63 protein-coding genes and 4 pseudogenes (1 of these 67 cut by a window edge) are annotated in these 55570 nt (G+C 70.2%); 20 read left to right on the forward strand and 47 right to left on the reverse strand.

Annotated features, from left to right (window positions below):
• Positions 1 to 182 precede the first annotated feature (182 nt).
• On the forward strand, positions 183 to 611 hold the full coding sequence (locus AB0E85_RS20755) for an OsmC family peroxiredoxin (protein ID WP_361929108.1): 429 nt from the start codon (positions 183 to 185) through the stop codon (positions 609 to 611).
• Between the two features lie 1442 nt (positions 612 to 2053).
• Entirely contained in the window at positions 2054 to 2950 is an 897-nt protein-coding gene (locus AB0E85_RS20760) for a DUF5655 domain-containing protein (RefSeq protein ID WP_361929111.1), read from the forward strand.
• A gap of 154 nt (positions 2951 to 3104) precedes the next feature.
• On the opposite strand, the pseudogene AB0E85_RS20765 reads toward AB0E85_RS20760, so the two are convergent.
• The 3 genes and pseudogenes from AB0E85_RS20765 to AB0E85_RS20775 all read right to left on the reverse strand — a co-directional run.
• Positions 3105 to 3344, reverse strand: a pseudogene (locus AB0E85_RS20765) (DUF317 domain-containing protein); the annotation flags it as partial.
• Positions 3345 to 3571: 227 nt separating this feature from the next.
• Positions 3572 to 3628, reverse strand: a pseudogene (locus AB0E85_RS20770) (hypothetical protein); the annotation flags it as partial.
• A gap of 244 nt (positions 3629 to 3872) precedes the next feature.
• Positions 3873 to 4718: an NmrA family NAD(P)-binding protein gene (locus AB0E85_RS20775; protein ID WP_361929114.1), complete on the reverse strand. Its 846-nt coding sequence runs from the start codon at positions 4716 to 4718 to the stop codon at positions 3873 to 3875.
• A 64-nt stretch (positions 4719 to 4782) separates the two neighbouring features.
• Between AB0E85_RS20775 and AB0E85_RS20780 the strand changes: the two genes are divergently transcribed.
• Positions 4783 to 5118, forward strand: a complete 336-nt coding sequence (locus AB0E85_RS20780; RefSeq protein ID WP_361929117.1) for a helix-turn-helix domain-containing protein — start codon at positions 4783 to 4785, stop codon at positions 5116 to 5118.
• Positions 5119 to 5148: 30 nt separating this feature from the next.
• Here the strand turns inward: AB0E85_RS20780 and AB0E85_RS20785 are convergent, their stop codons facing one another.
• Complete coding sequence (locus AB0E85_RS20785) at positions 5149 to 6030, reverse strand: radical SAM protein (RefSeq protein WP_361929120.1); 882 nt, start codon at positions 6028 to 6030, stop codon at positions 5149 to 5151.
• Positions 6031 to 6314: 284 nt separating this feature from the next.
• Here AB0E85_RS20785 and AB0E85_RS20790 point away from each other — a divergent pair, with 284 nt between their 5' ends.
• From AB0E85_RS20790 to AB0E85_RS20805, 4 genes are all read left to right on the forward strand, one after another.
• The gene (locus tag AB0E85_RS20790) at positions 6315 to 6695 is read left to right on the forward strand and encodes a VOC family protein (protein ID WP_361929122.1); all 381 of its coding nucleotides are present in this window, start codon (positions 6315 to 6317) and stop codon (positions 6693 to 6695) included.
• Positions 6696 to 6846: 151 nt separating this feature from the next.
• On the forward strand, positions 6847 to 7629 hold the full coding sequence (locus AB0E85_RS20795; protein WP_361929125.1) for an MBL fold metallo-hydrolase: 783 nt from the start codon (positions 6847 to 6849) through the stop codon (positions 7627 to 7629).
• 26 nt (positions 7630 to 7655) lie between these two features.
• The gene (locus AB0E85_RS20800; protein ID WP_361929128.1) at positions 7656 to 8051 is read left to right on the forward strand and encodes a nuclear transport factor 2 family protein; all 396 of its coding nucleotides are present in this window, start codon (positions 7656 to 7658) and stop codon (positions 8049 to 8051) included.
• 73 nt (positions 8052 to 8124) lie between these two features.
• Positions 8125 to 8550 carry a PPOX class F420-dependent oxidoreductase gene (locus AB0E85_RS20805; RefSeq protein ID WP_361929131.1) on the forward strand — a complete coding sequence of 142 codons (426 nt, stop codon included), beginning with the start codon at positions 8125 to 8127 and terminating at the stop codon, positions 8548 to 8550.
• A gap of 85 nt (positions 8551 to 8635) precedes the next feature.
• Here the strand turns inward: AB0E85_RS20805 and AB0E85_RS20810 are convergent, their stop codons facing one another.
• Positions 8636 to 9151 (reverse strand): MarR family transcriptional regulator, encoded by a 516-nt coding sequence (locus AB0E85_RS20810; RefSeq protein WP_361929134.1) that lies wholly within the window; start codon positions 9149 to 9151, stop codon positions 8636 to 8638.
• Between the two features lie 155 nt (positions 9152 to 9306).
• Between AB0E85_RS20810 and AB0E85_RS20815 the strand changes: the two genes are divergently transcribed.
• Positions 9307 to 9831, forward strand: a complete 525-nt coding sequence (locus AB0E85_RS20815) for a CGNR zinc finger domain-containing protein (protein ID WP_361929137.1) — start codon at positions 9307 to 9309, stop codon at positions 9829 to 9831.
• Positions 9832 to 9860: 29 nt separating this feature from the next.
• Here AB0E85_RS20815 and AB0E85_RS20820 read toward each other — a convergent pair whose 3' ends face one another.
• From AB0E85_RS20820 to AB0E85_RS21025, 42 genes and pseudogenes are all read right to left on the reverse strand, one after another.
• A complete protein-coding gene (locus tag AB0E85_RS20820; RefSeq protein ID WP_361929140.1) occupies positions 9861 to 10778 on the reverse strand; it encodes an AEC family transporter in 918 nt (305 codons plus the stop codon).
• Positions 10775 to 11929, reverse strand: a complete 1155-nt coding sequence (locus AB0E85_RS20825) for a pyridoxal phosphate-dependent aminotransferase (protein ID WP_361929143.1) — start codon at positions 11927 to 11929, stop codon at positions 10775 to 10777. The genes AB0E85_RS20820 and AB0E85_RS20825 overlap by 4 nt, the downstream gene beginning before the upstream one ends.
• Positions 11930 to 12179: 250 nt before the next feature.
• On the reverse strand, positions 12180 to 12605 hold the full coding sequence (locus tag AB0E85_RS20830; RefSeq protein ID WP_361929146.1) for a hypothetical protein: 426 nt from the start codon (positions 12603 to 12605) through the stop codon (positions 12180 to 12182).
• Positions 12602 to 14707: an integrase gene (locus tag AB0E85_RS20835; protein ID WP_361929149.1), complete on the reverse strand. Its 2106-nt coding sequence runs from the start codon at positions 14705 to 14707 to the stop codon at positions 12602 to 12604. Before AB0E85_RS20835 ends, AB0E85_RS20830 begins: the two co-directional genes overlap by 4 nt.
• On the reverse strand, positions 14704 to 16185 hold the full coding sequence (locus AB0E85_RS20840; protein WP_361929152.1) for a hypothetical protein: 1482 nt from the start codon (positions 16183 to 16185) through the stop codon (positions 14704 to 14706). The genes AB0E85_RS20835 and AB0E85_RS20840 overlap by 4 nt, the downstream gene beginning before the upstream one ends.
• Before the next feature lie 265 nt (positions 16186 to 16450).
• The gene (locus tag AB0E85_RS20845) at positions 16451 to 18028 is read right to left on the reverse strand and encodes a site-specific integrase (RefSeq protein ID WP_361929155.1); all 1578 of its coding nucleotides are present in this window, start codon (positions 18026 to 18028) and stop codon (positions 16451 to 16453) included.
• 271 nt (positions 18029 to 18299) lie between these two features.
• A complete protein-coding gene (locus AB0E85_RS20850; RefSeq protein ID WP_361929157.1) occupies positions 18300 to 19430 on the reverse strand; it encodes a DnaB-like helicase N-terminal domain-containing protein in 1131 nt (376 codons plus the stop codon).
• Positions 19431 to 20684 carry a DNA cytosine methyltransferase gene (locus tag AB0E85_RS20855; RefSeq protein ID WP_361929160.1) on the reverse strand — a complete coding sequence of 418 codons (1254 nt, stop codon included), beginning with the start codon at positions 20682 to 20684 and terminating at the stop codon, positions 19431 to 19433. It lies immediately after the preceding gene.
• On the reverse strand, positions 20681 to 20911 hold the full coding sequence (locus AB0E85_RS20860; protein WP_361929162.1) for a hypothetical protein: 231 nt from the start codon (positions 20909 to 20911) through the stop codon (positions 20681 to 20683). Before AB0E85_RS20860 ends, AB0E85_RS20855 begins: the two co-directional genes overlap by 4 nt.
• Positions 20912 to 20977: 66 nt before the next feature.
• Positions 20978 to 22774, reverse strand: coding sequence for a TraM recognition domain-containing protein (locus AB0E85_RS20865; RefSeq protein WP_361929165.1), 1797 nt, complete (start codon positions 22772 to 22774; stop codon positions 20978 to 20980).
• Positions 22775 to 22806: 32 nt separating this feature from the next.
• A complete protein-coding gene (locus AB0E85_RS20870) occupies positions 22807 to 22959 on the reverse strand; it encodes a hypothetical protein (RefSeq protein WP_361929168.1) in 153 nt (50 codons plus the stop codon).
• A complete protein-coding gene (locus tag AB0E85_RS20875) occupies positions 22956 to 23633 on the reverse strand; it encodes a hypothetical protein (protein ID WP_361929170.1) in 678 nt (225 codons plus the stop codon). The genes AB0E85_RS20870 and AB0E85_RS20875 overlap by 4 nt, the downstream gene beginning before the upstream one ends.
• Positions 23542 to 24363 carry a DUF317 domain-containing protein gene (locus AB0E85_RS20880; protein WP_361929172.1) on the reverse strand — a complete coding sequence of 274 codons (822 nt, stop codon included), beginning with the start codon at positions 24361 to 24363 and terminating at the stop codon, positions 23542 to 23544. The genes AB0E85_RS20875 and AB0E85_RS20880 overlap by 92 nt, the downstream gene beginning before the upstream one ends.
• Positions 24354 to 24710 carry a hypothetical protein gene (locus AB0E85_RS20885; protein ID WP_361929175.1) on the reverse strand — a complete coding sequence of 119 codons (357 nt, stop codon included), beginning with the start codon at positions 24708 to 24710 and terminating at the stop codon, positions 24354 to 24356. Before AB0E85_RS20885 ends, AB0E85_RS20880 begins: the two co-directional genes overlap by 10 nt.
• A 27-nt stretch (positions 24711 to 24737) precedes the next feature.
• Positions 24738 to 25541: a DUF317 domain-containing protein gene (locus AB0E85_RS20890; protein ID WP_361929178.1), complete on the reverse strand. Its 804-nt coding sequence runs from the start codon at positions 25539 to 25541 to the stop codon at positions 24738 to 24740.
• Entirely contained in the window at positions 25538 to 25921 is a 384-nt protein-coding gene (locus AB0E85_RS20895) for a hypothetical protein (RefSeq protein WP_361929181.1), read from the reverse strand. The genes AB0E85_RS20890 and AB0E85_RS20895 overlap by 4 nt, the downstream gene beginning before the upstream one ends.
• 276 nt (positions 25922 to 26197) lie before the next feature.
• Positions 26198 to 26605 carry a hypothetical protein gene (locus AB0E85_RS20900; RefSeq protein WP_361929184.1) on the reverse strand — a complete coding sequence of 136 codons (408 nt, stop codon included), beginning with the start codon at positions 26603 to 26605 and terminating at the stop codon, positions 26198 to 26200.
• A gap of 15 nt (positions 26606 to 26620) precedes the next feature.
• Positions 26621 to 26983, reverse strand: a complete 363-nt coding sequence (locus AB0E85_RS20905; RefSeq protein WP_361929186.1) for a hypothetical protein — start codon at positions 26981 to 26983, stop codon at positions 26621 to 26623.
• Positions 26984 to 27259: 276 nt separating this feature from the next.
• Complete coding sequence (locus AB0E85_RS20910; protein WP_361929189.1) at positions 27260 to 28018, reverse strand: hypothetical protein; 759 nt, start codon at positions 28016 to 28018, stop codon at positions 27260 to 27262.
• Between the two features lie 23 nt (positions 28019 to 28041).
• Complete coding sequence (locus AB0E85_RS20915) at positions 28042 to 28626, reverse strand: hypothetical protein (protein ID WP_361929191.1); 585 nt, start codon at positions 28624 to 28626, stop codon at positions 28042 to 28044.
• A 39-nt stretch (positions 28627 to 28665) separates the two neighbouring features.
• A complete protein-coding gene (locus tag AB0E85_RS20920; protein WP_361929194.1) occupies positions 28666 to 29895 on the reverse strand; it encodes an IS110 family transposase in 1230 nt (409 codons plus the stop codon).
• Between the two features lie 684 nt (positions 29896 to 30579).
• On the reverse strand, positions 30580 to 31425 hold the full coding sequence (locus tag AB0E85_RS20925; RefSeq protein ID WP_361929197.1) for a relaxase/mobilization nuclease: 846 nt from the start codon (positions 31423 to 31425) through the stop codon (positions 30580 to 30582).
• On the reverse strand, positions 31422 to 31847 hold the full coding sequence (locus AB0E85_RS20930) for a hypothetical protein (RefSeq protein ID WP_361929199.1): 426 nt from the start codon (positions 31845 to 31847) through the stop codon (positions 31422 to 31424). Before AB0E85_RS20930 ends, AB0E85_RS20925 begins: the two co-directional genes overlap by 4 nt.
• Positions 31848 to 31946: 99 nt before the next feature.
• On the reverse strand, positions 31947 to 32444 hold the full coding sequence (locus AB0E85_RS20935) for a hypothetical protein (RefSeq protein ID WP_361929202.1): 498 nt from the start codon (positions 32442 to 32444) through the stop codon (positions 31947 to 31949).
• Between the two features lie 45 nt (positions 32445 to 32489).
• Positions 32490 to 33758: an MFS transporter gene (locus AB0E85_RS20940; RefSeq protein WP_361929204.1), complete on the reverse strand. Its 1269-nt coding sequence runs from the start codon at positions 33756 to 33758 to the stop codon at positions 32490 to 32492.
• Positions 33759 to 33776: 18 nt separating this feature from the next.
• Positions 33777 to 34965, reverse strand: a pseudogene (locus AB0E85_RS20945) (hypothetical protein).
• Complete coding sequence (locus tag AB0E85_RS20950; protein ID WP_361929207.1) at positions 34962 to 35420, reverse strand: hypothetical protein; 459 nt, start codon at positions 35418 to 35420, stop codon at positions 34962 to 34964. Before AB0E85_RS20950 ends, AB0E85_RS20945 begins: the two are co-directional and overlap by 4 nt.
• Positions 35421 to 35725: 305 nt before the next feature.
• A pseudogene (locus tag AB0E85_RS20955) lies at positions 35726 to 36408 on the reverse strand (glycosyltransferase).
• 56 nt (positions 36409 to 36464) lie between these two features.
• A complete protein-coding gene (locus tag AB0E85_RS20960) occupies positions 36465 to 36956 on the reverse strand; it encodes a hypothetical protein (protein ID WP_361929209.1) in 492 nt (163 codons plus the stop codon).
• Between the two features lie 208 nt (positions 36957 to 37164).
• A complete protein-coding gene (locus AB0E85_RS20965) occupies positions 37165 to 37866 on the reverse strand; it encodes a hypothetical protein (RefSeq protein ID WP_361929211.1) in 702 nt (233 codons plus the stop codon).
• Positions 37867 to 37898: 32 nt separating this feature from the next.
• Positions 37899 to 38192, reverse strand: a complete 294-nt coding sequence (locus AB0E85_RS20970) for a hypothetical protein (protein WP_361929214.1) — start codon at positions 38190 to 38192, stop codon at positions 37899 to 37901.
• Positions 38193 to 38446: 254 nt separating this feature from the next.
• Positions 38447 to 39370, reverse strand: a complete 924-nt coding sequence (locus tag AB0E85_RS20975) for a hypothetical protein (RefSeq protein ID WP_361929218.1) — start codon at positions 39368 to 39370, stop codon at positions 38447 to 38449.
• A complete protein-coding gene (locus tag AB0E85_RS20980; RefSeq protein ID WP_361929221.1) occupies positions 39360 to 39623 on the reverse strand; it encodes a hypothetical protein in 264 nt (87 codons plus the stop codon). The genes AB0E85_RS20975 and AB0E85_RS20980 overlap by 11 nt, the downstream gene beginning before the upstream one ends.
• A 14-nt stretch (positions 39624 to 39637) precedes the next feature.
• A complete protein-coding gene (locus AB0E85_RS20985) occupies positions 39638 to 40072 on the reverse strand; it encodes a hypothetical protein (protein ID WP_361929223.1) in 435 nt (144 codons plus the stop codon).
• A 145-nt stretch (positions 40073 to 40217) separates the two neighbouring features.
• Complete coding sequence (locus AB0E85_RS20990) at positions 40218 to 41732, reverse strand: ATP-binding protein (RefSeq protein ID WP_361929225.1); 1515 nt, start codon at positions 41730 to 41732, stop codon at positions 40218 to 40220.
• Between the two features lie 28 nt (positions 41733 to 41760).
• The gene (locus AB0E85_RS20995) at positions 41761 to 42222 is read right to left on the reverse strand and encodes a DUF6238 family protein (RefSeq protein ID WP_361929228.1); all 462 of its coding nucleotides are present in this window, start codon (positions 42220 to 42222) and stop codon (positions 41761 to 41763) included.
• A 100-nt stretch (positions 42223 to 42322) separates the two neighbouring features.
• On the reverse strand, positions 42323 to 43795 hold the full coding sequence (locus tag AB0E85_RS21000) for an SCO6880 family protein (RefSeq protein ID WP_361929230.1): 1473 nt from the start codon (positions 43793 to 43795) through the stop codon (positions 42323 to 42325).
• A gap of 83 nt (positions 43796 to 43878) precedes the next feature.
• Positions 43879 to 45255 carry an ATP-binding protein gene (locus AB0E85_RS21005; protein WP_361929233.1) on the reverse strand — a complete coding sequence of 459 codons (1377 nt, stop codon included), beginning with the start codon at positions 45253 to 45255 and terminating at the stop codon, positions 43879 to 43881.
• 36 nt (positions 45256 to 45291) lie between these two features.
• A complete protein-coding gene (locus tag AB0E85_RS21010) occupies positions 45292 to 45984 on the reverse strand; it encodes a hypothetical protein (protein WP_361929235.1) in 693 nt (230 codons plus the stop codon).
• Positions 45984 to 46298 (reverse strand): DUF6112 family protein, encoded by a 315-nt coding sequence (locus AB0E85_RS21015; protein WP_361929237.1) that lies wholly within the window; start codon positions 46296 to 46298, stop codon positions 45984 to 45986. The genes AB0E85_RS21010 and AB0E85_RS21015 overlap by 1 nt, the downstream gene beginning before the upstream one ends.
• Before the next feature lie 214 nt (positions 46299 to 46512).
• Positions 46513 to 46878 (reverse strand): hypothetical protein, encoded by a 366-nt coding sequence (locus AB0E85_RS21020; protein WP_361929240.1) that lies wholly within the window; start codon positions 46876 to 46878, stop codon positions 46513 to 46515.
• Between the two features lie 174 nt (positions 46879 to 47052).
• A complete protein-coding gene (locus AB0E85_RS21025; RefSeq protein WP_361929242.1) occupies positions 47053 to 48180 on the reverse strand; it encodes a C40 family peptidase in 1128 nt (375 codons plus the stop codon).
• A gap of 514 nt (positions 48181 to 48694) precedes the next feature.
• Between AB0E85_RS21025 and AB0E85_RS21030 the strand changes: the two genes are divergently transcribed.
• From AB0E85_RS21030 to AB0E85_RS21085, 12 genes are all read left to right on the forward strand, one after another.
• A complete protein-coding gene (locus tag AB0E85_RS21030) occupies positions 48695 to 49450 on the forward strand; it encodes a site-specific DNA-methyltransferase (RefSeq protein WP_361929245.1) in 756 nt (251 codons plus the stop codon).
• A gap of 251 nt (positions 49451 to 49701) precedes the next feature.
• Positions 49702 to 50244 (forward strand): DUF4913 domain-containing protein, encoded by a 543-nt coding sequence (locus AB0E85_RS21035; protein ID WP_361929362.1) that lies wholly within the window; start codon positions 49702 to 49704, stop codon positions 50242 to 50244.
• Entirely contained in the window at positions 50241 to 50726 is a 486-nt protein-coding gene (locus tag AB0E85_RS21040) for a hypothetical protein (protein WP_361929247.1), read from the forward strand. Before AB0E85_RS21035 ends, AB0E85_RS21040 begins: the two co-directional genes overlap by 4 nt.
• An 18-nt stretch (positions 50727 to 50744) precedes the next feature.
• A complete protein-coding gene (locus tag AB0E85_RS21045; protein WP_361929250.1) occupies positions 50745 to 51443 on the forward strand; it encodes a hypothetical protein in 699 nt (232 codons plus the stop codon).
• A gap of 25 nt (positions 51444 to 51468) precedes the next feature.
• Positions 51469 to 52209, forward strand: a complete 741-nt coding sequence (locus tag AB0E85_RS21050; protein WP_361929252.1) for a hypothetical protein — start codon at positions 51469 to 51471, stop codon at positions 52207 to 52209.
• A gap of 147 nt (positions 52210 to 52356) precedes the next feature.
• Positions 52357 to 52704 (forward strand): SH3 domain-containing protein, encoded by a 348-nt coding sequence (locus tag AB0E85_RS21055; RefSeq protein ID WP_361929255.1) that lies wholly within the window; start codon positions 52357 to 52359, stop codon positions 52702 to 52704.
• A gap of 96 nt (positions 52705 to 52800) precedes the next feature.
• A complete protein-coding gene (locus AB0E85_RS21060) occupies positions 52801 to 53283 on the forward strand; it encodes a hypothetical protein (protein ID WP_361929257.1) in 483 nt (160 codons plus the stop codon).
• Positions 53280 to 53723 (forward strand): hypothetical protein, encoded by a 444-nt coding sequence (locus AB0E85_RS21065; protein WP_361929260.1) that lies wholly within the window; start codon positions 53280 to 53282, stop codon positions 53721 to 53723. The genes AB0E85_RS21060 and AB0E85_RS21065 overlap by 4 nt, the downstream gene beginning before the upstream one ends.
• Positions 53724 to 53733: 10 nt before the next feature.
• The gene (locus AB0E85_RS21070; RefSeq protein WP_361929263.1) at positions 53734 to 54147 is read left to right on the forward strand and encodes a hypothetical protein; all 414 of its coding nucleotides are present in this window, start codon (positions 53734 to 53736) and stop codon (positions 54145 to 54147) included.
• 43 nt (positions 54148 to 54190) lie between these two features.
• The gene (locus AB0E85_RS21075; RefSeq protein ID WP_361929265.1) at positions 54191 to 55033 is read left to right on the forward strand and encodes a helix-turn-helix domain-containing protein; all 843 of its coding nucleotides are present in this window, start codon (positions 54191 to 54193) and stop codon (positions 55031 to 55033) included.
• Entirely contained in the window at positions 55030 to 55545 is a 516-nt protein-coding gene (locus AB0E85_RS21080; protein ID WP_361929268.1) for a regulator, read from the forward strand. Before AB0E85_RS21075 ends, AB0E85_RS21080 begins: the two co-directional genes overlap by 4 nt.
• Positions 55542 to 55570, forward strand: partial view of an MFS transporter gene (locus AB0E85_RS21085; RefSeq protein ID WP_361929271.1) — the 5' end (the start) only. The gene runs 1207 nt beyond the window's last position; the window shows 29 of its 1236 coding nt (coding positions 1–29); it begins with the start codon at positions 55542 to 55544; its stop codon lies beyond the right edge, outside the window. The genes AB0E85_RS21080 and AB0E85_RS21085 overlap by 4 nt, the downstream gene beginning before the upstream one ends.

The following is a 55570-nucleotide window of genomic DNA, read 5'->3' on the forward strand; positions in this document are numbered from 1 at the left end:
CACCTCAAGGGACTGGCCGAGAAGTCGATGAAGACCGGGCACGAGGATGCCGCCGAGCACGGGCTGCGCATCGCCAAGCTGATCAGGGCCTGACCGCCCTGAAGTCTGTCTCGTAGATCACCGCGGGCTGCCCGTTCGCGTCGTCGCGGACTGTGGCTCGGGACCACAGGAAAGGACTGATCGTGGCTACCACGCGCTCCGCACACACCGCCTGGGAAGGCAACCTCCTCGAGGGGAGCGGAGTCGTCAACTTCGACTCCTCCGGTGCCATCGAGGCACAGCCGGTCACGTGGGCCTCGCGCTCCCAGGACGCCAACGGCAAGACCAGCCCCGAGGAGCTGATCGCCGCCGCGCACTCCAGCTGCTTCTCGATGGCGCTGTCGCACGCCCTGAACGGCGCGGGCACCCCGCCCACCAAGCTCGTCACCTCGGCCGACGTCAACTTCCAGCCGGGCGAGGGCATCACCGGCATCCACCTCACCGTCGAGGGCACCGTCCCGGGCCTCGATGAGGAGGGCTTCGCCGCCGCCGCGGCCGACGCCAAGGACAACTGCCCGGTCAGCCAGGCCCTGAAGGCCGTACCGATCACCCTGGATGCGAAGCTGGCCTGAAACCACTCGCGCAGGCCGCTCGTCCGGGGCGGTCTGCGCGAAGTCCGGTCCGGGACCGGACCGGTGGTGGGAAGGAAGCACCATGATTCCGGGAACGGCCGGCGCCACGGCGGCACTCGACTCCGGCGCCCGTGAACTGACCCGGGTTGTGGCGCTGTTCAGCCTGACCGGGAGATTGGACCCCCGACTCCCCGCGCTGGGCAGCCTCATCGACACCTTCGACTTCGGCCGCTTCGCCCTGCACCTGGCGTCCAGCGAGGCCGTCCTGCCCGTGCCGGTGCTCGTCGAGGACGTGGCACCCGCGGAACTCGGCCTGCGGCACGGCGACCACGGCCTCGACCTTGCCTCCCTCCAGATCGCCGTCGTCGCCACCCCGCGCGGGGACGTCACCCTGGCCCTGGACTGCGGATTCGCCGGGGCAGACAGCGCCCGCGGCCCTCGCCGCCTGGCTCGCCGACACCTGTTTCCACCGGGACCGGATCACCCTCGGCGCCGGCGGCCTGCTCGACTCGCTCAGCGGACGGCTCACCCCGGTCGAACCGCTCGCCTTCGGCCAGAACGTCCACCAACTCGTCTACCGGACGTGGACAACCGGCCGCGGTACACGATCTCGTTCAGCAGGGTGGGGAGCCGGCTCTCGTCGGAGTCGAGCAGGTCGTTCTTCAACTCCCCGCCAGCCGCCCCACCTCAGGAGGAACGGCCGCACACTCTCCGCGCACGACCGCGGGGTCGCCGTGCACGCCGGCTGGGCCGAGCACGTGGACGGCCTTACGCTGGTCGCCGTCGGCATGATCTCCGGCCCGCCGTCCTCCAGCGCACCCGGCTGTCCGCCTTCGAGACCATGCGCGCCAACGAACGGGGCCGCGGCCGAGTCGCCGTACGGGATCCGCAGGCTGATCTCCCGGCTCTCCGACGGGGGCAACACCTTCAACGTGGACAACCGGCGCTCCATCTTCGACGCCCACTACCGCCCAGCTTACCCGCTGCCTGGCTGCCCTTCTGCGACATCTGCCACCGCGACATCGCGGCCAGCGACGGCGTCTGTTTGGCCGCCGTAGAGGACGTCGTGAAACTGTCGCCTTCCGCTGCTGGCGCTGGCTCATGAGTCTGATGTGGCCTGCATAGAAGGCTGGAGACTTCGTGCAGCCGCGGACGTTGTGGGGTACGTTTGGTGATCTTGAGTATTCTCGTGCTTCGTCGGGGCGCCTGTTCTGGATAGGTGCTGGAAGATCTGACCTCTCGTCACCTGTCATCACCCCTCATATCTGCACCGCGCTGGATGTTTACGCAGCGCTGGTTACGCAGGAGGGTGTATGCGTGCGCTGGGGTTCACTGACCCGGTCGCTCGGCCGTTCGCCACACCTTCTTCGCAGGCTCAACGGCCGTTGCGGAAACAAATCTCACCCCGCCCGACGTTGTTGATCTTCTAAGCGATATCGGGGGTGGTCGGCGTGAAGTTGTTTCGTACGGACCCAATGAAAAGAGGCGTGATTGAGGTAATGCCGCGTCTGGCTGAGGTTGAGGCAGATGTGCAGGGTCTCGTCGAGGCCCACATGGAGACGCTGCTGGGGGCCCGGTTCCTGGCGAGCGAGTACAGCACGGGCCCCGTACACCGCGGCCGCATAGATTCGCTCGGGCTCGACGAGAACGGATCACCGGTCATCGTCGAGTACAAGCGTGGTGTCGATGCCGGTGTCATCAACCAGGGCCTGTTCTACCTGGCGTGGCTGATGGACCATCGCGCCGAGTTTGAGCACCTGGTCCGCGACCGGCTCGGGGTGACGGCCGCGTCCCAGGTCCTGTGGAGCGGCCCTCGCCTGATCTGTATCGCTGGCGACTTCACGCGCTATGACGTGCATGCCGTGCGTGAGCACCGGAGGTCGATCGACCTGGTCCGCTACCGACTCTTCGGCAGCGACCTGCTTGGGCTTGAGACCGTGGCGTCCGTGAGCGGTGGCATGCAGGTGGCACGCCGGGCGCGCCGCCAGGGGGTTGCCCGGGCGGCTGCCGACGTCCAGGGCGCGTCGATCGTGGAGCTGGCGAGCGCGGTCGACGAGGCGCTGCTCGGGCTCGGGGAGGGTGTGAACCGTGTCGAGCGCAAGCAGTACCGGGCGTATCAGCGTCTGCGGAACTTCGCCTGCCTCTGCCCGCCGCAGCGCAGCAAGCTGTTGGTCTACCTGAAGGTCGACCCGCAGGATGTCGACCTCGTGCCGGGGTTCACCCGTGACGTATCCGGTCTCGGTCACCACGGGACGGGTGATCTGGAGGTGCAGCTCCGTACGCCGAAGGACGTGGAGCGGGCCCAGGATCTCTTCCGGGCCAGCTACGCGGCAGCGTGATCGCCTGCCGGCCTCTGGCTGCTCTGTGGTCGTGGGGCGATGCCTGTCGACGTGCGAGTAGGGCGTGGCGGTGGACTACCAATGATGCGCGGGATCGCCGGGTTGGCTAACCGGCGATCCCGCGCTATGTTGCCCCGCTCTTTCGTGCCAATGATCAGCGTGAACGACTGGCAGCGGGGTTGACCGCGACCGGGGGAGCGGCCGGCGGGCTGGCGATGAGGTTCGTCCTGCGTTCGGGGCTGACGGGCTGTGGGCGGCGAAGGCCGGTTCCGAAGGCGAGGGTCTCGGACAGATCGGCCAGCAACGAACTCGGGGTGTGCGGGGACGCGGTGACGGTCCAGGTGGGCCGGTCAGGGTCGGGTCCGGCCCAGACGGTCCAGGTGGCCAGGTTCTGGCTCGGGTGCTGGGTGGTGAAGGCGTCGAACTGGACGCTTGCGTCTCCGCCGGGGGACGTTCAGCGGATCCATCGCCCGTCCACGGTGTGCTTCCATCCGGCGTCGGTGAGGGCTGCGTGGCCGCGGTGACCATCTTCTCGTCCACCGGGGCGCCGATGGCCGTGTCCCAGCCGTCGCCGTCGGCAAGGTGATTCAGAAGCTCCTCTATCACCGGGGCGGGGGTGGCGCCGGTCGCGGTGAGCACCCACATGCGGTCGGATACGGGTGTCTCGTAGGCGGCCACGGTCCAGGCTGTCTCGTGAGGGTCGGCCTCGTGGACGCGTTCGATCCGCAGGGTTTGTGATTCGTGGATGGCGTGGGTGGTGTTGTCGGTCCAGGTACGTTCCCTGTCAAGTTCAGCGTGTTGAAGTTGAGGCGGGTCCCAGCGCGGGCGGTCGGCAGTGCTTGATGGCTTGGCAGGCCGTCCGCCGAAGACGGCGGCACTGCCAAGCCTTGGTGAACTGGGCGGGAGCTGACAGCGGTTGTGGTCAGAGGCCGATGTCGGCCAGCCACTGGCTTGTGGTCCGGGGGGTGACTCCCAGCAGCTTCTGGGCGGAGGTCTCCGGCGTGATCGAGCGGCCGGGCATGGCGCTCATCGCCTGGTAGGCGCCTGCGATGTCAGCGGCGGCGCTCTCCCCGATCAGGGGAGTCATTGAGGTGCGGAACTCCTCGGCGGTGATTTGGTTGAAGACCACGTCCCGTCCGAGTCGGGCACCGAACGCCTCGGCCAGATCCGGTCCGGTGATAGCCGGGTACTGGCCGACGGAGACCACGCCGGTGACGTCCGTGCGGTCGAGCAGGGCGACGACGGCGTCGGCGATGTCCAGGTGGGAGGCCCAGGAGACGGGGAAGTCGGCCCGGATCGGGTAGGGCAGTACGCCACGTTCGCGGATCGAGCCGATGACGTGCGGCATGAGCAGGTTCTCGAGGTAGAGCTCGGGCGCGACGACCGCGTGGGACACGCCGTTGTCGGCCAGGCCGGCGGCCAGGGTCGCGGCGGCACCGCCGATGGCGGGATCGATGGGGAAGCCGCTGGTGGAAAAGACGACGCGGTCCGGCCGGGCCTCGCGGACGGCGGTGAGGATGTTGTGCGCGTAGGTCTGTCGGTCCTCCTCCGGGGCCACTGGCAGATGGACGAAGACCCCCTCGGCGCCTCGGTAGGCGTTGGTCAGGTCGGCGGCGGAGGAGTAGTCGGCGGCCACGACGCGCTGCGCGCCGTGCACGACGGCGCGGGAGTTGCGGGTCAGTGCCGTCACGGGCTTGCCAGCGGCGGCGAGAGTGGCGACGACGGGAGCACCCTGGGCGCCGGTGGCGCCATGAATCACGTAGGTCATGGCGCCATTAGTGCATGTGATGCACCAGTTACATCAACTGCACTAATGGGGTACGGTCGAAATTGTGACTGATCCCTGTCTTCCCGAGTGCGGTGTCGCCCGGTTCCTCACGCTGCTCAACGGACCGTGGGCCACTTTGATCGTGCGCGAACTGCTCCGCGGCCCTCACCGGTTCAACCAGCTGCGTGAGGCCCTGCCCGGCATCAGCCCGCACACTCTGACCAGTCGGCTGCGTCAGTTCGAGCGGCACGGCATCGTCACCCGCACGACCTACGCGGAGATCCCGCCGCGCGTCGAGTATGCGCTGACCCCTCTCGGCGAGGGGTTGCTCGAGGTCCTGGAGGCCATGGGGACCTGGGCCATGGCGGTGCCCGACCCCGAGCCCGGCGTCACCGCCTGACCTACGCCTGGGGCGGCGACCCGGTTATGGTCATGTCGAGGATGCGAGCCTCTCCCGCAGGGCGTCGTTGTCGTCGTGGTGGACGACCTCCTCGAAGCGCAGCCGCAGCCCGTGCTTGTCCAGCAGCTCCGCCACGATCGCGTCGAGCTGTTCGCGGTGCTCTTTCGTCTGCGCCTGAACGTACGCCTCGCGGACCTCTTCGGATTCGTCGGCGAGGACCTGGTCCATGCGCTCGCGGATGTAGCGCTTGAGGTTGATGTGCTCCATGAACACCTCACCGACTCCCGCCTCGACGAGCTGCCCGAACAGGTCGTCCAGAAGCTCGGGCTGGGTGGCGAAGTGGGGCAGGAGCGGGCCGACGAAGGCGTAGGTGGGGATGCCGGCCTCGTTCAGTTCGGCCAGGGTGCGCAGGCGGCGGGAGGCGAGCGGGGCGCGGACCTCCAGCCAGCGGCTGACCTTGTCGTCGGTGGTGGTCACCCTCATGCCGACCTCGGCGCGCGGCAGACTGGTGAGCAGGTCGATGTCGCGGGTGACGACGGGCGATTTGGTCAGGATGCGCACCAGGCCCGGGTACTCGACCGCTTGCAGTTCGCGCAGGATGCCGCGGGTGAGCCGGTACTTCGTCTCGTGGCCCTGGTAGGGGTCGGTGACCGAGCTGAGCAGCATCGTGCCCCGCCGCTTGTCCTGTGGCATCTTCGCCAGCTCCTTGCGGGCGAGCTCGACCGCGTTCTTCTTCACGTACAGGTAGTCGCCCCATTCCTTGGCGGACCGGCCGAACTGGCGCCCGGCGAAGCTGGCGAAGCAGTAGGCGCAGCCCAGCACGCAGCCGGTGTAGGGGTTGATGACGTAGTCGTTCGACGGGGTCTTCGACTTCTGGATCAGGGTCTTCGCCTCGATCTCGATCGGCTCCATGACGTGCTTCCTTCCTGCGGCCCGGCCGTCCGTGTCCGACGTACCGGGGTCCTGTGATGTCCGAGGGCCGGTAGACCGCAGACCACCGAACCCATACACACGGAACAATAATCTTCAGAAGTTGCTTCCATGGAATGTAAATGATTTGCTGGACGCCAGCCCGGTCGGGAGCTCGTCATCCCCGCCCGACCCCCGCGAGCCCTCGGTGCGATGGCCGCCGCCTGGATTCGGTCGGCCTCAGAGAGTCACATTTCTCCCTTTTGGGAGGGTTAGGAGTGCCCGTCATGTCCGTTCCTGCCTTCAACTCGGTCGCCTGGTTCGAGGTCGGCACCGACCAGCCGGAGAAGGTCAAGGAGTTCTACGGCGAGCTCTTCGACTGGAAGTACGCCCTCAACACCAACACCCCGGGCGTGACCTACCACTCCGTGATGACGCCGGGCGCTGGGCAGCCGACCGGTGGCGTGTGGGAGTCGGAGGGCAACTTCCCCAACTACGCGATCTTCTACGTCCTGGTCCAGGACGTCGCCGCGACTGTCGAGCGCGCCCGGGAACTCGGCGCCACGGTCCTCATGGAGCCGGTCTCCGACTCCGCGGGCCTCACCTTCGCTCGACTGGAGGACACCGCCGGCAACCACTTCGGCGTCTTTTCTCTGCCCGCCCCGTAAGCCCGACCATGAGCTGCCGGCCGCCCTGGGCCAACCGCATCTCCAGGGAGCGCGCGGCCCCGTGACCCGTGCCTCTTCGGCCCTGCCTCCCCGCCGGAGCGTGCAGCAGGGCCTCCTCGTACCACCGTTCCCCCGACCGAGAGGGTTCCCGATGTCCGGCGCCAGCGTCACCAGCGAGAAGATTCCCGTCCACGTCTACGGCGGCCCCACCGTCCTGTTCGAATACGGCGGACTCAGGTTCGTCACCGACCCGACCTTCGACCCGCCCGGCGAGTACCCCATGCCCCTCCCGGGCGGCCACAAGCTCGTCAAAACCGAACCTTCGCCGGTCACCGCCGCCGACCTCGGCCGCGTCGACGCCGTCCTGCTCTCCCACGACGAGCACGACGACAACCTCGACAACGCCGGCCGTGTCCTGCTGGCCGAGGTGCCGGTCGTCCTCACCACCGAGAGCGGCGCCGGCCGCCTGGGAGACGACGCTCGCGGCCTCGCTTTCTGGCAGAGCGCCGAGCTCAAGCGGCCCGACGGCGGCACGGTGACCGTCACCGGCGTGCCTGCCCGGCACGGGCCCGTGGGCTGCGAGCCGATCACCGGTGACGTCATCGGCTTCGTGCTCACCTCCGACGACCTGCCCTCGGTCTACGTCAGCGGCGACAACGCCGCCCTGGAGCACGTCAAGGAGATCGCCGAGAGGTTCGCCCCCGTGGACACCGCGATCCTCTTCCTCGGCGGCGCCCGCATGCCCTTCGCTTTCGACGGCGCACTGCTCACCCTCGACAGCGCCCTGGGCGCCGAGGCCGCAAGGACACTCGGCGCCCGGCGCATCGTCCCCGCGCACTACGACAGCTGGGCCCACTTCCAGGAAGGCCGCGCCGAGATACAGGCGGCCTTCACCGAGGCCGGCCTTGCCGACCGCCTCGACTTCGCCCGATGACCCCGACCGAACCCACGGAGACCACGATGACCACTGCCAACCTCGACCTGGCCCGCACCTACTTCCAGGCCGTGCAGACCGGTGACATGGCCGCCCTCGGCGGCCTCCTCGACGAGGCGATCGTCTGGCACCAGCCCGGCGCCAACCAGTTCTCCGGCGAGCACAAGGGACAGGGCGCCGTCTTCCAGATGCTCGGCGGCATGATGGAGGCCAGCCAGGGCACCTTCGCCATCGACAAGATCCACTCCCTGATGCGCAACGGCGACCTGGTCACCGCCACCATCCACTTCACCGGCCGCCGCGGTGACGCGTCCATGGCCATGGACGGCGTGGACCTCCTGCGCATCCAGAACGGCAAGATCACCGAGATGTGGCTCTTCTCCGGCGACCAGAACGCCGAAGACGCCTTCTGGGGCAACTGACACCCACTTCGCCGTTCCGAGGCTGGGCCGGCCTCGGAACGGCGAACAGCCACACCGGAGTGAAAGGCATCGCATGCGGAAGATGACCGAGGAGCAGTGGCGGGCTTTCGTCACGCACGGCACCCGCACCGGCAAGCTGTCGACCGTCCGGGCCGACGGCAGCCCGCACGTCACACCGGTCTGGTTCCTCCTCGACGGCGACGACATCGTGCTCACCACTGAGAAGGACGGCGTCAAGGGCCGCAACCTCACCCGCGACGGGCGCTTCGCCCTCTGCGTCGACGACGACCACCCCCCATACGCGTTCGTCATCCTCCAAGGACACGCCGAGACCTCCGCGGACCCCGACGAGATGCTGCACTGGGGCGGCCTCCTCGGCGCCCGTTACATGGGCGAAGACCGCACCCAGGAGTACGCCGCCCGCAACGGCGGCCCCGGCAACCTCCTCGTCCGCGCCCACATCGACAAAGTCATCGCTTTCAACGGCATCGCCGACTGAACGAGCGGGCGGCTGGTGGGGGGCTGGTGACCATGGTCACCAGCCCCCCACCAGCCGCCCATTGCCGTGCCCGGGACGTCCTGGCTCACGAAGCCGACCCGCCGGGCTGCTTCGGCGCCCGCATCGCCGGAACCGGCGTCTGCCCCGCGGCCTTCCGCTCCGCGTCCAGAGCCCGTCCGGCCGCCCGCAGCGTGCTGAGGACCGCGGTCACCTCGCGTACCGACTCCTCGGGAATCACCGACCCGATCCGCAGTTCCAGCTCCTCCTCGAAGACCTTCAGCGCCCCGTCCACCAGCTTCCGCCCCTCAGGGGTGAGCTCAACGATCGAGGAACGCCGGTCGTTCGGATTGGCCTTCCGACCACACAGCCCCGCCGCCTCCAGACGGTCGACAACCTTGCTGGTGCCGCCCACGGTGATCGAGAACTCCTCCGCGATGTCCTGGATCCGCCGCCCAGGCCGCTTCAACAGCAGGTGCAGCACCTCGAAAGAGGTCAGCGCCAGGTCGTACTCCGCCCGCAACCGCTCCTCGATACCGCCCCACAACTCGATCTCCAGCGAGACCAGCTCCCGGTACAGCAGCTTCAGGTCAGCGGCAGCCATCACTCATCTTCCAAAGAATTATCTTCCATAGACAGTTAATTGTAAGTCACCAGTATCGGCACCCTCAGACACCATCCGCTGTGGGTGTGTTGCAGGTGCTGTCTGCTCAGTGCAGACGATCACAGCGGACATAACGGATGTGCTGCAATGAGTGAGTGAAGTTTGAGCATGACAACATGGTCGGTGTCCGCCTGGCTGTGTCGCTGGTGAATCTCGAGGCGGGTGGGTCCTGGCGGGCTGAGTCGTTGGAGCAGGTGCTGGAGAGTCATACGATTCGGCGTGCTCGTGTGACTGGTTCGGCCGACGAGGAGATCAGGGTGTGGTCGCGGCGCCTGCGGCCCGTTTTCGAGGCTGTCTCGCAGGACGAACGGTGCGAGATGGTCAACGCGTTGCTCGCCGACGGTGCCGGAAGGGTCTATCTGACTTCGCACGACGGGTTGCGGCCGCATCTGCACTTCGCGCCGGACGGCAAGGACGTGCAGAGCCGTGTACGGGCCGTAACCGCGGGAGGGCTGGCCATCTTCGCCATGGAGGCGGAGGGCCGACGGCTGGGAGTGTGCGCGTTGGATTCGTGCCAAACCGCTTTCGCCGACACCAGCCGCAATGGTCGCCGCGCCTACTGCAGTGCTCGCTGCGCCAACACCGATGCGGTCCGCCGCCACCGGATGAAGCAGGGCTGACAGCGGCGGCAAGCCCGAGGCCCCGCTGGTCAGGTGGGGATGAGGGCCGCGACGAGCGGGACGGCGGCGATGCCCACGAGGGTCTGTGTCGCGGTGATGCCGGCCATCATCGGCGCGTCCCCGCCGAGCTGTCGGGCCATGATGTACGACGACGATGCCGTGGGCAGGGCCTGGAAGAGCACGGCGACGAGCAGTGCCGACGCCCCGAGGCCAAGTGGTTGGGCCAGCAGGAAGGTCACGGCCGGCATAAGGACGAACTTCATGGTCGAGGACATGAGGATCGGGCCCGTCCATGCGCGTGCCTGGCCAAAGCGCAGCGCGGCGCCGATGCACAGCAGTCCCAGCGGCATCGAAGCGGCTCCCAGCGACTGCAGCGCCGGCTCGATGCCCGGTGGCAGGCCCAGGTCCAGGGCCTGGAGGAGGCCGCCTGCCACGCAGGCGAGGATGAGCGGGTTGGTCACCAGTTGCCGGGCGATGCCCGTCAGGCTCAGGCGGGCGCCGCCGAACCAGGCGAAGACCAGCACGCACAGCACGTTGACCGTGGGCACGATCGCCGCGTTGCAGACCGCGGCCATGGCCACGCCCTGTGTGCCGTACAGGCCGGAGGCGATGGTGACGCCGATGTAGTTGTTGAATCGGATGCTGCCCTGGAAGACCGAGGTGAAGCCGTCGCCGGGCAGCCGCATCAGGGGCCTCAGGGCGATGACCAGCGCGGCGACCACTACGGTGGAAGCGACCAGGACGGCTGTCAGGGTTCGCACCGGGAGGTCATGGGTGTCGGCTGTCGCGAGGCCGTGCAGGAACAGTGCCGGCAACAGCACCCGGTAACCGAGACTCTCGGCCCCGGACCAGAAGCTCTCGCCCTGGATCATCCACCGCTTGACGACAAAGCCGAGCCCGATCAGCACGACGACGGGTATCAGGGCCTTGAGTGTCAGCGCGATCACGAGGCGACCTCGTCAAGGACATCGACGACGGTGCGGCAGCCCGCTTCCAGCGTGGTGATGTCGGTGGCGAAGGAGAGCCGCAGATGGCCCAGCGCGCCGAAGGCACTGCCCGGCACCGTTGCGCATCCCGCCTCCAGGAGCGCGTCCGCCACCGCGAGATCGTCACCGGTCGCAAGGCGCGGGAAGAGGTAGAACGCGCCGTCCGGCGCCACCGTGTCCAGGTGCGGGCTCTGGCGCAGGATCCCCAGCGCGGCATCCCGGCGGCGGTGGTAGATCGCCCGCCGCTCCGCCAGGATTCCCTGAGGCCCCTCCAGCGCGGCTACGGCCGCCAACTGGCTCACGGCCGCCGTCTGCGTGCAGTTCTGCGTCTGTACGGCGGTGATGGCGCGCACGAGGTCGGACGGGCCCAGTCCCCAGCCGATCCGCCAGCCGGTCATCGCGTACGCCTTGGAGACGCCGTCGACGAGCAGGATCCGCTCCCGCAGATCCGGCGCGATCTGCGCGAGGCCGACGTACTCCCGATCGTCGTAGCGGATGTGGGCGTAGATCTCGTCGGACAGGACCGTGACCGTGGGGTGCCGCCGCAACACCTCGGCGAGGGCCGCCAGTTCATCACGGCTGTAGGTGGCGCCAGAGGGATTACCGGGGGCGTTCAGCACGACCCAGCGCGTCCGGTCGGTGATGGCCGCCCGCAGCGCTTGCGGCGTGAGGCGGAAGCCAGACTCGGCCGGGCAGTCGGCGACCACCGGCAGCCCGCCGCACAGGCGGATCATGGAGGGGTAGCTCGCCCAGTACGGCGCCGGGACGATCACCTCGTCCCCCGGGCGCAGGGTGGCGAAGAACGCGTTGAAGATGACTTGCTTGGCGCCGCACCCCACCGTCACCTCGGCGTCCGCGTACTCCAGTCCGCGATCCCGCTCCACCGCGTGCCGCACGGCCCGGCGCAGTTCGGGCAGGCCGTTGGCGGGGCTGTAGCCCAGCACGCGGCCGGCCGCCTCTTGGGCCGCGGCGATGACATGGCCGGGCGGGGCGAAATCTGGCTCACCGAGCGTGAGATCGACGGTGTGACGGCCCTGCGCGCGACGCTCGGCCGCGCGGCGGGCCATCTCCAGGATGGGCGATCCAGCGGGCGTCCCCAGGCCACCTGTCACCGCGCTCTCCCGCAGGGGAACGACAGCTGCGCACGGCCGGGGGTCACCTCGTGCCGCGGGGACAGACGCCCCGGTGCACCAAGTATCGAAGCAGGCATGCAGACACACTGATGTAACCGTGCGGGGCACTACAACCATTACATGGCAGGCTCGGGAGCTGTACGAAAGGGCTGGTCACAGCCGCCCATCGAGCTGGCTCGGGCGGAGGACACGGCGCGCCCTCGGAGATCTGTACCGCCCGGGCAGCGACTCAGTGGCTACGGCCCGGGTGCGGCTGGGTTGGCAGCGTCCGGATCGGGGGGGGGGTGGGCCGGGACAGCGAGTGGAGCAGTTGCCGGTTGTGCGCGGTCAGTTGGTTGACAACGCGCACGAGGTGCTCGACGTCGGTGCGCAGCTGGGCCAGTTCGGTGGCGTCCCGGGTGCGGAGCTCCTTCAGTTTGACGATCTGCCGGCGCAGGCGGATCTCGGAGTCCGGCGTCTGGCCGCGTGCCCTGACCTGCGCGTAGAAGTCGTTCTTGAGGTCGAGGTGGCGCTGGGTGAGCGCGTTGCGGGGTACGTCGGCTTCCTGGGCCAGGGCGACGATCGTCAGCGCGCCGTTGGAGTGTTGCGCGGTTCCCTTCAGGATGCGGTCCATGGCCGCGCGGATGCGGTCGCGTTCGTCGGGCGCGGGGCTCATACGGTGCCGTCCTGGAGGGTGGTGCGGGTGTGGTGGTGGGCGTCGGCGAGGTCACGCAGCCGGGTGGCGTTGTCGCGCAGTCGCTGGCCCAGCGGGCCGGGGACATGGCCAGCCTGCTGATCCAGTTCGGTGGCGCGGCGGCGGAGGCCGGCGGCGTGCTGGTCGGTGCGGGCGATGTTCGCGCAGGCGGGGACGCACTGGTCGAAGGTGGGGGTGTCCTTGAGGCCGCGGTGGCACAGGGCCTTGTCACGCTTGTAGACGCACATCAGCAGCGTGCGGGGATTGTCGTAGACGGCCAGGTGGGGGTTGGAGAGGATCTGTCGGGCCTGACGCGCGGTGATGACGGTGCCGGTGTACTGGGGCGCGGTGGCGGCGGCCTTGATGGCCCGGCGGGCGGCGGGCCCGGAGATGCCGAGGCCGTCCTCGAGCGCGGCATTCAAGTCCGCGACGGTGTCGATGGTGGCACGGGCCGTTTCGACGTCGAGGAGGTCGTGAATGCCGTCCCGGCTGCGCGCGGCGTATCCGGCCGCCACGGACGTCCGCAGATGGCCGTACTGAATCGCGAGCGCGACCAGGCCCCCGGGACGGCGGGCGATGTGCCAGGCCAGGCTCCTGCGGAACCGCTCGGTTCCGATCCTGCCGTGCGGATCCGGCGGGATGACCTCATGGACCAGCCCGCGGGCGGCTGACTCGCGGTTGGCCCAGGTGATGAAGTCCTCCACCCGGGTGCCCAGGGTGTGCACGGTGAGGGAGCCGGTGCCGGCGCGGGTGCCGCGTAGGTCGTGGGCGTGGTGGTCGAACAGCAGCTGCCCCTGGGGAACCATGCGTTCCAGGACGCGGATGGCTTTCACGACGGGGGCGATGGCCACCCAAGGGGCATCGCGGACTTCGCCCTCGGAGCGGTGGTTGCCGTCTTCGTCGCGGGCGGTCTTGTACACGGTGCTCGTGATCAAGTGCCGTCCCGTGCGCCCAGCGCTGTCCGGCTCCGGGTCGGGACAGCAGCCGCTGCGCAGTCCGGCCGCCTCGCCGGGACGCATCCCGGTCAGATAGGCGATGACGATGAAGCACGCCGTGCCCAACTGGCGCATCAGGAAGCCTGCTTCGGTGTAGTCGACGGCCTCCCTCCAGGGGATGCCGCCGAGTGTGCCGGTGACCGGGGCGCGGAGCGGGCACAGGCCGGGCCGGTCCAGGGCGGCCTGCCGCCAGCCGTGGTCACGGGCGGTGCTGTAGACCTGGCCCAGGGAGGCGCCGGTGAGCGCGGCGATATACGCGGCCGCGATCGTGGTTCTGCCCAGCCACTGTGTGGTCGGAATCGGTAGTTGGCCGGCGTCGATGCGGTCCATGAAGGCCCGAAGCGCGGCTCGTGAGGCGGGCGTGGCGCTGTTGCCGGCAGCCGCCGCATGCAGCCGGTTGCGTTCGGCCCAGGCGGCCAGGATGTCGTCGCTGAACTCCTCGACCGTGCGGATCGCCCACACGAGCAGGGGGCCCATGGTCTGCTCGGCGATCGCCTCGGCGGCGTTCTCGCCACCCGGCGTCGCCGGCGGCAGGTAGTCGTCCACCCCTTCGGTCTCCCAGGGCGGGCAGCCGATTCCACTGGGACGGCGACTGAGCTGGTCGAAGACCCACAGCCGGGTCAGCGACGACAGCACGCTGTGCACCGTGATGCGGGCCGCCCCGCTGTCGCGCACGTGACGGCCGTACTCATCCAGTACCTGCGTGGTGCACTCGCTCAGCGTGGTGATGCCCCGGTCGGTGAGCCACACGGCGAGCCGGCACCAGGTCCCGATCGTCTGGCAGAGCGCCTTGGGTGCCTGTCGTGAGCGCCAGGTGGGATGGCGCTCACGCAGGAACACGGCGGGCAGTTCGCCGTTGATCAAGGTCCAGGCGGCCAGCCGCATCTCCTCCCGGAACGTGTCGGGGAACGTCGGCCAATGGATGGTGCTGTGTGTGACGCCCGGGTTGGCGTTCATGGGGATCAGCGGCCAGGCTGGCGCCGCGTAGCGCGCGATGGGGCCGGTGTAGCCGCCGACGATCCGGTGGGCGGGGATGACGGGGGTGTCGGGTCCGGGAAGGAGACGGACAGGGGCTGGAGTGGCCGTCACGGGTCGAGGTCTCCGTTGAGCAGCAGGGCGATGAGTTCGCGGTCGGTGTCGGTCACGTCGGCCAGGGCGCGGGTCCACACTGCGGTACCGAGCTGGCTCTTGAGGTGTTCCAGGCGGGCGTGTCCGTCCTCCCACTGGCTGTGCCACTGGCCCGGGCCGAGGGCGGTGCGCAGGTTGTCGAGCGCGTGGTGCAGGTGGGCCAGGCGGCTGTGGTGGGCGGGGTGGATTCGGGCGTTGGGGCAGGCCAGGCACATCAGAAACGAGGCCCCGCAGCCGTCGGGTCCGGGGTAGGGGCTGTTGTCGTAGTCGTGGCAGTCGGCGGTAGCTGTCGGCTGGTCTGCCGGATCGGCTCCGTCGCGCAGTTCGGCGGCGAGCACGGTTGCGTGGGCTTGGGTCACGACAGTTTCGGCTGCCTGGGCGATGACCGGGATCGCTCTCTGACGGACCTGAGGGTCGGTCAGTGTGTATACGCGGTCGTGGGTGGCCTGGCTGTTCTGCCCGGGCGCGCGCCGGTGCAGCGTGTTCACCGTCCGCCGCCCCCTGCGGAAGGGCGAGGAGACGAAGCCCTGTTCGGTCGCCCAGCCCTTGGCCGTAGAACCGGAGATGCCGAACCCGAACACCCCGATGCCCGACTTCTTGCCGCTCTCGTCGGTCGGGTGCTCCAGCGGGGCCTTGGCGGAGCGCCAGACCAGTAGGCGGTCCGTACCAGGGCTCAGCGTGTGCACGGCCGCGCGGGCGAACACGGTGGCCTCCAGCGCCTGTGTGATGAGCCGCCCGGGGGAGGTGGCCCCGTCGTCGGTGAGGTTGCGGGTCTCGAAGTACCGTCCAGCGTCCCGCTTGTGCTTCTCCAGCTCGACCCGGTAGATCTGCGGCCCGTCTCTGCCGGCGTCCGGGGCTGGTTGCGGCACCTTCAACCGGTTGATCACCGACAGGTTCCAGCCGTGCTCGGCCATCAGCAGCACCCCCAGCGCGACCGTCTCCATCCGGGTCAAGAACAGCCGCTGCCACGTGTGCTCGGGCCGCTCCCCGCCCAGCACCCGCGCATAGCGGGCGAGCACCCGGCCACGCTGGCGACGCACCCTGGTGTCGTGGGGTGCCTCACCGGTCCGGGCCAGACAGTCCAGCGCCTCACCCAGCAGCCATGCCTCGCTGCCGCGAGCGAACGTCGCCGACCGCCATTGGGCGAGGTGGCGGGCATTGTCCGTGATCCGCAGATGCGCGGCACGGAACATTCGCCGCGCCGTGGTGACGATCGCGTCGAACTCGGCATCCTGGAAGGACACTTCTTTGGCCGTGGGTTGCAGGACGCGACGGGCAAGCGCTTCCCGTGTCGCAGCGGACAGCCGCGGATCGTCCAGCAACAGCCCTCGCACGGTGGTGATCTGGCGGTACCCGAACCGGGTGTTCTGTCGGCTGAGCCGCCACTGCTGCCACACCCCCGCGGTCAGCTGGTCGAGGTCGGCAACCGGTGCGTCCAACGTGGCCAGGTACGAGGTGAACGCCTGCAAGGGAAGCCAGAAGTACCTGCTGCTGTGGTGTGAGGTCCACCGGCTTGGCACGCACCGCGCGGCGAACAGGCCGGCCAGCGACCTGCGCAAGGCTTCGTGACAGGCAGAGTGCGGAAGTCGTAGACCGCGACGGCTCCCGTTCGGTCTCGGTGCTCGACCACGAGACCGTCGCCGCTCAGAACCGGTGGTCTGCGTACCGGCGTTGTCGGCAGAGGCGCCGTACGCCCGCGCCGGTTCATCCTGTCGTCCGCGAGGTGACCTGCAGCTTGGCATCGATGTCCTGGATGCCCTCGGCCTCCAGCGCCAGACGCGCGAACACCTCATCCATGTCCCACGTCGGCCGTTCCCCTTCGCGGAACGGGGGCGCGGTGGTCAGCAGCGACCGCAGCTGAAGGTCGGCGATCGGGGCCAGATACCGCACGCGGGTCGTCTCCAGGGACGCATGACCCAAAAGGTCCTGCACCATCCGCCACGGATCCCCATACAGCAGCCGGTAGTCCCGCCGCTCCTCCGGGCTCAGACCGAACCGCCGGTCCATCAAGTGGTGCAGGACCACCAGCATGTAGAGGGCGAAGCTGTGCCGGCAGGAATGCGGCGTCGCATACGGTGCCCGGCTGCGATGCGGATCCAGCCGACGCTCCGGCTCCGGATCCAGCACCGCCCGGCACCGCCGGTTCGCCGCCGTGAAGACGTTGTTCCACGAATGCGGCTGAAACGGCAAACCCATCTCGTTCAGCCACAACCACAACGGCTCCGGTCCCTCCGGGCCTTCGGTGTACCACGTCATCCGTTCGTCCGCGGTAGCCTCCGTCAGCGCGATACGGCCCGTGACGCCCCGGCGGTCGCACCAGTACACCGTCGGCTTCGGTCCCCGGCTCACCCGGGTGACCAGCCGCATCCCCGGCACGCCGTCGTACCAGCCCCGGGCCTGGGCTTTGCGGATGGACTCTGCGCGCGATGAGTCGACGTAGTTCTCGATATCGCCCACCACATGAGCCTCGACGTAGTAGGTACGGGCCTTCTTGGAACGCGTGACCGCCGCCGCGAGGCGCCCCGTGTAGTAACGACCGCCTTCCAGGCGCAGTGACGGCACCTCGAACGTCAGCAGCGAGGCGCCCTCCAGCCGCCGCACCCCCGAAGAGGTCAGCAAGCGCACAAACGCAACGTTGCGGCCCTCCAGCCGACCCACCCAGCCCGTCGAGGGAAGGCCGTCAGTGCCGTACCCGCGCAGCCCGACGTCCACCCAAAGCCGGAACGTCCGAGGTGTCAGCCAGTGAACATTGCTCTCCCGGGCGTCCTTCGCCTTCCCGTCCGGCACGTTGACGACCTGCCCATGGCGACCCACCACCCGATGCACCGGCACCGGGTTGCGCGGTAGGAACTCGTTGCCCAGCTTCGTCGCCCACGTGTACAGGTTCATCAGTGCGGCCAGTTCACGATTCCACTTGTTCCCGCCTACCCGCACCGGGTTGTCGCGCGACGTTTGGCGCCAGAACTGAAAGTCGTCGACATCGGACTCCACGGCCTGCGTCCAGACCTTTCCACGCTGCCACAGGAAGTTGAGGAACAGGCAGATGTCCGTGATGTAGTTCCGCTTTGTCTCTTTCGTGTATCCCCGGAACGGGCTACTGCGCGTGTACAGGCTGAGGAGTTCGTCGACGCGGTAGTCCGGTGTCAGCAGAATCGGATCGCCGGGCCGGATCCCGGTTGAATCTTCACGCTCTGTCAGGTCTGTCCATTCCGCAAGCACAGGTACGTGCGGTGAGGCGATCGGCGCCGACTTGGAGACCCAGAACACACGCCATTTGTTCATCGCGCCACCCTGTCAGATCGGCTTCAACACGCCGATTCAATAGGGATCGCCTGCCATTTCTCCCATTCGCCGTGCCCATAGAGGAAGGCGTAGAGGAGGGCGTCGTGGTCGCCGGCGTCGGCCACGTAGGCCGGTCAGGATGGCGGTCACGGCGCTGGGATGGGTGGGGTGGGTGTCGAGGCAGACGTGGGCGTCGATGGTGGGAGTCATGCGGGTGTCGTCTCTGGCGGTGGCCGGGCCTTCGGGTCCGGCCACCTGCGTATTCAGGGTGCTATCGGGTTGCTCGCGCGGCGCGGGCGGTGTGCGCGGCCGTGGTGGTCGGCGGGCCGGCGCGGGTGGTGGCCGCTGGTCGCGGTCGTGGTGTCGGGACTGTTCCGGTGGCGTGCTGCCAGCGGGTGCGGACGGCGCCGATGTCGGCGAGGGATCGGCGTGCGCCGACGACGAGTTGGAACGGGGTGTTCGCCGGGTCGCCGGCGTACGCCTCGATGCGCCGACCGGTGTAATCGGCGGTGGCCAGGAGGGAACGCTGCAGCGCGCGTTCGCCCCAGTGCTCCACGGACCCAGCCGGGTTCGCCAGCATGCGGAGAACCTCGCCCGGTTCACTGCCGTCGTCCAGCAGGCCGCGCTGTTGGGCCTCCCACAGGACGGTGACGGGGTCGACGGGCTCGTGGCGGCGGCCCAGGGCGGTCAGGCACTGCCACAGGCCGGCGTGCAGGGGGAGGTGGAAGTCGTCGGGGAGCAGCCACCTGACGGACTCGATGTCGGCGGGGTGGGCGGTGGCAGTCGCGAGTAGCAGTTGCTCCTCCTCGACCGCCTCGGCGTAGTCGGGAGCGGTGGCCGGCGGCGGTGCCGCAGTGCGGGGCAGGACGCCGGCGCGCGGGGGGAAGCGGCTTGCGATGTCGTCCACCACCGCGGCGACGGCGTCGGCTTTGGCGAGCACCGTCTGGACGGGGTGAGGGACGGACGTGTCGTGGACGGTCTGGACAAGGTGTTCGGCGGCACTCTGCAGACGGCGGCGGGCGCGCTCGGCCTCGACCATCCGCGCGTAGGCCGGTGCGTGGCGGGGCCAGGGGCAGACCTGGATGAGCGTGTGCAGGTAGGAGGCGGTCAGCCCCCGTGCCCGTTCGCGCCCCGTGGCGAGCACCTGGTTGAGCCAGTCGGTGCTCTTCGCATGCTCGACAGGGTCGGGCGGCGGCAGAGTGCTGATCGCGGCGAACAGGGCGGCGTGTGCGGCGGTGGAGAACGCGTCTGCGGCGATCCCGGTCACGTCGCTGAGGCGGTGCGGATCGAGGAGGAGGGCACCGAGGAGGGCTTGCTCGGCGTAGCGCACGGGCTGCGGCGGATGGGTGTCGGGCAGGTCGTCGAGGTCGTCATCCTCGTACGGGTCGGTGGAGTGGGGCATTTAGGCGGCCAGGGTGAAGTCGTCGGGGGTGAGGGTCTTGCCCAGGTGCGGGGCCAGCAGGTGGGCTGCGAGCCGTGGCGGGACGGCGTTGCCGATCTGGCTGAAGATCTGGCCTTTGTTGCCTTGCCACGGGTAGTCGGCGGGAAAGGACTGCAGGAGTCTGGCTTCCTGGGCGGTGATCCGGATCGGGTCCGGTGCCGGTGCGTTGCCGTCCGGGTTGCGTGTGGGTTCGGCGACCCAGGTGCACTCGTTCGCGCGGTGTCCGAAGAACAAGGTGCCGGCGGGCTCGTTCACGCTGCGGATGGTGGCGTTGGACTGGTTGTTGCTCCGCAGCGACCAGGACCAGCGGTGCTCCGCGGAGGTGGGCGCCGGTGCCGGGCGGTTCGCCCGGGGAGCATGCCGGTGTGCTCGGCCAGTACCGTCGCGATGGCGTTGTGGGACGTTCTCCGGGCCGGGCTGTGGTGTCCAGGTGCCGCGGTTGCGGGCGTCGATGAGGGTCTTGCGTGAGCCGGATGGGAATGGCTCGGGCCCGCCTCCGGGGCCGCCGCCGGCGCACACGGTCGGCACCGGGCGGTCGGTGGCGCCCCAACCGAGGGCCTCGGCCATGGACACCCACCGGGCGCGGCCCGGCCCGAACAGGCTCTCTGGCTCGGCGGTCTTGGCGTGCGTGGGCGGGGGAGGTTCGGCGGTACGGGTGCGTGACGCGAGCAGGATCGCCCGCCTTCTTGTCTGGGGGACGCCGTAGTCGGCGGCGTTGAGGATCCCGGCCCATACCGAGTAGCCCCAGGTGCGCAGGATCGCTGCGTACTGCTTCCAAAGGGGTAGGACGTCCGGCACTTCCTCCATCGCGACCCAGTCGGGCTCGCCGACCGTGTTGAGGGCGTGCAGGTAGCGCATCGGCTCGGCAGCGAGCAGGGAGCGCTCGTCACGGCACGCGGCAAGGAGGCGTTCGCGGGTGTCGCGTCCGGCGGCCAGGTCCTCGACCGCGGTGTGCACCAGCGGCTGGTCCACCAGGCCGAGGCGTTTGCCGGCCATGCTCCACGCCTGGCACGGCGGGGAAGCGATCAGCCCGCGCGTGCGGCCGATGAAGGGCCATGTCGGATACATCGCAACGTCGGTGCGGACGGTCAACTGCCCGGCAGCGACACGGGTTTTGCAGGCCCAGGTGTCCCATTCCAGACCGACGTCGCGCACGCCGAGGACGCCCAGTGCTCTGCTCCAGCCGCCCGGGCCCGCGAAGAGGTCGAGTATCACGTGGCAAGCCCAAAGTCGGCGGCGTACTGGCTGAAGGACAGGTTGTGCAGCTGCTGCGTGGAATGCATCGCCAGCTGCTGCGTGCGCCGAGCGATGGGGGCGGGCTCCCGGATGGGCTTGAGGATCTCTCCCCCGCGGACCTTTCGTACGTCGTCGCGCAGGGTTTCCAGGGCGGGTGCCACCTGGCCGAGGACGCGTGTTTGCTCGGCCAAGTCGATGATCTGCAAGAAGAACTCCAGGACGGAGAAGGGACGGACGCGGCGTCGAAGGACTGGGGGAACGGGCGGCGTGTGTCAGGCCGCTGGTCCGAAGTCGGCCTGCGTGGGTGCGTGCTTCGCGACGGCGCGTGCCGTGATGGCCTTCGATGCGCGGGCGGACGCCGCCGCCAGGTCCGCTGCGCCGGGCTCCCGGTACCACGGGCGCAGGTCGAGCATGGCGGCCCGCATGCCGGTGGCGAAGCACAGGGCGGTGCCCTTGGGCAGGGCGCGGATCGCGTCTGGGGGCAGGATCCGTTCCTGCCGCATTGACACGGAGGTCGACTTCCCGGACTCCGAATGTGAGGTCGAGGTGGTCTCGACATCGTGGTCACCGATCAAGCGGCTGAGCTTGTCGGCGAAGTCGGGGTCGTCGATACCGCTGCCGATGACCTTCACAGTCGAGGCGGACCACATGGCGTCCATGCCGGCGTCACCCCACACTTTCTGGCCCTGGCGGTAGGACTGCAGGATCGTGATGGGGATGATCCCGCGCGAGCCGAGGTGGGAGTACAGGTCCGGCAGGTCGCTGATCTTGCACACGTTGGCGGCCTCGTCGAGGATCGCCAACATGGGAGGGTCGAGCCGTCCGCCGGCGCGCTCGGCCTGGGCGGTCGCGGCGCGCATCACCGAGTCCGCACACGCCGCGATCAACGCGGAGGCGCCGCCGCCTCCGTCCTTGCTGAGCAGGAAGAGCGTGTCGGTGGAGGTAACGAACTGCGCCGGCTGAAATTCGGGGACATCCTTCTGCGGCGTCACCCAGGCCGCGATCTCGGAGTTGAGCAGCGCGGCGGCGTACTGACGGGCGGTCTCGTAGATGCCGTCGCGGGTCTCGGGCGGGCCCTCGACAGTGCCCTTGAGCTGGGCGGCGACTGCCGCGAAACCGTGATCCCGGAGGATGTCGAGCGGGGTCCGGTCGGCGGGGAAGGCGAGCCACTGCATGATGTCGGTGATTGGCCGCTCGTCGAGAGCCGCGGCCAGGAGTAGCTGGGACAGGATGTTGCTGCCGGCCTTGGACCAGAAGTCGCCCTGCTGGGACGCATCGACGCTCGCGGCGAGGAAGTGGCCGGCCAGCCGGTTCGCCCCGTCCAGGGTGGTCGCGCTGGCCAGGGGGTTCCACCACATCTCGCGGGCAGCGTGGGCGATCTGCTGCGGGTCCATGGTCCACACCTGTCCCGTCTTCGCCCGCGCTTCGTAGGCCGTGGTGAAGGCATCGCCGGCGGCCTTGTTGCTGGTGAGCAGCACCGGTCCGGGGGCGTGCAGGATGGAGGGGATCGCGAGAGAAGTCGTCTTGCCGGACCGGGGGGCCATGATCGCGACGGCGACGTCCTCGAACCCCATGCGCACCTCGTGCTTGGTGCCCTGCAGGTTACCCAGGAGGATGCCGGTGTCCTTCGCGTCGATGTTCTTGGCGTCCTTCAGACTCGGCCGCAGGGAGCGGGCCTTGTCGGCGATCGCCCTGGCCATCAGGGGCTCGATGTCCCGGGCCTTGGCCATGTCTGTGATCTTCTTTTTCCGGCCGCCGCTGCGGCTCTTGTGCCGGGCCCATACGACGCCGACCGCCACCGAGAGGGTCAGGAGGAGAAGGACGGGCACGATTCGGGCGCCGATCAGCAGCGACGTATCCCCCATGCCGGGCCAGACCTGCTCGGGGTGGAGCAGGGCGGCGGTCGGCTGGTACGGCGCCCAGTCGGCTCCGGTGAGGTAGGCGGTGATGTTGCCCGACAGCCAGGCGAAGAGGGCGAGGGGGACGGTGATCGCGAGTACGCCGAGGATGAGGCGCAGAACGAGGTCGTATCCGTCTGTGGAACTGTTCGAGGAGGGGGAAGGGGTCAAGGGCTATGTGCTTCCGGGCGGGGACGGAGGGATCAGCGACTGCGGCCGTTCTTGACCGGCGGAGGCGCCGAGGGCATCGGGTTGGTCGACAGGACGGTGAACCAGGCGGGATCACTGGCGCAGGCGAGATGGCGCGGGGCGATGAAGTCGACCTCGACGGTCTCGGGAGTCGGCCGTGTGCTCACTTCCGTGCCGCGATCCGCCGGACGAGTGCGGGGACCGGAAGGGGAGCCAAAGGCGAACGGGCCTTGCGAGCAGCGGAGTTGATCTCCCGAAGCGCCTTGCCGTGAGTGGCCCAGTCATCGAGGTAGCTCCACGATTCGGCGTGATGCTCGGCGAGGGCATCTTCGAAGTCGGCGGTGCCGGGCTTGGCGGTGGCGGGGAGGGCGTCTCTGGTCTCCAGCCACTGCTCGTGCAGCTCGTCGAGCCGGTCGAGGGCGTCGCGCAGGACGCCCAACTGGTAGACCCAGCGGCTCTGCACCGTGTTCTCCGGCAGCTGAACCAGCTGCGTCTCGGCGGTGGCCAGCAGGTGACGGGCGCCGTAGCGGAGCGGCTCGAACGCCGTGAGGGTGTCGGCGTCGCGCTGGCTCGCGCGCCTGCCGTAGGCGTTGTCGTCGTGGGGCCAGCCGTCGAGGTCGGTGTGCTCTTCGGAGTAGGCGTCCCAGGCGTCGAGGATCTTCTTGCTGTCGCTCAGATAGTCGTCGAGGTGACGGAGGAAGTCGTGGTGTGCGTGGTGGTCGGTGGAGATGAGGTGGAGTCCTGTCGGTTCAGCGGCGAGCGGCCGGCTGGGCTGGGCCGACGTTCGCCTGGGCCGTCGCGGGTGTCGTCTGCTGCCGGCGGGCGGAGCGTGCCTGCGCACGAAGGGACTTGAGGCGCGCGGCGTGGGCGTCAACCAGTTGCTGTGGGCGCAGTGGGCTGGGCTCTTGCACGGCGCTGTAGTGGCCGGTGCGGTCGTACATGCCGCGCTGGAGGGGGCTGCGGTCTGCCAGTGCGGTGAGGAACGATTCGACCAGGTGGGTGGGGGTGCGCTCGTCGAAGTAGGCGTGCCAGATGCGCGGGCCGTGGAACTCTCCGTGGCCGGGCTCACGGGGCTCGACGTGCCAGGACGGCCGGTCGTGGAATTCGCTCAACGGGCGCAGTTCGATGTGGCACATGGAATCTGGCGATCGCGCTGTGCCGTCTGAGTCGCGGTGCCACCCCGCAGAGGTCACCGGTTGCCACGGGTCCGGTTGCTGCGGCGGCGGGACGATGAGCGCGTCGGTGAAGCCGGCAAGGACCTCGGCGGGCACGAGTTCGCCGAACTCGGCGTACCAGCCGGGCTCGGTGTCGGTGGACTCCGCCCGCAGCCGCCACCACGCGGGGGTGGCGGACTGCGGGTCGAACTGGAGGCAGTGACGCAGGTCGGGGCTGCGCAGGACGATCTCGGCACTCAACGGGTCGGAGACGGCGCTCCATCCAGCCGCGGCCAGACCGTGGGTGACGTGGCGGGCGTCTCCGGGGCCGGCGACGTGGCGGGGGCTGGTGTCGAACGGGATGCGCCAGGCGTGCTTGTCGGCGAACGCAGCCAGCTGCCGTTCGCTCAGCGGCACCAGCAGCCCCCCGGTTCGCTCTCGTCGGTGCTGCCGTACAGGTCGCGGAGGTCGTCCAGGACGTAGTGGAGGGCGTGCTGGTCGGCCTGCTCCCACGCGGCCGTGCGCAACTCGGTGATCAGAAGGTCGACCTGCGCGGTGCGCGGGACGTCCGGGTGCTCCTGCAGGGCACGAGCGAGGGCGCGCAGGATGTCGGCGAGCTGAACGGGCAGGCCCGTGTACTCATCGAGAAGGGGCTCGACGAGGGCGAGGGCTTCCACGGGGTCAGGGTTCTCGCGCAGGTAGTCGGTGAGGTCCGACAGGGTCTCGGTCGCGGCGTGGATGGTGTCCGGAGTGAGTGCGGGCATCGGGCTCCTTGGGACGGGGGCGTCAGGTCAGGGGCGGGTCCGGGCGCCGCCGGCGTGGGTGTAGGGACGGGCGGTGGTGCGTGGACGTGTGCTTCGGGCGCTGTTGCGGGCCCAGGTGGCGGCGCGGGCGGCCGTGATCCGGGCCTGTTGCCACGCACGGAGCTCGGAGGGCTTGACGGAGACGGACCAGGTGCGGATCTGTGCGCTGTGCGTGATGCGCCCGCGCGGGCGCATCACGGGATTCGGGTTGGCGAGTTCGGCCGAGAAGGCTTGCACCAGGTGCATCGGGGTGTTGGGCGTGAAGTTGGCAGTCCAGCCGTTTCCCTGCTTGTCCTTCGCTCCGGTCCACCACAGCGCCGCGCCGTCCGAGCTGTGGTGGTACTGCATCCACGCTGTACCGTCGGGGCTGGTCGCGGTGTAGTGCTCGCCCTCGAAACGCGTGTGCCAGTTCTGCTGCTCCAACGGTGTCCAGACGTTGGGGGCGTGGGCGGAGCGGGGTCGGGTGAGGGCGTCGGTCAGGCCGCCGACGATCTCTACCGGCGTCTGCCGGCCCAGGTGCGCCGACCATTCGCCGTTGGGGCCGTCTGCTTGGCCGTGGATGGTCCACCCGCCGGGCAGGACGTAGGGGTCGTAGGCGACACGGACGGTGCGGTCGGGGCTCTCCATGAGCAGAGGGCCGTTCGTCTTGGACTTGTCCCGCCATCCCGAGGCGCGCAGGAACTCCGAGACGTGCCGGACGTCGCCGCCGCCGGCGAAGGCACGGGGCTGGACGAGGTAGTGCTGCTCGGCCTGTTCGCCTGGGCCCCAGCTTTGCCATTGCTTCTTCTTCACCGGTGCCGCCGGACGACGAGCGGTGCGGGTGCCGGGGGCTTCGCCGCGGTGGTGGCGGGCCGGGTGCCGACGTGCTGCAAGGTGTCCTTGTGTTCGTCCAGGTCGAGGGCGATGTCGTGCAGTTCGTTCGAGGCGCGGCCCAGAGCGAGCCACACCTCCGCCGGGAGGGCGCCTCGTTCGGCCTGGTCCTTGGCGAACACGCTGCTGGTGGCGACGAGGTGGGTGATGCCGCCGAGGACTCCGGCGTCCGGGTCGAGAACGCGGGCGATGACCTGCGCGGCCTGGGGAGGGGGGAGCTGAGCGAGGTGATCGGCGAGCTGGCCGAGCTGGCGGGTGATCTCGTCGGCCAGTCTCACCGGGTCGGGGGCGGGGTGGGACATGCTTCTCCGGTCGAGGGGATGGTCAGTGGTGGTGGCGGTGGCCGACGCGCTGCGTCTCTGCGAGGACGGCCTCCGGGCGGGCGCCGGCCAGCGGGGAGGCGCGGTCCGGGCCGGTCGGGATGCAGGCGCGCAGATAGCGGCGGAACAGCGCGGTCGCGAGTCGGGGCTTGAGCAGGTGGCTGATCGGTGGGGGTGTGCGGGCTGCTACGGGGTTCTCCGGGGATTGAGCGGTGCGGTGGGTGGCCCCGGCGGGGTGCTGGGGCCACCCGTGCGGTCTTACGGGGTGCGACGGGCCGGTGCGGGCTGCGAGGGGGCGCTAGCCGGTGCCGGATGCTGCGCGGCGAGGCGGGCTGCACGGGTGCGGGCGTGGTGCACGGCTTGCCGGTAGGCGGCTTCGTCGAAGACGTCGGGCGTGCAGTTGACCTCGTACCCGGCCAGGAGCAGGGCGGGGATGGCGCGGGTCGCCAGGCGCTTCTGCTCGTCGGCGCTCAGGTGTTCGGGCACGGTGTGCCAGATGTACAGCGGCGCGCCCGTGGGGTATTCGTGGCGTTCGAAGCCGAGCTGCTCCAGCAGGTCGTGGAGCTTGGCGGGGGCGCCGGTGGGGGTGTCGGCGTGGATGGTGGTCGTCAGGGCCTTGATGTAGATCTCGACGTCCGTGCCGTATTCATCGGCCAGGTTGGCCATGTGTTCCCTCCGGGGTCAATGGCGGCGGGAGGCCGATGGCTGGGCGGTGCGCGGTGGCGGTGGGGGCGCCGGTTGCGGAGCGTCGGCGGCGTGGTTGCGGGCGTCCAAGATCAGGAGTGCTGCCTGGCTCAGGGAGTTGGCGGTGTTCGCGAGCCGTGCGAGGGGTTCGGGTTGCTGGCCGGGGGCAGCCCCCAGGAGGTCGTTGGCGGCGATCCAGGCCCGGACGACCACTTCCCTGGTGAGGGGCCGCAGCCCGGTGACCGGGGCGGCGATCTCGGTCAGCACGTCGGCCACCGCACTGCTGGTCCTGGCGGCAGAGGCCCGCTCGACGAGGTGGGTGAGGTAGCGCAGGGCCGCGTCGTGTTCGCTGTCCGGCACGGTAAGCGCGTTCAGAGCCGGTCGAGTGGACGCTGTGACCGGCGGCAAGCAGGGCCTGCGAGGCGGTGGTCGCCTTCAGACGCTGCTGCTCGACGGGTAGGCCGTGGGGAAGCCGGTGGTAGTCCCCGCGCGGTCCGGCAGCGGAGAGGAAGCCGCCGGTTCGCTGGAGGATGTCTGCCGCCTTCTCGGTGCCGCCGATGGCGACGACGAGGCCGGTGCGGGCGTCCTTGGTGATGGTGACGTAATCCAGCATCCAGAACTCGGGCTCCGTCTGCTTCATCGAGCCCTGGTGGTCGGCGCACGGCTGCCGGCCAGGGAGGGCGGCATCGAGGCTGGGGCGGAGCTGGGCGCGGTCCGGCCCGCCGGGTGCTGGAGCGCGGTGCCCATGCCGAGCGCGTCGAGCTGCGGGCCGATCTCGCGCAGGGCGCGCGCCTGCGCGCGGGTGTCGTCGCCGCTGAGGAGGTAGATGCCGCTCTGCGGGCCTTGGACGAAGCCGTGGGCGACGAGGATCGCGCCGGCACGGTCGTCGACGGGGGCGGTGGCGACACTGCCGTCCGGCTGCCAGGTCAGGACGACCCGGTCGCGCTCGGAGGGCTGGATGCCGCCCAGGGCGTTGTGCCGGACCTGGGCGAGCGCGCTGTCGTAGCGGGCGAGCAGGTCGCTGGCGACCTGCTCGGCGCTCAGGAACGGGTCGTCCGCCAGGGCGATGCCGTTGGGCTCGGGAACGGCGCGGTACGCCTCGTCGGGCAGGGCGCGCGGGGCGACGGCGGCGATGAGGAATCCGTCGCGTTCGTCGTGCCGATCGAGAAGGACGAGTTGGGCGCCGTCGGGGCGGCTCAGGACGGCTGCCTGCTTCAGCGGGTGCTCGGCCAGTGAGGCGGCGACCAGGTCCAGGTCCCAGACGCGGTCGGCCAGTTCGGTGAGGTCGTCCTTGGCGTCCGGCGGGAGGTGAGTGCTGGTCCAGGTGCCGGGGAGTTCGCCGGCGAGGACGTCGGCGTACGAGGCGAGGCGCTCGGAGGTGTCGTGGTCGTGCATGGTGTCCTTGGGCGAGGTGGGGGTCAGCGGCGCAGTCCGGCGGCGGCCGGTGGCGGCGGGGCCGGGACTGTGCGCGGCGGGGGCGGGCAGGCGCACACGGCGGAGCGCTCGCGCTCGGTGGCGGGGACCTCCCCGGTGCAGGTGCTGCGGCCGGGGTGCAGGGCGTGCCGGTCGGCGAGGGCGTTGCGGGTGTGGGTGAGGTCGGTACGGATGATGTGGAGGTGCTCGTCGGCGAGGTAGTGCAGCCGACGGGCGGTGTAGGGGTCGGCCGGCTGGCCGAGACCGTCGTGGAACTCGGCGGTGGCGGTGAGCACTTCCTCCAGAGCGGCGAGGATGCCGTCGTGGGCGGCGGTCAGCTCGGTCAGCGCGTCGGCCACCTCGTCCGTGGTGGTGGCGTCGCGAAGGCGCTCGGCGAGGTGGGCGACGGAGGAGCCCAGTGGCGGGTAACTGGCCGGTCGGGCGTCGGTGTCGAAGCCCGGGGCACAGTCGACGTAGTATCCGGCTGCCCGGAGGCGGGCGACGGCGTCCCTGGCGAGACGGGACTCATCGTCTTCGGCGAGGCCGGTGGGAGCGCGGTGGTAGGTCTCGTGGAGACGGACGACGGCCACGAAACCCGCGCGCTGGAGACACCTCAGGGTTCTAAGTCGTCAAGCTGCGGGAGCGAGTTGGGCCGGGAAGGCGGTTTGTTCCTCGAACAGCTTGCGGTGTTGCAGGCAGTGGTAGAGCTGTCGGAGCATGCGGTTGAAGAGGTTGCGTTGGGCGGCTGCGTGCCAGTCTCCATGGTCGTCGCGGCGGCGCCGGTAGTGGGCCTTGGCGCCGGGTGAAGCGGTGATCGAGGAGAACGCCCATAAGTAGCCGGCGTGGTTGAGGCGGTCGTTCTTCACCCACCGGCGGGTGATGCTCGACTTCTTGCCTGAGGCCCTGGTGACGGGTGAAGCGCCGGCATATGCCTTCAGGCCACGAGCAGTGACGAAGCGGGTGCGGTCGTCTCCGATCTCGGCGAGTACCCGAGCGCCGAGCTGGACTCCGAGGCCGGGGAAGCTGAGGTAGATCTCAGCGTCCGGGTGCTGAGGGAAGGCATCTTCCACCGCTTGCGCGAGGTCGTCGGCGGCCTTGGAGGCGGCTTCGAGCTGCATCAGGAGGGCCAGCATCTGCTTGCCGAGCGCGTCCTCGACCAGGGGCGGCTGGTGGGCGTAGTCGGCGCGGAAGACCTCGCGGAGCCGGTCGGCGTCGGCGGCGATGGCGCGCTTGCGTCCGGCGCGTTTGAGTGCGGCCTGGAGCTGGGTTCGGGTCAGGCGTGCGGCCTGGGTCGGGGTGGGGGCAAGGCGGAGGAGTTCGTGAGCCTCGGAGCGGCACAGGCCGTTCTTCCACGGTTCGACGGCTGCCAGGGCGGCTGGGTAGTACTCGCGCAGGAGGGAGCGGAGCTGGTTGGAGATCTGCTGTCGGTTCCAGGTGGCGTCCTGCTGGGCGCGGGCGAGGACAGCAAGGGCGCGGGCCGGGTCGCTGTCCTGGGGCAGGGGTCGGTGGGCGTGCATGTCGGTGCGCAGGATGTTCGCCAGGACCAGGGCGTCGCCGGGGTCGGACTTCTTGCGGGAGACCGAGTGCCGGTCGCGGTAGCGGGCGGCGGCCATCGGGTTGATCGCGAACACCTTCCGCTTGCCGGTCCGCAATATCGTGACCAGCAGGCCGCGGGCGGTCTCGATCGCGACCGGTATGGGGTTCTCTTCGCTGTCGCCGTGCTCGGCGAGCAGGTCCAGCAGGATCTTGTAACCGGCCGCGTCATCGGTGATGTGCCGCTTGGCGATGAGCTGGCCGGTGTCGTCGACCAGGGCGACGTCGTGTGTCCTCTCAGCCCAGTCGATGCCGCAGTAAATCAAGACGTTCCCCTCTCTCTGGTGCGGGTTCGTGCTGGTCACGAGCGGATGCGGGCCACGCGTCGACCTAATCCCAGGACTCAGCACAGTCGGCTGGTCCGCCACCTCAGAAGCCGTTCGTGGCACCAGCTCACCCCGCGGGCCTCGGTCTGTTCGGGAGCTCAGACGGCTCGGGTGTACCAAGAGGTCACCGCGCGGCGGGCTCGCACCACGAACACCAACGAGTGATCAAGGTGCTGGGTATGGACACTCGACGGCGCTGGCAGGTGCCGGTCTACAGCGAGGCATGAGGGCCGGGATGCTGTTGGGCATCCGTCCAGCGCCGACGGGCGCCGGCACGCTCACCGTGGTGACGGTCCGAAGACGCCGAACGCCGCCGCTCTAGCGTGAGGCATCCAGGCCGGGGTTCTGAAGGGCATCCGCCCGGACGTCCACGCAACCGCCACCACGAACATCGGAGCCGCCCGCCGTTCTACGGGAAGACCACCACCGGCCCGGATGGGCGAAGACATGACGGCCCTGATGTTCGAACAGCCCAAGCTCCTCTTGACTGGCCCGGACCGCCCTTGCCTACGGATTAGGATGCTGTGCGCCTCGGAGTCACCGCCACGGGCAAGGAGTTCGTCCGAGTGCGGGTCGCGGCGGATGTCCAGGAAGCGGTCGGTACGGGGCAAGGAGACGTTTCTCCTACGGCGATCGGTGGGCGTTGTGCCGGACGGCGTCCGGGGCCGGGACGGCGCCGGGATGGACCAGGCGGTCTGCGGTGGTGTCCAGGTCCTGCTGGATGGCGTAGAGGCGGCGGGCGATCAGCTCCAGGCGGTGTGCCGTATCGGCGCTGGCTGCTCCCTGCTGGCGGGCGATCCGGTGCGAGGTGTGCTCGACGAGTCCGCGTACCGCGGCCAGAGGGCCGGCCTGTTCGTTGGCGAGCTGCGTGAGGATGGTCGCGAGCTGGGCCGACGCCGTGAGCGCCGCGCGGACGGCAGGCCGCGAAGGGGGGACGGATCGGACAGGGATCAGGTGGAGGTCCTGTTCGATGCGACGCGCCTCCCTTGCCAGGCGCCGCAGTTTGTCCGCGGGAGGAGCGTGCCACGCACCGTCGAGGTGGATCAGGTTGGCGATCAGGTCGAGGCGGCCGGGCTGGGCCTGGACGGCGATCCATCGGCAGCCATGTTCCTTGCCGGGGATTTCGATGCCGGCGGCTCGTGCGAGCCGTTGAGCGACCTCGGCCCACTCCGGTCCGGTCAGTTCCCGGTCGTCCGGGTGAAGGCGGATGTCGAGGTGGAGGATCGCCCGCCGGTCGTCGTCGGGGCTGGCGGCGAACGGATGTTCCAGGTAGGGCTCTTCGAGGTGCTCGGCCCACTGGACGGATGTCCAGATCCTCTGCTCGTTGTCCAGGGTGAAGTAATCCAGGCCGGGGGAGTGGGCGATGATCGTGTGCTCCGTCAGGCCCTCGTTCGGTGAGACCGGCCGCCCCAGGGCCTCTTCGAGCGGGTCGTGGGGCCGGTGGGTCCGCTCGTGCAGGCGGGGGATCACCGGCCGCTCCGGATGTCGGCGATGTGCACGAGTTGGCCCAGGGCGGTGGTGGTGTACCAGCCGCAGTCGATCAGTTCGTCGCGATCGGCGAACCGTGCGAGGAGGGTGTCCTCCATAGCCCGTAGATAGATCAGGCAGTCAGGGCAGCGGCGTGAGAGGTGCACGAGGTAGCGGGGGTGGGCGGTGACGTAGGACTGGACGCCGCCTGTCGCATCACGCAGCCGCCACCCGTCCTCGTCGGTCGGGGTGTGCCAGGAAGGGGCCACGACGCGCATCGCGTCGCCCCACAGTTCTCCGCCGGCCACCCCCTTCAGGACGACGACGGCGTCACCGGCCTGGAAGTGGGCGTGGGTGATGTCCCGGTCGGGGGTGAGCGGGTCGGTCGTCGGTGCGAACGCCGAGGTGGGAGGGGGCTGGGACATGAGTTCCTTCCACGCGATTGCTGGCGGGGTGGGAGCATCAATAGTCCGGAGGAACGCCGGTTTGGCTAACCGGCGTTTCCCGGCTATGTTGCCCCGCCGTCAGCGGAACGGGTTCTCCGTCCCGCGGTCCGCCTCACTGGCCGCGTCGAGGAGTTCGAGCAGGTCAGTGCCTTCGGCGTCGCGCTGGTCGATCCACCATCCGGCACGGGTGATGGAGCGGGCCTTCTCCTCCAGCTCAGCCCAGTCCGCCTCGTCCCAAGTGCCCTCGCCGACGAGCGCGGTGTGCGCGGCCGTCATCAGCTGGTGGCGGGAGCGCTCGCCCCAGTCCAGGGCCTTCTCCGGGCCCTCCAACTGCGGCATGTCGAACTGCTTCGCCCACGCGACGGCTGCCTCCTGCTCCTCGGCCCGCTTGGTCGCGAGCCACTCCTCCTTGGACTCGGAGTCGGCGTCGCGCGCCGCCTTCCAGCAGTCGGTGCAGTCCTTCGACGCGAGCCAACGGGCAAAGCCCGCCCGCTTGTCGGCAGGACGATTGGACAGGTCATGATCCACGCTGTGGGAGCAGGCGTGCTCCACGGTCCAGTGCGTACGCACGGCCATAATTCGATCTCCTCAAAGGTGTTGGAAGGTGGGGGCGTGCCCTGATCAGGACGGCTTGTGCCGGCCTCGGAGTGGGCGGCGGTGTCGGCCGGGCGGCCGGTGCCCGGCGGGGCGGAGCTGTCGGCGCGCGGCGAGAAGGACGGCGAGGGCGAAGGCCGCGCCGGCGGCGGGGAGCGCCGCGCTGGCCAGCGTCTGCTCGGCGAGGCGTCCGGCCAGAGCGGTACCGGCGGACTGCCCGACGCCGATCGAGAGGATCAGCCACGCATACGCCTCGCTGGTCCGGCCCGCGGGGGCGAGGGCATCGGTGGTCACGTAGGCGCAGGCGACCACGATGGTCAGGAACGCACCAGGCACGGCGACCGCGGCGGTGGCCGCAAACGGCGCGGGCTGGGTTGCGAGAGGGAGCCATCCGGCGAGGAACGCGGCGCTGGCGATGATCAGCCGGTCGGCGGTGGTCCGACTCCAGGTGCGGCGCCCGTAGGCGAGACCGCCCAGGAAGCTGCCGGTGGAGAACGCGGCGGGGATGATGCCCGAGAGCATGTCCTGTTCGTGGTGCTCGGCCATGGCGATCGACAACACGTTCATGGCCCCGATCGCGAACCCGATGCCGGTGAGCGAGACGAGCAGGAGCAGCAGGCCGGGGCTGTTCAGCCGTCCAACGGGACCGTGCCGGGTGTCGACTGACGGCGTCGATCGCCAGCGCCGCGATGGCGGAGCGAGGACGACCACGGTGGTGCCGACCAGGCCAAGGACGGCGGTGACGGTGAGCGCGACGCTGGGGTTGTACGCGGAGGCAAGGGCGGCGACGAGCAGTGGGCCGACGATGTACAGGAGGCCCTGCGTACCGGTGTCGAGGGCGAGCGCGGCGCGTCGAAGGCGGGCGTCGGGCAGCACGCTGGGCCACAGGGCCCGCAGCCCGGCCTCCAGGGACGGGGTAGTCAGGCCGGCGGCGACGACGAGGGCCGTGGCGAGGCCCGGTCCGCCGTACGGTCCCGTCAGCGGAAGGGTCACCAGGAGAGCCGAGTTGAGCACGGCGGCCGGAAGATGCACCGCCATCTGGCCGTGGCGGTCCATGAGGCGTCCCTTGACGGGCTGCACCACCGAGGAGGACAGCCCGTACAGGGCGCTGAGCAGTCCGCCGAAGGCGATGCTGCTGCCGCTCGTGGTGGCCCACAGGAGGATGGCGACGGGCGCCATGCCGTTGGGGAGTCGGCCCGTGAGGGTGCCGCCGAGGAGGCGGGCGACGTACGGGCTGCCCAGCACCGCGCCGTAGGTGATGCGCGGTGCCGGGGCCGGGGGTGCGGTCGGGGACAACGGGTGCTTTCTCGGGGTCTAGCGGTGGCGGGCGGTTGTGCTGGCGCGGGGTGGGGGCGTGGGCGGGGTGGTGTCCACGGCCGGGCGCGGGCGGGCGCGTAGCACGGGGGTGCGGTGCGGGGGCAGGACGGCGACGGTCGCGCCGAGGTCTTCGGCTGCCTCTTCGACTTCACGGGTGAGGAACTCGATCTGCCGTCGCAACGCTGAGAGGCGGGCGGCGATCTGGTGGCCCTGCACGGTCTCCAGGGCGCTGGCGAACTGGTTGCTCGTCTCCAGGAGTTCCTGCAGGCGGACCATCGGGCCGGCGGCGTAGCCGCGCTGGACGGTTCCGAGGAGAGCATTCGAGGCGTCACCGGCGGTGTGGCCTTCGACAACGTCGCGGCTGAGTTCCTGCAGGGACACCTCCGGGGCAGGTGCCGGGCGGTTGAACCGGGAGACGTCCGCGCGCAGGATGCCGGGCGGGGCCGGAGCGGGCAGGGCCTTGCCCGCCTCATGCTCGTGGGCGTAGTGCCCGATCACTTGCCAGCCCGGTACGCCCGGGTCGCCGCGCAGCGCGACCACCGTCGAGTCGTTGTCCTCGACCAGGTAAGTGAGGGTGATCGGCTGTCCGTCGGCGGCATACCACGACTCGGTCAGCCCCAGCTCGCCGCGCCGCTGCGCGGCCTGGGCCCTTTCGGTCCACATCTGCTGCTCTTCGTCGGTCAGCGGAGCCTTGTGGTGCTGGCCGTCGCGCTGGTCGGCGAGGTTGCTGGCGATGGAGCTGTGGTCCGCCCAGGCGGTGAGGTGTGGCCACAAGGCCGCGTGCTGAGTGCGTTCGACAGGGGAGCCGGGCGCGGCCGGCCGGTCGAGGGCTCGGTGGAGTTCGGCGGCGGAGGCAGCCAGGCCGTCCAGGACGGCCCGCCACCCGGTCAGGTGCCGGGCGGGTGGCAGCTCGTCGAGCACGAGTCGGGCGGCATCGAGGAGAGCCTCGGCGTGCGGGGCGAGGTGGGTGGCGTACGCCTCCACCGCCGCCTTGTCACGGTGGGCTCGTGCGGCTGCGGCGGCGCCCGCGTGGACGGTACGGCCGTAGGTCGCGTCTCAGGTCGAGCGCGGCCTCGGTCTCGCTGTCGATGACCGCCATCCGTAGGCGCAAGTCGCGTGCCCGGTTTACCAGTTCGGGAGCTGTCGGCAAGGGGTCGTGGAGGGCTGGGCTGCTCGCGGGTGTCATCGTGACCGCCCGCCGGTCGCGGCCGTCAAATGGACGGTCGGAGCGTACGTGGGCTTCGACGGGATCGGCCGGGCCGCTGGCGGGGAGGTGGTGGGCGGGGTGGAGCGCTGCGTCGTCCGGCCGGCGGCGGCCTGAGTGAGCCGGCTGCGGCGCTCCTGGAGTCCGTTGGGCCGGACGGGGCGCGGCGGGCCGGCCGAGAGGGACGGGTCGAGGCGGATGTCGGCCTGCACGGTGTAGCCGTGGCGGCGCAGGTCGTGGACGGCTTGGCGGGTGCGGCGGACTCCGTCGCGCTGGGGCTCGCTGAGCCGGTACAGGCCGGGTTCTCCGGGAACGGGCTCGAACTGCTCGCGCTCCAGGTACCAGTGGGCGAGGTGCGCGGGCAGGGCGGCGGTGAAGGAGGCCACGAAGCCGTGTTCCTCGTGGTCGCCGAAGGCGAAGTGGGTGCCGGGTCGCAAGGGGGCGGGGCTCTCCTCGGGGCGTGGGGCGGAAGGGTCAGGGGCCGCGGTGCGCGGGCCGGGCCGCGGTGAGGGGGCGGGCTGGCGCGGTGACGGGCGGGGCCGGGTGACGATGGGGTGCGCTGATGCGGGCCTGACGAAAGGACGTTTCGCCGTCGGCGAGCCACGTCTCGATGGCTGGCCACGCGTGTGCTCGGCGCTCCTGCTTCGGCACGGAAGGGCGGTGTGCGCCCACCGGTACTGCTCGCCCGAGGCGATCGTGACGATCCCGGACTCCCTGGCTGTGCGACAGGACGATCTGCGCCTCAGCCACGGACCAGGTTTTCGCCACCGCGCAGGACGGCGCGCAGGCTGCGGCCGTAAGCCCAGGCGTGCTCCCGGGCAGCTGCCTCCAGCCGGTCGTATCCGACCTGGGCCGTCATCTGCCCGTCCCACTTGCGGTACCTGTATACGGGTACTGGCAGCAGGATCCCGGGGGCGAGAGCGGTGACGCCGAGGGCCGCGCAGTAGTCCTCGCCCTGGACGAGGCCGCCCATCGGAGCGGCGCGCACGAGGTCGGTGCGGGCGAGGATCGTGGTCGGCCCGATGGGGATGGTGTCCGCAGGCGACTTCCAGTACGTCACACGTCACCGGCCTCATGCCGGCCGGGCGGCGTGGGGCAGCGCCACAGGGTGGTCGAGCCGTCGGGGTGCTGGTCCTCGCTCCAGCCGGCGCACCAGCCGACTCTTGTCGACTCCAGGGTGTTCAGCCGTACGGCCATCGCATCGTCGGGGAACAGGTCGTCGTCGTCGGCCCAGTTGGTGTACCGGGTGCGTACGTGAGCGAGGGCCAGGTTCCTGGCGCAGGCGGCGCCGACCGGACGGGGCAGCGCCAGCGTGCGAACGCGCGGGTCCTGGGCGAGCGGGGCCGGCAGACGGTCGGGCGAAGCACCGTCGAGCGCGATCATGGCCTCCCACGGCACGGACTGCCGGGTGAGGCTGGCGTGCATGGCGGTCAGGTAGTCCAGCCGGTCTTCGCGCAGGCGGCTTGCGATGACGACGGTGATCAGGGGCGTGGTGTACGGGGGCAGAGAAGGCTCCGGGAAGACGAGGGGGAACTAGCGGCGGGGCGCGGGGCGCCGGCCTTCGCCGGGGCTGCGGCAGGAGCGCTCTGGAGCCGCCTGCCGCGCGATGCCCGCATGGCGGGCGGGGAGTCGAGGGCGGACCAGGCCGCCGGGTGGTCGTTGAAGGCGGTGCGCGGGTCGGTGGACCAGCCCACGATCGGGCCGATGTCCTCGTGCAGGAGGCTGATCACCTCGACGCCCTCCTTGTGCAGGACGTACCCCCACTGCACGTCCTGCTCGTCGGCGGTCGTGTCGGTGACCGACATGCGTACCGGGGGTGAGCCGTCCGGGGTGATCAGGTGGTCGAGGGTTCGGCTGGGCCAGTGCTCGCCGCCGGTCAGCGCGGTCACGAGTGTGGGCGGGGCGTCGTCGAGGAGATCGGTGCCGAGTTCGTCCCAGCCGACGGCGACGTCGTCGATGAGGTGCCGGGACATGGCCTCGATGTTGCGACCGAACTTGTACTGGTAGGCGGCCAGGAGAAAGGGGAGGTGGTGGCTGGGTACGCCGTCGAGCTGGACGTGGATGTCCGTGTATCCCGTACCGCGGGTGGGGCGGGCGATGAAGGAGCGGGACAGGGGATTCTCCGGAGCGAGCGGGGTGCGGGGGATGTTCGGCGGCCATCACGGTGGCGCGCAGGTGCGTCTACGCGCGGTCGGACCAGGACGGGACCGGAGGGCCGGAGGCGTCGGTACGCGCGCAGGTGTAGCCGATCAGGCGGGAGGGCTCGGCCTTCGCGGGGACGGTGGCGGCGTCGTTGCACACGAACGTGTAGCGGATGGAGGTGCGGGGCACGTCGTGGAGCCAGGCCCGGTCGTCCTTGCCGGGGTTGATCTGAACGCCGGAGTGCGCGACGGCGTCGGTCTGGGTGTGCGTGTGGGAGAAGAGGATCAGCGCGCCGCCGTCGGTGGTCTTGAGGGCGTAGGCGTCCGTGTAGTGGTTGGCGGCGCCGGCGAAGACGGTGGTGCCCTGGGCCCCGAAGCGGGTGCCTGTCTTGTCGTGGACTGCGATCTGCCGCTTGCTCGCCTTGGTCGGTGCGAAGACCTTCGTCCCCATGTTCGTGCCTCCGGTGGCGAAGTTGTCGAGGACCGCGGTGCGCAGCAACTTGGCGTCGGCAGCGAGGTGCTTGTTGCCGTCGGTGGTGACGGCCGTTGCGTATCCGTCGTGGTCGAGGGCGATGTCCGGCAGGTCCGGGCTGTCGAGGTCGACGACGGAGACCATCTCCCAGCGCTTGTGCTGGGGGCGTTCGGCGAACACGGCCAACCGCGAGGGGGCCTTACCCTTCTGGTCCGAGAGCGCGGCGGCGAACCAGCGGTTCTGTCCGGCTCCCAGGCGCGGGATGTACAACTTGGCGTCCGCGGAGTCGTAGGACCACGGCTCTACGGCTTGCGGTCTACCGCGGGGAGCCCTTCGGTCTCGGTGTAGTCCGAGATGGACATCGCGTACAGCGGGCCGTCCTCGACCGTGTCGAGCAGGCGCCGGTCGCGGTCGGTGTTGGCCTCGTTGTTGATCTTCGAATAGCGGGTGATGACGTCGCGGGCCTGGGCGGCGCTGAGAGCGGGCACGGGCTTCGGGGCGGTGCTGGCGCGGGGCGTCTGCCGGGCATGGGCGGGGCCGTCTTCGCCGGCGCAGCCGGTGAGGGCCAGGGCGAGGCAGGCGGCGCCGACGAACATCGGCAGGGTACGGCGAGCGGTGCGGATAGGGGGGCTCCAAGGTCTGCTGGGCGGATGGGGATGAGCGGGCACGACTGGTCGTGGGTGCTGTCTTCGGCGATGCCGGCGGAAGGCCGCGCTGGTCGTGGGCGCCGAGTGGCGGAGGTTCACACTGATGCCCTTGGCCGTGAGCTGCTGGACCACGCCGTGGACGCGAAGTGCGCGACCTCTGTCCCCGTAGGCGGTGGGAAGGGGAGTGCGGCGGCGGTGCGGCGTCAGCGCGTGTGCCGCGGCGGAGCCGACGGGAGGGCTCGCGGCGGAAGGGACGGTGCACGAGCCGGGGTGGAGGGTAGCCGCGGTGCGGGTGCGAGCGGGGTGAGGGCCCGCATCCGGTCCTCGGCCACATGCAGGACCTCTCCGAGGCTGCGGATCTCGGCAGCGGCGTCGGCGAGGTCGTAGGACAGGTCGAAGCCGTCGTCCTCCTCGGCTTCCTTGGCTTTCTCGCCGGCTGCTTCGAAGAACTCGCCGAGCTGTGCCAGCAGGCCGTCGGTGGGTTCAAGGATCTGATGCAAAAGGGCAGCGGCATCCGCGTGCGACTCGGCTGCGTTGAGCCGGTCGGTCAGATCGCGCAGCGCGTCGCCGTAGACGTAGACGGGGCCGCGGTGTGGTGTGCCGGGGACATCCCGGGGCTCGGGCGGGGGTGCCGGTTGGGGTGGGTGCACGTGTGGGCTTTCGTGGGGCAAGACGGGGTGTGGTAGCAGCCCGAGCTGGGCGAGGCGGTGGTCGATCGCCTCGATCAGGGGTTGGGCGCTGCCGCCGTGGCGGGCTTCGGGCCGCTGGGGAGCACCGGGGTCGTCGGAGGGAGCTGAGTCGTAGAGGACCTCGAACAGCGTCTGGTCGTCGGGGTGCTCGCGAGTCGCGATCCAGCCCTCCGGGTCTCCGGGCGGTCGCTCGGAGGACGGTTCCTGCGGCGGACTGATGACCAGGTAGCTGCCGTCGGGGAGCGAGACGCGCACGTTGTAGGTGCTGAGGCCGAACTCGATGTCGCACTGCAGTCCGCGTGCCCGCAGCGGCGTGATGACGTGTGCGTGGCGACGCCACAGCTCCTGCCACCACGGCGTGTTCACGTTGCGGTGGTCGGGAATCGGCGCGAGGGGAGCTGTGCGGGCATCTGAGGTGTTCGCTTCGTCAGCGGCCACGGCTGCTCCTGCGGGACGCTGATGTCCGACGGGGCGGAGGCGTCCGGCGAGCGAGGTCGGCTTCCGGCTTCGGACCCGGAGTGAGGTCGACTGCGTACTCGTCGTAGACGGCGATCAGGTCATGTTCCGACTGGGCTTCGCGGTCGACGGTCTGCGCCATGAGGTCGTCGTGATCGGCCTGACACTGCTGGTAGTCGGCCCAGTCGGTGTCGCTGAAGTGTGCGGGGCGGTTCAGGGGGCTCCTTGCGGTCATGATCGGGCTCGGGGCTATCGGTGGCGACCGCTCGGCCCGGGTGGTGGAGGCGTCGGGCTTTGCTGCGGTGGAGATGGGCGGAAGAAGCGGTGGATGTCGAGGTGGTCGTTGAGTTCTTTGGCTGCGTGGCGGAGTGAGTCCGAGGAGCGGCGCAGGTAGGCGCGTGCTGTGGCGTGGTCGATGACCATCCGGTTCTCCGAGTGCTGCCGGTCGGTCGGGCCTGCGGAGCGGGGCAGGGCGAGGGCGATCTCCGCTGTCTTGGCGAAGGCGGGTGCGGCGTGGCTCGATATGGCGGCCGTCGCGAGGTGGGCGAGGACGACGGTGCCGGCGCGGGTGGTGCTGTGGCTGCGGCGGGCGAAGTCGGCTGTCAGGTGGAGGATGTCGCGGGAGAGGGCCTGTGCCTCGGCGGCGTGCTGCAGCAGTTCGGCGTAGGGCGGCGTGGCGGGCACTCGGCCTCGTCGTCCAGCAGGTGTGTCTGTTCGGCGGCGGAGAGCGGAGTCTGGACTGCAGGGCGTCGAGAGAGTCGGTCAGGTGGAGAGTGGCGTTGCGGGGTATCAGCTCGCGACGTGGGTTGGAACTCATGGGCTCCTGCTTTCAGTGCATGCGGGCGTCGGTGTCGAAGAGCGCCAGTTCGTGGCTGTGCAGGAGGTGCTGCACGATGAAGGATCGTCCGGCGACTTTCCACAGGCCACGCCCTCGGTTGAGGTGCGCGATGGCGTCCATCTCGACGGAGGTCAGACCGAGCAGGGATGCCGCGGCGTGGAGCTGGTCGGTCTCCTGGCGGTAGATGATCCGGGTGCTGCAGTCGGCGAGGAGTCCTTCGGCCAGGGCCCGGCCTTGTGATCCGGCGTCGCCGGCGGTGAGCAGGTCGGACAGCCGGTGGATGACCATGAGGTTGGCGATGCCGAGGCCGCGGCTGAGCTTCCACTGGGCCTGCATGCGCTGGAGCAGGCCGACGTGCCGCATCAGGCGCCATGCCTCGTCGTACACGATCCAGCGCCGGCCGCCGCTGGGATCGGAGAGGGCGGATTCCATCCAGGCGCTCGCGCAGGTCATCGCCAGGACGAGGGCGGTGTCGTCCCCGGAGCCGCCGAGGCGGGACAGGTCGATGGTGAGCATCGGCGCGTTCGGATCGAATGCGACGGTGGAGGGGGCGTCGAACATGCCGGCCAGGTCGCCGTGGACCAGGCGCCGCATGGCGTGGGCCAGGTCGCGGGCGGCGTCGCCGAGTTGGCCCGACATCATCCCGGCGGCCTCGTCGAGCTCGTGGGGGTTGTTGAGGGCGGCGGCGACGTCGCCGAGGAGCGGGGTGCGGTGCGTGTCGGCGGCGCGGGTGACGACGGCGTCGAGGGCGACGTCCAGGGCGGTGTGCTCCATGGGCATCAGGTCCCGGCCCAGGATGGTGCGTGCAAGGGAGCCGAGCAGGAGCAGGCGCCGCTTGCGGATTTCGCCGACCCAGTCGGCCTCGGCCACGCTCTCCGGGCGCGGGGCCGCGTCCAGGGGGTTCAGGCGTCCGGGGAGTCCGGGCCCGAGGGCGACGGACCGGCCGCCGAGGGCTTCGGCCACCGGAGTCCACTCGCCCTTTGGGTCGCACGGGACGTAGACGCGGTATCCGAAGGCGACCGATCGCAGCGCGAAGGACTTGGCGAGGGCGCTCTTGCCCTGGCCGATCACGCCGGCGAGCAACAGGTTGGGGTTGGTGAAGCCCTCGACTTTGCCGTACAGAGCGAACGGGTCGAAGACGAATGATGCTTCGGCGTGGACGTCGCGGCCGATGTAGATGCCCTCGGCGCCGAGTCCGCCTTCGGCGAGGAAGGGATAGGCGCCGGCCGCGACCGCGGTGGTCATGCGGTGGGCGGGCAGCTTCAGCCGGTTCCCGCGAGAGGAGGCGGGCCCGGGGCGTCCGCTCGGTGGGTAGAGCGGGGCGGGCACCTGGTGCTCGGCGGGCGTGCTTTCGTTCTGGTGGGCGCTGGCTTCGGCGCGGGCTTTGGCGGTGGCCTCGGCGAGCTGGCGGCGGGCGGCCTTGCGGCTGGCGCGGTCGGTGCCGTGGGGGGTGAACAGCGGGCTGGCGGACGCGCGGCGGGCGCGACGGGCGGGCCGGTGGCTCATCGGGGGCCCTCGATTCTGCGGGTGGTGCTCATCGCACGCAGGCCGTGGTGCGCGGGCGGAGGTCGGTGGGGGTGGTTTTGCGGCGGACTACGTGTCCGGCGGCGAGGTGGCGTTGGCAGATGGTCAGCAGGGGCGGACCCTCCGGAAGCCGCTCTGGATGACAGGAGCTCGTCCCGGCGTTGGCCTCGGTTGTGCCAGGTAGCAGGTGGAAGGCGGCGTGGACTTCGGTGGTGGCCTGCCAGAGCCTGGTGTGGGCGGTGGCCAGGTGACGTCCGGCGGCCGGGTGAGGGGGCCGGGTGTGGTCAGCGAGCCGGTCCAGAAGCTGGAGCAGAGCGGTGAGGTGGGCGTGCAGCACGTCAAGGTGCAGACGATCTCCGGGCTTGGGCGTGTCCGCGTCCGACGGCGCCAGGGTCCGTGCGTGGTGGCGGATGCCGGCGCTCGCGGCGCGGAGGTAGGGGTGCGCGTCGTCGGGGCGCGTAGGAGAGGTCAAAGGTGGTGATCCTTCCTGCCGGTAGGCAGGGCAGTGAGGGGCGCCCCGTCGCGGGTGATCCGGAGTGCGGTGGGCCGGGGTGCGCACGGGCGCGGCTGGTTCACAGGGCGGTGCGGGCGAGCGGGAGTGCGGAGAGGGCGAAGGCGTCGGGCTGCTGGTAGTTGAGCCTGCGGAGATCGACTCCGGAGGTGACGGCGTGGGTCTCGATCTGTGCGCAGGCGGCGTCCAGGAGGGCGTCGGTCTCGGCGGTGACGGTGACCAGGCCGGTCAGTGCGACGTCCGCGTGCCCGGCGATGAGCTGGCGTTCGCGGGTTTTGACGTCGGCGTACTCGACGGAGTCCTCTTCGGACTCGACCTGCCCGCGGCGTGCGCGCTCGTTGGCGTCGGCGATGATCGCGGCCTTCTTGCGCTGGACGTCCCGCAGTGCGGACTCGAGCCCCTGCGGCACGTATATAAGGGAGAGGCTGCGGCGCACGCCGGCCGTGAACATCAGCCCGTGCAGGAACCCGGCCCCCATCTCGGTCCTCGGCCAGTTCTCCACCCAGTACGTCGCGTGCCGTGCGCTGTCGGTGGCGAGGCGGTCGTACTCCTCGAACTGCACGACGGGACCGGCGGCTGCGGGGTCGGCTTCGGCGCGGCCGGTCTCGGACCACTGCTGGAGCGCGGCGAGGGCCTTCGGGTCGTAGGCGGTGCGAATGACGGCGGCGATTTCCCGCGCGCTCAGCCAGCCGGTGACCTGAAGACCCGCGTTGCGGGCGGCCTGCGCGATGGACGCGGTGGTCTGCTCCATGACGGTGAACGCCCCGGGCAGCCCTCCGCCGGCCTGGTTGATCAGGCGCCGGGCGGCCTTGAGGTCGAGGGAGATGGCGAGGTAGGTCTCGTGCGGGGCGGCGGCAGGGCCGGCAGAGGAGACCAGCTCGGAGTAGATCTGTCCGGCGACGGGGGTCTGGGGCCGCCCGTTGTGGATCCAGTGGCGGGTGAGGGTGTCGCCCGAGTCGGGGACGGTGCGTTCCAGCACCTGCGCGGTGGCGACGTGCCCGGTGCGGGCGATGCCCGCGAGCGCGCGTCCCCAACTGCTCACGTTGTGGTTCTGGGTGGCAGGGTCGAGGAGGGCGAAGGCGCGGCTGGTGACGCGGGCGATGGCGGTCAGGGTCTGCTGGTGCGGGTCGTGGACGGCTGCGGCGCCGTTGGCGGAGTCGCCGGGGGTGACCACCTTGAGGGAAGCGGCGGTGCCGGGCAGATGGAGGACGCCGTCCCGCCGGGGACGGGTGACGGGCCGAGCGAGCCAGAGGGTCTGGCCGGTGCGGCGACGGTGCGCATACCGGGTGACGATCGGCGCCCAGTCGATCAGGGAGCGGCCGTGCCGGCGGATCGCGACGAGTGCCCCGGATGCCGCCCACAGCGGTGCCAGGGCGACGGCGCCGAGCAGCCCGGTGGAGATCACCGTCATCAGCAGCAGGGCCAGCATGCAGGAGACGAGTACGAGTTGGGGCAGGGAGAGGCCGAGGAGGATGCCGCGGCGGCTCCGGTGCGGGAACTTCACCGTGACCGGGGCGACAGAAAGATCAGTCATGGGGGGGCGGGTCCTGGAGGCGCGGGTGGAACCCGGGGGCAGGAGGTGGCATGCACGTCCCGCCCCCGGGCGTCGGGCAGGGGTCAGAGACCGGTCGGAGGCGGCGGCGGAGCCGACCCGCTCGACGCGGCGTCCTGTGAGCCGGAGGACGGGGGTGCTCCCTGCGGAGGCGGTGTCGTCGTCGGCGGAGTGGTCTGCCATCCGCCGCCCTGGCCGGACGCGGCATTCGCGCCGGATCCGCCAGACTCTGGGGTGCCTCCCACCTGGCCGCCGGTGTCTTCGGACACGCTGGTCGGCGCGGGCTGGACGGCCTTCTCCGAGCCGGACTTGACGGCATCGCCGCCGGGCGAGGCACCCGTTCCGCCGCCCTGCGAACCGTCCTTGCCTTCTCCGCCACCGCCGGTCGGGTTGGCGGCGATGTCGCCGGGGAAACCGCCTCCGGCAGCAGCCTCGCTGCCCAGCGCTGCGGCGCCTGCTCCGGCGGCGGCGCCACCGGTTCCGGCGGTGGCCGCGGCTGCGGCGGTCTTACGGGCGGCCTTCTCGGCGTGAGCCTTGGCCATCTGGGCCCCGGCGCCACCGGCACGGTGGATGGACTCGCCGTCGGTGCCGTCGGCTGCCCAGTGCACGAACTTGAAGACCGCGTACGGACACAACAGCACCAGGACCATGATCACGATGCCGGACATGACGTCGGCGAGCGCGGCGATGCCGTCCTTGGCTTCGGTCTTGCCCATGGCGGCGATACCGAGCACGAAGATCACGGTCATCAGCAGCTTGGAGACGACGAGGGTGGCGGTGGCTTCGATCCAGCCCCTGCGCCAGCGGCGCGCGACCTCCCAGCCACCGCCGGCGGAGGCGAAGACGGCCAACGTGACCATGACGAGGATGCCGACCTTGCGGACCATCATCACGCCCCAGTAGAGGAACGCGCCAATGGCGGCGCCGAGACCGGCGACTGCCGACACGAGCCAGCCCAGTGCGGACAGGCCCGGGATTTGGCCGACCTTCACGATGCGGCGCACAGCCGACTCGATGTTCAGGTTCGCTGTCTTGAACAGGCCGGCGGACAGGGCGTCGACCACTTCGACGGCGACCGTGGTCAGGGCGATGGCGCAGAAGGCGAACAGGACGCCCGACATGGTGCCGGTGAACGCTTGTGTCAGGGCTTGTCCGTCGCGCCTGACGGCAGCTCGGACCAGCTGCGCGCAGAACGTCGCGACCAGCAGAACCAGGCCCAGCGGCAGCAACATCTCGTAGTTGTCCCGGAACCACCCGGCGTTCAGATCGACCTTGGTGGTGGTGTTGACTGCCACGGCCGCCAGGTCGGCTGCGGCGGCTGCCAGTTCACCGGCGGACTTCGCCATCCAGTCGCCCATGGCCTTGGCGGGGTCCGAGGCGAAGTCGACCGCGTCACCGACGGCGCACAGCTTGTCCGCCAGAGGGAAATCACAGAAACCCACGGGGAGTTACTCCTCCATTCTTGTGTCAGGCGCGGGTCACTGCGTGACGCTCGGTGCGATGGCGGCCAGGGTGCAGTCGTGATTCGGGCGGCACTGCACGGCGAGGGTCACGGCCCGTTCCTCGGCCCCTCCGCCGCCCTTCTTCCAGCTGAGCGTCTGTTTGCCGTTGACGGTGACGACGTAGATGTACGCCTCGGTGATCGCGGACGGGTCCTCGGCCAGCGCCTGTTTGAACGCGCCGGGGTAGTGGCCCTCGGTGATGTGGGCGGTGGCATGCTGGTCCTGGTCGGCCATCCGCGACCACAGCACTGGATCGGGTACCTGGCCTGCGACCGAGGTCCAGTCGGCGTACTTGGTCTCGGTGGTCATCCAGGCGCGCATGCCGGCGAGTTGCTGGTCGCGGCTGGTGTCGCGGGTGTCGTAGGACCACAGCATCTGAGCCGCTGCCTTGGCGTAGGCGACTGGTTCGGCGATCTGCGGCGGCTTGGGCACCGACCCGGACCCGGAGGAAGGCTTGGGAGCAGCCTCGGAGTGGGACGGGCCGCCCGTGGGAGCCGGTGGCGCGGCATCCGGAGTCTGCTGGCCGTTGCCACCGCCGGTCAGCAGGGCAACGACCCCGGCGAGGGCAAGCAGAACGGCGACAACGGTGGCGCCGATCGCGATGCGCTGGTTCGTCGACCAGCCCGAGCCGTACGAGGACAGCGAAGCGGAAGGGAAGCGTTTCCGCATCAGTGGACCTGCGATCCCAGGCCGGAGAAGAAGGCCACGATGCCGTTCGCGGCACCCAGACCGAGGGCGGCGCCGGCGGCGACGACGGCGCCCTTCTTCCCGTTGGCCTCGGCCTGGTGACCACCGGTGTGGTGGCCCCAGGCCCATACGCCGAGCGAGACGGCGAGGGCGCCGACGACGGCGATGATCCCGAACATGTTGATGCTGTTGACCACGTTCTTCAGCACGGCGAGGCCAGGCAACCCGCCGCCCTTGGGCGAAATTCCTGGGTCGTAGGCGAGCTGCATGACGCGGTCTGCGAGAGGGACGGACATAGGTGTGGCGGGCTCCTTGCATACGCGGGCCAGGTGAGGGCCGGCGGGAAAAGCGAAGCGGAGGGGGACGTGCGCTCGGGGCGCGAAAGTGGCCGTAGCGGCAGCTTGCCCGGACCTGCGTCGGGCAGAGGCGGGGAGAGTCCTCTCTTCGGGCCGGGGCGCGGCTTCGAAGCCGCCTTTTCGGCTCGGGGCCAGGGAGGGCTGCCGGTGCGTTCTACTTCGGAATCGGCGGCTTCGGCGCCGGGTTCGACTCGTACGGGTTGGCGCAGTCGTAGATCATGTATCCGCGGATCTTCTTGCCGTCGGACTTCCGGGTCACCGTGCCGCGGGTGTACCAGGTCTTCTCTGCGCGCTTGTACGCAAACTGGTTATAGGCGACCTTGTCGTGCCGGTAGGCGATGCCCACGACGGCGGACTTCTTCGAAGGATCCTTGTGGACCTTGACCGCCTTGCACGAGATCGTCGTGTGGCCGGTGTCGTACGCCTGGGCTGTGGAGGCGCTGGCCAGGCCGCCGGCGGCAACTGCGAGGCCGATCGAGCTGGCCGCGAGGGCGCGCCGGACGCGGGAGGGGATTGTCACGTGGATGCTCCGGGGGTTGGGAGATAGAGAGTGGGCCGTTCGACTCGTCCTGCTGGGCGGTTCGTCGGGCGAGACGGCGAGCGCGGAGGGGGTTGGCCTTTGAGCCCGGCTATCGGGCAGACCATTGGCGAGGTCCTGGCGACAGTGGCTCGCGGGCCTGCGGGCTGACCGGGGTCAGAGGACGCGGCGGGCGGCGAGAATGTCCCAGTCCTTGATCGGGGTGATCCGGACCGGTTTGGTGGTGCGCGGCGCCTCGATCACGAGGCCCTCGCCCATGTACATGCCGACGTGCTCGGGCCGGGCGGTGGTGCCGCGGCTGAAGATCAGGTCGCCGGGCTTGAGGTGAGCGGGGGAGACCGCCTTGCCTTCGTTGACCTGCGTGTACGTGGTGCGGGTGAGCGTGATGCCGGCATGGGCGTACGCCTGTTGCATCAGGCTGGAGCAGTCGCAGCGGCCCATGGGGTCGGGGCCGTGTGCGTTCGTGCAGGATCCGCCCCACTGGTAGAGCGTGCCGAGTTGGTGCATCGCCCACTCGATGGCCTTTCGGGCCTTCGGGTCGGCGTCCTTGGGGATCGAGTAGCCCTTGGGGACGCTCCCTTCGGGGATGCGGCCGAAGCCGGAACCGTCCTGGCCCGGCGCGCAGCCGGTCGTGGCCAGCTGCTTGTCCTGGTCCGTGTCCTTGCCTTCCGCGTCATCGCCGGCGCCGGGGAAGGTCTTGGCGATGGCGCTCTGCAGCGCGGTGGCCAGGCTTTCCCACTGCGCATACGCGTCCGGGAGACCGGACTTCTGCACGGCTTGGGCAGCCTGGGTGACGGTCATCTGTTGCCAGCCGTCCACCTTGAGCAAGTGCTTGTAGAACTGCTCGGAGGCGTAGACCGGATCGCGGATCTGCTGGGCGCTGCCCCAGCCCTGGGAGGGACGCTGCTGGAAGAGGCCGAGGGAGTCGCGGTCGCCGTAGTTGAGGTTGCGCAGTCGGCTCTCCTGCATCGCCGTGGCGAGCGCGATGATCTGTCCCTTCTTGGGGACGTCGAGGGAGAGGCCGGCGGCTACGATCGTCTGGGCATTTGGGACCTGCTCGGCGGGCAGGTCCAGGCCCTCGACGTATACGTCTTTGCCGGAGGCGCCGTCGAGGATCTTGGTTACCTGCTCGGCGACCTTGTCGCTGTCGATGTCGGTTAGGCAGCCGCTGAAGGAGCCGCTGCTCTGCACGGCGTCGGCGGAGGAGGCCAGCATCATGCCGGTGCTGGCGATCAGGATCGGGGAGAGGAAGACGACGCCGATGCCGGCGGCGAGCCCCTTCAACCTGAGGGGACCGCTCGCCGGTCAGCGGTTTCGGGCATGGGTGGGTAGCGAGACGTCATGACCGGGTCCTTGGGGGTGAGGTGTCCGGCGTGCCGCGTGCGCGAGGCGTGGTGGAAGGGCGCGGCGGCCGGGGGTGGGCGATCGGAGGCGGGTTGGTGTGGGCGAGTTGCCGCTCGCGCCGTGTGGCCGGGCCGTGAGCTAGGTGTGCCGGGGCAGGGGTACCTCCGTGAGGTGTGGCAGGGGGTAGCCAGCGGCGGTGTGCGCCGGGCGGTTCAAAAACAGTAGGCGCGGATCGGCGGTTGACCAAAAAGTTCGGCGTGAGGTGCCGGAAACCGGCACCTCGGCACGGCACTTCTTGGTCGTCGGCGGATTCGGCTCTACAGTTTTTGGACTCCCCTCGCCTCTCCTCGGTCTGCGGCCCTGGGCTTTTGCATGCCCACTTCCGGCCCGCGAGGACTCCTGTGCGAGGCGGCAGTTCCCTTCCGCGTTTCCGCACCCGAATAGGGGTTCCTCTTTGCCTTTTTCCCTGCATCAGGGCGACGCTCTGGCCGTTCTCTCCGGCCTTCCGGACGGCTGCGTCGACTCCGTCATCACCGACCCGCCGTACAACAGCGGAGGCCGGACCGCGAAGGAGCGCACCACGCGCTCCGCGAAGCAGAAGTACACCTCCGCCGATTCCAAGAACGACCTCGCCGACTTCACCGGCGAGAACATGGACCAGCGCTCCTACGCGTTCTGGCTGACGCAGATCATGACCGAGGCCCACCGGCTGACGAAGACCGGCGGGACCGCGCTGCTGTTCACCGACTGGCGCCAGCTCCCGACGACGACGGACGCGATCCAGGCCGCGGGATGGCTCTGGCGGGGTGTGCTGGCCTGGCACAAACCGCAGGCCAGGCCCCAGAAGGGCCGGTTCACCCAGAACTGCGAGTTCATCGTCTGGGCGTCCAAGGGGCCGATCGACGGCTCCCGGAACCCGGTCTACCTGCCGGGTATGTACTCGGCTTCGCAGCCCTCGGGGTCCAAGCGCCAGCACATCACGCAGAAGCCGGTCGAGGTGATGCGCGAGCTGGTCAAGATCAGCCCCGAAGGCGGCACGGTCCTCGACTTCTGTGCCGGCTCCGGCTCCACGGGCGTCGCCGCCCTGCTGGAAGGCCGGGACTTCATCGGCGTGGAGAAGACCGAGCACTACGCGTCGATCGCGGCCGACCGGCTCACCGAGACGATCCGCGCAACCCTCACGCAGGACGACGTGGTGCTCGCAACCTGAGCCGCGTCCTCTCCTGCCGCCAACGCAACCGGCTCCCTGCTGAGCCGCTGGCGGAGCACCGCCGGAGCGGACGTGTGATTTCGCTGTCCGGTCCGTGCAACGACGCTTTCGCCCTTCTCTTATCCCGTGTCTCGTAGGAGGCCGAACTTTCAATGTCCGCATCCGCAAAGCCCTCTGACGATGGGGAGTTGGAGCCGGTTCGCATTCCGGATCCGCAGTTGGAGGGAATCGAGGCGAGCGTGCGGCGGCTCATGGAGCAGTCGGCGCAGCAGGCGCAGCAGCTCGACCACCTCGCATCCGCGCCGGCGCCGAGCGGGTCACCGTTTGCCGCGTTTGGCATGCCGGGCCTCGGCGGGCCCCCGGTCGCCGCTCCGCCGGAGCCCCGCCCGATTCTGGAACTCGACGGGGAGGAGCGGGAAGACGAACTCGACGCACTCAGCGACTGGGTCGACGACTTCTTCCTCCCGGTCTACGGGGCGGAGGTCACCACCGCGGCGCCCTGGTGCCTGCAGTGGCAGGAGCACGACGACGTCGTGGCCTGGCTCCACGCCCTGTGGCTCGCCTACCAGCAGCACAAGGACCCCGAAGCCGGGCTCTCCGGGCTGTTCGTGTGGCACCGGGACTTCCTCACCCACGCTGTCGCCGCGATCCGCGCGCCGGGCGGACCGCTGTCGGCCTGCATGACCTCCCCCGACCGGCCCGCGCACCGTCTCCTGCCCGGCCCGCCGCCGTCCGTGCGCACCGAGACCGCGGCCACGGAGGAAGCGACCGAGCCGGACGAGCCGACGTCATGACCGGGGGAGCGGGACAGCCCGCCTTCGGACTGAGCTTCGACCCTCGCGCGCTGACCGATCTCCTCCAGGCCCCCAGCGATATTCGGGATCTCACCCTCGTCTACCTGCAGGAAGTGGTGAACGCGCAGCGCTTCGGACAGCGCCTCGACGGCGACCTGGAGGGATTCCGGAAGCTGTTCGTGGACCGCCGCAAGGACTGGCGCGTCGTCTATGGCGTCCGTCCGGCGCCTGCGGAATCCGCCCACCCCAAGGAGATCCACGTCGTCGCGGTCCGGCCGCGTGCGGGCAATGATGTCTACGACGAGGTCGGCCGCCGCCTGGGGATGACCCGCCGGCCGCTGAGCGCTCGGACGCACGCGGCCCGCTCGCGTTCCCCGCAGCTGACCACCCGTCCTCCCGTGCCCCGGCCCGGTCCGCCGCCTGCTGCACTGCCGGGTCTGCCCCGTCCCGCTCCCAACCCTGCGCACCATCCCACCCGCTGAACGCACGGAGCGTCGCCTATGCCCCCTCAACCCGCGCCGACACCCGCCCGGCGTGGGGTCACGCAGCTCGACCACCGCATCGAAGCGGTCACCGGCCACGACATCGACACCCTGTGGGCCTACCGCGACCGCGGCGTCCTCGACGAACCGCACGCCCAGCTGGTCGACCGGCACCGCACGCTGGCCAATGCCCAGATCGGCGTCACCTTCTACCTCAAGCTGCTCAACCGGCTCACGAGCGGTGAGTTCCCTGTCGACGGCGCCCTCTTCGTACGCATCGACCGCACCGTGGACCAGCTGGAGGAAGCCGCCGACGCGCGCGACGCAGCCGCCCAAAAGGTGCTCGCCGCCCTGGAGCCCATTGAGGCCGCCGCCGCAGCATCGACGCCCGACGGAGGACGGCTCTCGACCGATGACCGGGCGGCACTGCTCGCCATCGCCGGCGGTGCCAAGCTCCACGAACACCTGCTGACAGGCCGACTGTCCGTGACCGCCTCCTCCGGCACACGCATCCCCTATCCCCAGATGCAGCAGCTGGAACGCGCCGGCCTGACTGTCCGGGACACCAGCCACCCTGTGCACGCCGGCCAGCCCGTCTCCCTCACCGACGCCGGACGAGCCGCACTGCTCGATGCCCGCCGGACTCCCACGACGCATGCGCCGAAGAGCCCGGCTTGCCCCGGCGCCTCGCCGTCCACTCTCGCGAAGCGGCGCTGAACTCCACCGATCCACCGAAAGGCTCTTGTTGTCCCCCACCGAACCGGCGCCGGCTCGGAAGTCCATCCCTCACGTCGACTTCGAATTGGACGACCTCGACTCCGACGAGGAGAGGTACCTCGACTTCTACCGCAAGGTCGCTGTCCACGAGGACATGCTCGTCCCCCTCGCCGAACACCACGACGGCCCGAACAGCTACTACGTGCTGTTCGACCGCACCGCCACCTGGGGACACCCCGGCATGGCCCAGGTTCTCGCCGTGCATCTGCAACGGGATCACGAGAAGCAGACGTTCAGCTTCGAGCAGGCACCGCTGCCGCTGCCCGCGATGGCGCAGTCCTGGCTCATCCACCGCGGCTGCCCGCCCGACGCCATCGGCCTCGACCCCGAACTGGGCCCGCCACCGGCGGACGAGGCCACGCGAGCGCTGGAGCGACGCCTCGTCGGCGACGGCGACCGCTACGCCATGGGCTACTCCTACACCAGCGACGCCCCGGACGACATGGTCATCGTCGTGGTTCTGCGTGCACGGGACGAGCAAGCCCTCAGCCCGTTCCGCGTGGTGGTCGAGGAGGTCGATACCGAGACGTGGACGCACACCCTGCGGGAGGGCGGCTTCGACACGGCCGGAGAGGCCCTGCAGTGGTGCGACGACCGCCTCACCGGCAAGGCCGGGCCGCTCCCGCCGGTCCGCCCGGCAGCCACCGCCAGCCGCCCGGCAGGTGTAGCGAAGGCCCCTGCCCCCCGGCCCGGCCGTTCTCGCTGAGCGCTATTCCAGTCGCGGGCGGCGCAAGATAGCCGACGATCGCCGGTTAGCCAAACCGGCGATTCTCCGGACTCTTATACAGCCGCCGGGACAACCCCGCGGCGCCCTCCCTTACATTCCCCACGCCTTCACAGAGGTTTCTTCCGCATGCGCTCCACCCGAATTGCCATATCCGCCGCGATGCTCGGCGCACTCGCTCTGCCGGTGCTGTCCGCCACCACCGCCAACGCGGCACCGACCGCCGCCTCCGCTCTCCCCGCGAGCAGCTGCTCGTCCCTCCCGCCGCTGCCGTACGAAGTGCACACCAAGGCCGTGACCATCCGGTCCAAGGCCAGCTCGAAGTCCACGGCGCTCGGCGTGCTCTACAAGAGCCACAAGTTCAGCGTGTCCAAGAAGAGCGGCAACTGGCTCTACATCACGGACAAGACGACCGGCGTCAAGGGCTGGGTCTCCGGCACGTACGTCTACCGCGACGTCCGCATGTGCCTGAACTGACCGGAATCAGCACGCCTCGCTCAGTGGCCGAGGCGCTGAGTACAGCCGCCCCTCGCATTCCCCAGGCATCGGCCTATCCAGAACAGGAGATCCCTTTTGACCGACGGCATATCCGATGAGTCTGCGGATGTCGTGGGCGTGCTCACCGAACGGATCGAGGACCGCTTCGACATGGGCATGGACCAGCTGAGGGCCGCGGTCGACGCCGCTCCGACCGCCAACCCCGACGCCACCGACGTCGTCAAGTGGCACGGCCTTCTCGTCGAGGCCCAGTCCGTGCTGGAGCGCGCGGAGGACGACCTCCTCGCAGCCCTGCAGACCCAGCCCAGCGAGGTCGACGACCCGACGATGGGCCTCGCCCACCGGGTGAACGCCGCCGTCACCGCCCGCGACGGCCGGGCCATGGTCGTACGTTGGCTCCTCGACCCGGACGCTCCGGGAAAGAAGGACCTCGCCGCAGAGCGCCTGGCCCGCCTCCGGCCCCGAAGCGGCCCGGCGGTGCAGACCAGCGTTCCCCACCGTCCCGCAGGGACACCCGCGTCGGCGTCGGCGTGGCGGCCGGCAAGGTCCGCCCGATGAGCCGGGACAAGGCCAGCACCATGGACGACGACCTGCAGAAGGTCTTCGGCAAGCCGGTCCTCGACTTGTATGAGGCGGCTGCCGGCCACGATGCCTCACCCGCGCTCGCCCGTGCCCTGGAGCTGCGCTCGTTCCTGGCGCTCACCGAGGAGCAGGTCGCCCGCGTCCGCGACCGCGTCCACGCCGACATGGATCCGGACCGCAACGTGGGCGAACTGTCGGCGGACAAGCTCCGCTTCGACGCCCAGTGGCTGGAAGCAGCACTGGAGGCTCGCGACGCCTACCGCGCAGCCCTCGGCGAGCTGCTGCGCACCATGCCCCCGCCTGCCCAGCAGGCCCGGCCCATCCGCACGGCACAGCTCAGGGCCACCGCAACCCTGCCCCCGTCCGCCGCCCCGGCACCCCAGCGTGCCGGGGCGGCCCGGGCCCGCCGACCGTGAAAGCCCCCGATTGCCCCACCTCACGTCCACCGACATAGCCGGACGGATCGAGGACCTGTACGGCGCACCGCTCGCCGACCTCGAAGCCCATGCACAGGACCAGCCACCCGGCATGCTCTCCGCCCTGCTCGGCATGCACCGCGCCCTCGCCCTGGCCGAGCGCAGCATCGACTTCCACCGCGACCATCTGGCCCGGCTCATCCACCCCGAGCGGCAGATCGGCCCGCACGAGGTCTCCCACCTCCTGGACGGCACCCGTCGGCTCGCCGAAGCCGTCGCCGTCCGCGAGGCCCAGGCCACGTCGGTCGCCGCCGTCCTGCAGAGCCTGGCCCGCGTCCCGGTCCCGACGTCTGCCTCTCCGACTTCCTCGCCGCCTGCTCCGGCAGCGCCCCTGGTGGCGCAGAGCGCGTCGCACAGCCGCTGACCCGCCAGCGATGCCCCTTTCCTTTCACCCAGGAGTTCCTCCCTTGGCCATCACCGCTCTGCCCCCCGATGCCGACGCCGACATCGCCCGGGTCACCGAGGCCCTCGCCATGATCACCCCGCGCTGGAACGTGAGGATCCTGCTGGCCCTTTCCGGCCCGCCGCTGCGCTACAGCGAGCTGGCGGCCAAGGTGTCCTGGCTGCAGAACGGCCAGCTCCACCCCAAGCTCAGGGCGTTGTGCGACGCCGGACTCGTCGAACGCACCGAACACACCGCACGGCACGTGACCTACGGCCACACCGAGCGAGCCACTGCCCTGCTGCCGGTCCTGCCGATGATCGTCACCTGGGCCGAGGAGCACTTGGAGAAGGCCGACCGTACGCTGGCCGCGATCGAGCAGATCGAGGACAGCCTCACCCTGCTCACCCGGCGCCACGCCGCCGCCATCCTGTGGGTGCTCAAGTCGCGTAAGGAGGTCAGCGGCCGGGTTCTGGCCCGGATCGTGATGCCCAGCAGCGACTGGACCAACATCTATCCGCCGTTGCGCCAGCTCGTGGCCGACGGTCTGGCCGACACCGAGGGCAACGGCCGGCCCTACCGGCTGTCCGCCGCCGGCGACGCCCTGGGCCCCGTCCTCGGCACGCTGTCCGCCTGGTCCGCCGGGCAGCCCCTCGACCAGGCGGCCCGCCACCCCGTCTGGGGGCAGCCGCAGGCCAAGAGCGCGCCCAGGCCGTGGGTCAGCAGCCAGTCACGGCCGGCGCCCGCGGCGCTGCCACCCGCTCGGGCGGTTGGGTCGTCCCCGGCGTGGCACCACCGCGACCTCTTCTCGCACGCCGCCGCCGGCCGCCCGACGGTAGCCATCCCGGCGGGAGGCCCGCGCCGATGAGCACTTCCTTCACCCCTGCCGAAGCGCGTCACGCTGTCGAACTGCTGGCCTCGCGCTCCTTGATCCGTCTGGTCACCGAGATCGACGACAACGGCGCCATACCGCCGCGACGGCTCGCCGGCACCCTGCCCGACCTTTCCGCGCACCAACTGCGCAGTGCATCCGACGCGGCCCGCGCCCACGGCCTCGTCCGGGTCGCGCCCGGCGCCGGTCTGGAACTGACGGACTCCGGAATGGAGCTGGCCGACCTGTACGACGCGCTAGCCCGGTGGGCGCGGCGTCACTCGGTCCCCGCCGCCGTCTGCGAGTTCAGCAGCCGTGTCCGGCATGTCCTCGGCCTGCTGGCACCATCGCTCACCCCCGGGAATGCCGACCGCCCCGGACCCCTGCCTAACGTGCGCCCCATCAGTGTGGAGGCTGAGGCGGACCTGGCCTGTGCCCGCACGTCTCTGATCCAGTGGCTGGTTGGCAACCCCCAGGTGGCCAGAGCCGAGCCCGAGCGGGCCGCGTGAGCGCAGCGGTCACACCCCGGCACGC

Origin of the sequence: Streptomyces sp. NPDC029044 (assembly GCF_040637495.1) — a bacterium.
GTDB lineage: Bacteria > Actinomycetota > Actinomycetes > Streptomycetales > Streptomycetaceae > Streptomyces.

Coding starts and splice junctions, on each gene's coding strand:
- AB0E85_RS20910 (WP_361929189.1), bottom strand. CDS start 28,018: ATGCACGACCACGACACCTCCGAGCGCCTCGCCTCGTACGCCGACGTC.
- AB0E85_RS20810 (WP_361929134.1), bottom strand. CDS start 9,151: ATGGCTGCCGCTGACCTGAAGCTGCTGTACCGGGAGCTGGTCTCGCTG.
- AB0E85_RS21040 (WP_361929247.1), top strand. CDS start 50,241: ATGACCGGGGGAGCGGGACAGCCCGCCTTCGGACTGAGCTTCGACCCT.
- AB0E85_RS21080 (WP_361929268.1), top strand. CDS start 55,030: ATGAGCACTTCCTTCACCCCTGCCGAAGCGCGTCACGCTGTCGAACTG.
- AB0E85_RS21065 (WP_361929260.1), top strand. CDS start 53,280: ATGAGCCGGGACAAGGCCAGCACCATGGACGACGACCTGCAGAAGGTC.
- AB0E85_RS20970 (WP_361929214.1), bottom strand. CDS start 38,192: ATGTTCGTCGGCGCCGCCTGCCTCGCCCTGGCCCTCACCGGCTGCGCC.
- AB0E85_RS20990 (WP_361929225.1), bottom strand. CDS start 41,732: ATGAGCCACCGGCCCGCCCGTCGCGCCCGCCGCGCGTCCGCCAGCCCG.
- AB0E85_RS20775 (WP_361929114.1), bottom strand. CDS start 4,718: ATGACCTACGTGATTCATGGCGCCACCGGCGCCCAGGGTGCTCCCGTC.
- AB0E85_RS20800 (WP_361929128.1), top strand. CDS start 7,656: ATGACCACTGCCAACCTCGACCTGGCCCGCACCTACTTCCAGGCCGTG.
- AB0E85_RS21010 (WP_361929235.1), bottom strand. CDS start 45,984: ATGCGGAAACGCTTCCCTTCCGCTTCGCTGTCCTCGTACGGCTCGGGC.
- AB0E85_RS20935 (WP_361929202.1), bottom strand. CDS start 32,444: ATGGCCGTGCGTACGCACTGGACCGTGGAGCACGCCTGCTCCCACAGC.
- AB0E85_RS20885 (WP_361929175.1), bottom strand. CDS start 24,710: ATGCCCGCACTCACTCCGGACACCATCCACGCCGCGACCGAGACCCTG.
- AB0E85_RS20830 (WP_361929146.1), bottom strand. CDS start 12,605: ATGAGCCCCGCGCCCGACGAACGCGACCGCATCCGCGCGGCCATGGAC.
- AB0E85_RS21035 (WP_361929362.1), top strand. CDS start 49,702: ATGGAGCAGTCGGCGCAGCAGGCGCAGCAGCTCGACCACCTCGCATCC.
- AB0E85_RS20930 (WP_361929199.1), bottom strand. CDS start 31,847: ATGTCCCAGCCCCCTCCCACCTCGGCGTTCGCACCGACGACCGACCCG.
- AB0E85_RS21045 (WP_361929250.1), top strand. CDS start 50,745: ATGCCCCCTCAACCCGCGCCGACACCCGCCCGGCGTGGGGTCACGCAG.
- AB0E85_RS20805 (WP_361929131.1), top strand. CDS start 8,125: ATGCGGAAGATGACCGAGGAGCAGTGGCGGGCTTTCGTCACGCACGGC.
- AB0E85_RS20850 (WP_361929157.1), bottom strand. CDS start 19,430: ATGCCCCACTCCACCGACCCGTACGAGGATGACGACCTCGACGACCTG.
- AB0E85_RS21015 (WP_361929237.1), bottom strand. CDS start 46,298: ATGTCCGTCCCTCTCGCAGACCGCGTCATGCAGCTCGCCTACGACCCA.
- AB0E85_RS20960 (WP_361929209.1), bottom strand. CDS start 36,956: ATGTCCCGGCACCTCATCGACGACGTCGCCGTCGGCTGGGACGAACTC.
- AB0E85_RS21000 (WP_361929230.1), bottom strand. CDS start 43,795: ATGACTGATCTTTCTGTCGCCCCGGTCACGGTGAAGTTCCCGCACCGG.
- AB0E85_RS21055 (WP_361929255.1), top strand. CDS start 52,357: ATGCGCTCCACCCGAATTGCCATATCCGCCGCGATGCTCGGCGCACTC.
- AB0E85_RS20845 (WP_361929155.1), bottom strand. CDS start 18,028: ATGAACAAATGGCGTGTGTTCTGGGTCTCCAAGTCGGCGCCGATCGCC.
- AB0E85_RS20790 (WP_361929122.1), top strand. CDS start 6,315: ATGTCCGTTCCTGCCTTCAACTCGGTCGCCTGGTTCGAGGTCGGCACC.
- AB0E85_RS20980 (WP_361929221.1), bottom strand. CDS start 39,623: ATGACCGCAAGGAGCCCCCTGAACCGCCCCGCACACTTCAGCGACACC.
- AB0E85_RS20795 (WP_361929125.1), top strand. CDS start 6,847: ATGTCCGGCGCCAGCGTCACCAGCGAGAAGATTCCCGTCCACGTCTAC.
- AB0E85_RS20785 (WP_361929120.1), bottom strand. CDS start 6,030: ATGGAGCCGATCGAGATCGAGGCGAAGACCCTGATCCAGAAGTCGAAG.
- AB0E85_RS20895 (WP_361929181.1), bottom strand. CDS start 25,921: ATGTCCCACCCCGCCCCCGACCCGGTGAGACTGGCCGACGAGATCACC.
- AB0E85_RS20900 (WP_361929184.1), bottom strand. CDS start 26,605: ATGGCCAACCTGGCCGATGAATACGGCACGGACGTCGAGATCTACATC.